The organism is Rickettsia tillamookensis (assembly GCF_016743795.2).
In the GTDB taxonomy this organism is placed as follows: Bacteria; Pseudomonadota; Alphaproteobacteria; order Rickettsiales; family Rickettsiaceae; genus Rickettsia; species Rickettsia tillamookensis.
Map to the genome: position 1 here is coordinate 922,745 of NZ_CP060138.2, position 57,671 is coordinate 980,415.

The following is a 57,671-nucleotide window of genomic DNA, read 5'->3' on the forward strand; positions in this document are numbered from 1 at the left end:
AATCAAAAGTTATAGATAAAACTGAATTAGTAGGTGGATGTTCGGTAACTTTAAAATATAAAATGGAAATAGAAAAGGCAGCTAGCTCTAGCAGTCGTATAATGATTCACGGTAAAGTCGGTAGTGGTAAAGAACTTGCAGCAAGGTTAATTCATAAACAATCTAAAAGAGTTAATAATCCATTCATTATTTTTAGCCCTACCTGTATGACTACGGAAAAAATCAATCAAGAATTATTCGGCGAATCGGAAAAGCAGGAAAATAATACCAAACGCCCTACTATCTTAGAATTTGCCAATAACGGTACTTTATATATAGATGAGGTCAGCAATATTCCTATTCCTATCCAGGTGAAATTATTAAAATTCCTTAAAGACCAAACTATTACAAAACCTTGTGGAAAAAATATTAAAGTTGATATAAAAATTATCACCGGTACTTCTAAAAATATTCAAGATGAAGTTAATAACGGCAAATTCCTAGAAGATCTATATTATCGCCTTAATGTATCCTCTCTAAAAGTACCTTCATTATATGAGAGAAAAGAAGATATACCGCTACTCGTTAAATATTTTGTTAAGCAACTTTCAAAATTTTCAGGTTTAAAAGAACGTAACTTTGCTGATGAAACTATCGCTGCTCTTCAATCCTATGAATGGCCTGGTAATATTAGACAATTACGTAATGTAGTTGAATGGACTTTAATTATGAATCCATTAACTACAGGTAATAATGAAATTATCAAACCTTATATGATACCTTCCGAAATATTAGCAAATAGTGCTAATCTCACAAAACTTGAAGATAGTTTTGATATGTTATCTATGCCTCTTAGAGAAGCTAGAGAAGTTTTTGAACGTCAATATCTATCGGCACAAATGAGTCGTTTTAATAATAATATTTCAAAAACATCCTCATTTGTCGGTATGGAAAGATCGGCTTTGCATCGTAAATTAAAATTATTAAGCTTACATATACCTCCTACAAATAGAATAAATGAAGAAGAATATGAGGAAGCAAATGCTTAAAGTCATATCAATAATTACTATTTATTTGTTATTAAGCAGCTGCTCCGAATCTACTCGTGATGCGAATGGATTACTTACGGATAACCAAAGCACGGTAATTCGGAATTATATAATATCGCAAAATTCTAAAAACCTTAAAGTGAACCTTAAAGAGAAGTTCGGTTCAAATTTAAAAGGAGTCAAATTAATAGGAGTAAAGCTAATAAATGAAGATTTATCAGGAATAGATTTAACTTCCTGCGAAATATTACGTGCTGATTTTGCAGGTAGTAATTTAGAAAAAGCTATACTTACAAATGCTATAATTCAAGAAAGTAATTTTGCAGATTCAGTAATAAAAAATATTTCCGGGTATAATTCTGACTTTCAAGGTTCAATTTTTAACAATATAACATTACAAAATACAAATTTTGTTCAATCAAATTTTAGCGATACTGCTTTTAATAAAACTACTATAATAAATGTTAACTTTGAAAATTCTAAATTTAGTCATGTATTATGGAGCAATAGCACTATCGACGGTGTTAATTTTCAAAAAACTAACCTAAAGAATAATAGCTTTAAAAATACTAATATAACAAATTCAATATTTTACGGTACGGATTTAGAAAAAAGTGTAATAAATAATACCAATTTTACTAATAATTATTTTGAATCTAGCGACCTAAGTCAAACTAAATTAACAGCAGTAATAATTAAGGATTCTAACTTCACACAAAGTATTTTTAATGAAGTAAACTTTAATAACGTACAAAGTAATAACTCTTTCTTTTCATACGCTTCCTTTCAAGATTCAACATTACAGAATATTAGCCTTACTAAATGCGATTTACAAAATAGTACAATTAGTAGTTCAGTTTTAAATCATTTTAAAATCGATAATGCTATATTAAATAATATGAGTCTAAACGATAACAAATTTAATAATTTATCAATAAAAAATAGTAATGCTAATTTTGTAAGGATTAATAAAACTAAAGGCTCAAATATTACTTTAGATAATATAAGCTATACTAATAATATTTTTAGCAATAATGATTTTAAACAATTTATAGTGATTAATACTGACTTAAACAGCAGTGAAATAATAAACTCAAATATAACTAACGGACAATTTAATAATGTAAATTTTTCTAAATCTTTAATACAAAACGTAAATTTTTCAGATGTTAAAATTACTTTAGGTAATTTAAACCAAGTAGCTCTAATAAATTCTAATCTAACAAATACTACGGTTATTAACTCCGTCCTTTCTAATTCACAAATAAATAATATTAACTACCAAGCATATTCCGGTTTTATTAATACTAATGTTTCTAATAATATTATTTTAAATAACGATAATTCGAGCAAAATTCCACCAAATAATATAGTAATAAATTCGGTAAAAGATTTGCAAAAAATAACTAACTTAACAAATATAAATTTAACAAATCTTGACTTAAGTAGTTTAGTATTTAATGGAACAGATTTTTCAAATAGTATCTTTAAAAATGCTAATTTAACAAATACGGTAATAAAAAATTCTATTTTAAAAGAGGCTAATTTTTCTGCAGCAATACTTACTAAAACAGATTTTTCAAACTCAATATTAACAGATAGCATATTTAAATCAGCTAAAATTGATCAGGCGGGCTTTAGTAACTCTGACCTAACAAATGCCGATTTTACCGAAGCAACAATTAAAGATACTTCATTTGATAAGGCTAAGACAAACGGAATGAAAGGAGTGGATAATCCTAATTAAAGTTAGAATTATTAATTATGAGAATAATTAATAAAAACTTTAGGATATTTGGAGGCTATTTTTAATAAAGATATAGCGGAGCCGGTAGGTTTGCGTCTTCCTTGTTCCCATTCTTGTAATGTTCTTACATTAACTCCCATAAGTACGGCAAAAGCTGATTGAGAGAGATGTAAGTGTTTTCTGATATCCACTATATCTTCTTTTGTCTCTATTTTCTTTATTTGTCCTTTTCCTAATTTTATATCTTGAATCGATTGCAAAATTTCAGCTCCAATATCTCTTTTTACGTTCATAAACCCAATTCCTCTTTTATTTTTTTTAAAACAGAAGCTGGAATATTTTCAGCTTCATTTTTTGTATATATGGTTAATAACCATATCTGTTCTTCTTTACTTTTATAATAATAAATTATACGAACCCCACTACGTTTTCCCCGCCCTTTAGCCATCCAGCGTATTTTTCTAAGTCCACCACTACCTATTATAACATCTCCTGATTTAGGATGTAGTGACAAGTGCCATTGAAAATTTGCATACTCATCATCTGTAAAATATGAATTCAATAATTTATTAAATAAAGGGGATTCTATATATTCCATATAAACATTATACGTCAGTGACGTATAATGTCAATAATATCTCTACAGAAAAATATTGGTATATTTACCTTTGGTGGCTCTTTAAAGATTTTCCTTTATTAGTAGGAGTATTAGACGGTGTAAATGAATTATTATTTATAAAAGCAGTAGGACTGTGCTTCTTCATTCTATTAATAATTCGTTGTTGTTTAAGATTATTTATCTTTTGTCTTCCGGCTATCCTTATAGATTTAGTAATTTTAGCAGTTTCTACAAATATCTCCTTAGGAGTTTGTAGCTGATCAATTTGCTCATAATGTTTTTTAAGAAACTCTTCTTTTATTTTTGGCTTTACTCCTTTCAAATCAACATATGTTTTATATAACTTCTTTAATTTTATTTTAGATTCTTTTATTTGTTGCTTGGAAGATTTTTGAGGAAGTGATTTAATCGAATTAACAAGACTACTACCTATTTCTTTTATAATATTAACTGCAGGCGAAGCTATTTTCTTTATTCCTTCATAAATTTTACCAAGCCCATTAGCAATAACATCTAATATTTTAGGCTCATATTCTTTAGATACAGGAGGTGTATCTCTAATAATATCTCTAGCTTCAATTAGATTATTAGCTAAATTAAATAATGCTTTTTTTTCCTTTAAATCAGTAGATCGCTTAGCATATGAACTAGTTATATCTGCCTGAGCATCTATAGTATCGGTAATTATTGATTTAGTATCATTAAAAGAAAGATTTATAGATGTTTTGTTTCGTGTTATAGGACTATCTTCTCTTAATTTATCTAGCCTATCACGTATTTCTTGGTCTTTTTGAGCATTGAGAGCTTTACTTTTTTGCTCTAGTTTAACCTCGGATTGTATCTTCTCAACTAGCTTATCTACCTCATCATCGGATTTTTTTGTGGGGATATAAGGTCTATCTTGGAGCTTTGCAAACCTTTCTTCTAATTCTTCGAGCGATGGAGGAGTACCTTTAAGTTTTGCTAGTCTTTCCTCTAAGTCTTTTATTATTTGATCGTCCTGCTTTTTCTTAGACATGTTATTACCATAAATATTATTCGCAACTATTAATAACACAAAATACTAACAAAAATAAAGTATTTTTTAATATGAGAGAAATACAAAAATATAAACTATCATCAAGAATGATCACCGGCAATATTATTATTATCTAAACTTGCACCTGCTATTGTAGTACCACTATTTTCGTGAGTTAAATAAGATACTCTAGCATCCCAAATTGCTTGAACTTCAGGAGTTGAGGAGTTATAAGTATTAATAAAATCGTTACCTTGAGCGGTGATGTATAAATTCTCAAGCTTTTTTATGGGTAACAGAAAATCTTTAAGTTCCGGCACATTATACGAATACGATAATTCAGGTATACATACATTGTGCTTAAGAAGAAATTTAGCCATTTCTATAAAGTTCAACTGAACAACAAACAACCAAGCAGTTTTTACCTGTCCTACACAGTTAAATTCAGCATTAATATCTGCCCCTTTTTGCAGTAAAAACTCTACAGCTTTAATGCTATCGCTTTCAACGGCTGAATGAAAAGGCGTTTTAGCATTTTCAGAAGCTCTTTGATCTACGGTAAAAACATTATTATCAAATAAGTAATTTATAATATCTAAAGATCCTTTTCTTGCAGCAATATTAAGTATAGTAACTTCTTCACCAAATTCTTCTATTACAAAATATGGATTACCTCCATTTTCAATAAAATACTTTATTACAGGTAACAAATCATAATAAGCAGCCCTTTCTACTAGTGATTCTACTTCTTTGGTATTATAAATGTGTTTAAATTCTAATAATTCTTCTTCGGATAAATTGTGTTGTTCTTTATATAATTCTAAAAATAATTCTTTTAATTCTTCTTCAGATAAATTATGCTTTTTTTTATATAATTCTAAAAATGACTCTTTTAATTCTTCTTCAAATAAATTATGCTTTTTTTTATATAATTCTAAAAATGACTCTTTTAATTCTTCTTCAAATAAATTGCGGTTTTCTTCGTATAATTTAAAATATAACTTCTTTAACTCTTCTGCAGATAAATTGTGTTCTTTATAAACTTCTAAAAATAACTCTTCTAATTGTCTATTGGATAAATTATATTTTTCTTTATAAAGCTCTGAAAAGAACCATTCTAATTCTTTTTCAGATACATTATATTTTTCTCTACACGATTTAAAAAGTAACTCCGTTAATTCTTTTGCAAATAAATTGTATCTTTCTTTATAACATTTCAAAAACAACTTTGTTTCTTCTTCTTGCGTTAATTCTTCTAGCATATTTTACCCTAATTTAATTTTAAATATTTTTAAATAAATTATGGTAAAAATCAATTTAAATTTTTAATGTATTATAAATAAAGAGTAGGTATACGAAGCTCAATTTGGAAAAGAGCAAGGCTATTTTTTCTTTTTTAACCACTCCCTAACTTCATCAGTAGTATAAGTTTTAAAATCAAGGGCGTTAATTCTTTGTAAAGCAATTTCAGCGTCTTCCAAATCTTTTTGTATTTTTAAGTGATCTTTTCTTAATTTTATATCTTGAATTGATTGCAAAATTTCAGCCCCAATATCTCTTTTTGCGTCCATAAACCTACCTATTCATTTTTAGCTTATTTATTGAATTATATCATATAGTTTACAAATACTTATCCAGCACGTCTGACATGATTTTACGAGCTATGGGGGCGGCGGCTTTACTACCTCCTCCTCCGTGGTCAACAAAGACGGTAACGGAATAACGAGGATCGTGATAAGGTGCGAAGCCTAAGAACAAGGCATGATTACGCCTCTCCCAGGCAATAGAGTCACGGCTTAAATCGTCTTTAGCATTTAGTTTGCCTTGTACTTGAGAAGTACCGGTTTTACCGGCAAGCTGCCTATTTTCACCTAAAATTCTATTATAATACGCCGTACCTCCCGCAACATTAACGGTATTATACAAACTTTCTTGTATAATTTTGATATTTTCAGGCTTAATATTGACATTATAAAATTCCGGATCATTTTTTAATATTCTAGGCGTATATAGCTTACCGTTGCTTGCAATAGCCGTAATAAATCTTGCAAGCTGCATCGGCGTTACTCCTAAAAATCCTTGCCCGATTGCTAAATTAAAACTATCCCCTATTGACCAAGGAAGTTTTAATTTTTTCTTTTTCCACTCTTTGGACGGTACAAATCCGCTACTTTCAGGAGCTAAATCAATACCGGTTTTTGAACCAAGACCAAATTCTCTTGCAACTTCAAGAATTTTATCCGGACCTACTATTCTGGCTAACTCATACATATAAATATTACAGGAATGCTTTAAAGCAGACATCATATCTACCGTCCCGTGTCCGCTATGATTCCAACATCTAAAGCTATTAGTACCAAGAGCAGAACTACCGTCGCAAAAAACGGTTTTATTAGGATTAATACCTACTTCAAGGGCTGCAAGTACGGTAATTATTTTAAAAACCGAACCTGGGGGATACGAGCTTTGTATTACCTTATTAATTAAAGGCTTATAAGGATCGCTCATTAAACTTTGCCAATAATTTTCTGATAATTTACTGAAATTATTTGATTCAAAACCTGGTGTGGAAGCACAAATTAGTATGCTCCCGGTTCTAGTATCCATAACTATTGCCGAAGAACCTTTAGGATTTAAATATTGCTGGATATTTTCCTGAAGAGAGGCATCGATATTTAAATACATGTCTTCACCCGATTTAGTAGGAGTTCCTGCTATCTCTCTTACCTGTTTACCATAAGCATTTACTTCTACTTTTTTATAACCGAATTCACCTCGTAATTTATTATCGTAATATTTTTCGATACCGGATTTACCAATATTAAAGTCACTTAAGCTATGTATATTTAACTCTTGCTTCTCTTGTTCATTTATTTGACCTAGATAACCGATTAAATGAGAAGTAGTGCTTGAAAAAGGATAAAACCTTAAATATCCTATATCGATAAATATTGAAGCCAGCTTATGCTTTTGTTCTTCAATCATCGATACTTGCTGCCAATCAAGCTGATCAAGTATTATTAAAGGAGTATGAAGACTAGATTTTTTAATTTTTTGCTTAATATAATTATATTTTTCCGGAGATAAATTTAGAATATTACTAATTATTTCTAATTCATCACGATAATTATTATTAATGCTCCTATCTATTACTAGCTGATAACATGGTTTATTAGTAGCTAAAATATTGCCGTCTAAATCGTAAATCCTTCCTCTAGTCGGCGGGAGTACCACGAAATTAATACGATTCTTATCCGATAAAGTCTTATATTCTTCACTTTTAATAAGCTGTAAATAAAACATTCTTATTCCAAGCAACGATAAAAATCCGAGTTTACCGAGTCCAATTATAAAGGCCCTTCGTGAAATTAACTCACCATGTAGTATTTTTTTATTTAGCATACTTTTTAAAGTAATTCATAGGGGAGTCAATTATAAGACGAACTATATTATAAGAAAATATAGTTGTTAAAAATTGAAAGAAAATTATTAAATATCCCTCTGCTTCTAGCTTCTTGATTGTTATTAGTAAATATTTTAAATTCAATATAAATAAACAATAAACACAAAAAACAACAAAATTTATCAAATAGTTTTTAGCTATAAAAAATTTTGAAGAGAGTTTATATATTATATATGCCGACAAAAAAACTAACGAATTTGTACCGATAGGCATACCGCTTACTTGATCTATAAATAAACCGAGAAAAAATATGCTAAAAATATTTAAGGAATATAACGACATAAAATAATAAATAAATATAATTTCCATCGCTGGAAAAATTCTGCTTTGAATATTTATTTTATAACTCACTAACGGAAATAATATTATAAAAAAACATAGCAAAGCAAACAGCAATTTTAATATTATTTGTAAGCTATTTTTATATATTTCCTGTTTTATCTTTAACATATATTATCTTATTTTTTGTCATTGCGAGCAGCATTGTTACGTGGTTCGGTAAACCTCATTTGTCACCCCGTGGCTTGACCACGGGGTCTATAAAAACAATAAAAAATACTAATAATTTTAGTATTTTTAACTGGATCCCGTGGTCAAGCAACGGGATGACAGAGGTAAAATTGATCCACCCAACAACCATACTCGCCCTGTACAAAATATAAATTAATTTTCTATTTTGTACAGTTTTAAAAGTTGGTATACTTCGACACAACTTCAAAAAGAGCAAGGAGTCCATAAGACGAGGAGCGGAGCGTATACTTAATACGTGAGCACCGTAGTACTTGTAGGACGACGTAGCCAATTTTTGAAGTTCTATCTAAGTAGACTCTACAATAACTCACAGCAACTAGGGTTAGGTCTTTTATCATCGCCGCTAAGTTCCAACTCGTCTTGTTCATCAGAACTTGTGACGAAAAAAAGCAGTTGTTTTGATATAATTTTATTTCTTGTTAACTTAGGATTAAAAGCATGAAGACGCTTGATAATGGTAGTGCTATTAGGCTTATTCGCTGTATTTTTATTTTTTGACATAAAAACCTCTTTTTTAGCTTATACACTCCAAGCGGATAGACGAGTATACTTCAAGTAAATGAAGAGTATAGACGAAGATCAACTTCAAAAAGAGCAAGGAATCCACAAGACGAGGAGCGGAGCGTATACTTAATACGTGAGCACCGCAGTACTTGTAGGATGACGTAGCCAATTTTTGAAGTTCATCGAGTATATATTTTAGCTCTCTTCTTCATTTTGCTCTATCGGCTCTAAACCATATAAAGATATCATACGCTCAAAAACTCTACCGGCAGTAGGGGCAGCCGTCCAGCTTGCCGTTGCAAAGCCAAAGCTTTCTTTAGTTGGTTTTGGCTCATCAAATCTAATAAAAATAACATATTGCGGGTTAGATGCAGGTAGCACTCCTAAAAACGATGAAGCTCTACTATTTTTTAGATATTTCTTTTTCCCCCCTGCACCTTGCGAAAGCTTTTCTGCCGTACCGGTCTTACCGCCGATAAGATAGCCTTTGACCTCTGCTCTTTTACCGTTACCTTCTTTTACTACCGATCTAAATAATTTCTTCATTTGGGTAGAGGTATTTTCACTAAAAACTTTTGTACCTATTACTTTTTCATCCTTTCTTTTTAATAAAGTAAGATCATATAAAGTACCACCGTTAACGACCGGTAACATTGCTCTAACAAAATGCAAAGGACTAATCGAAATGCCGTAGCCGTACGACATAGTAACACTAGTTAACTCATTCCATCTTTTCTCGGAAGGAAATAACGGAGTACCTCGTTCAGGTAATTCTATTTGTAACTGATCTAATAGACCTAATTTCTTTAGGTATTTTTTAAAATTGCTTTTACCGATTTCAAGCATAATTTGACTTGTGCCGATATTTGAAGAATATAGAAAAATCTCAGGCACACTATGCCACCCTTGCCTTGGTGTATAATCCTTAAGCTGGAATCCTCCTACTTTCATATAGCTTATATCATAAGCATCATTCATATTTATTGCACCGGTATCAAAACCAACTGCCATAGTTAATGCCTTAAACACCGAACCCATTTCGTAAATGCCGAGACTTGCTATATTAAACAGCTCTTCCGGTTTGGCTAAACTCGGATGATGAGGATCGAAATCAGGCTTATTTACTAATGCTAAAATCTCACCATTATTTGGATCGGCAATAATGCCTACTGCTCCTATGGCCTTAAATTGCTTTAAAGTTTTATCAATCTCTTCACTTAAAATACTTTGTAATCTGATATCAATAGATAATTGAAGCGGTTCTTTCCGATTCTTTGGTTCGTTTAATTCATAATCGGAATTAGTTAAATATTTATCGTAAGCTAGTTCTAAACCACTAAGCCCTACCGAGTCTCTACCTACATAACCGACAACATGCGACAATAAATTAGAAAAGGTATAAATTCGTTTCTGCTCTTCTTCAAATTCAAAACCAAGTAACCCAAGGCTAGTTATTTTTTCCTGCTGGCTAGGTAATAAATCCCTTTTTACCCATATAAAGCTTTTATTTGACTTAAGTTCCGCAAGTAATTTAGCTTTATTAATATCAGGTAGAATTTCTGCTAGCTTTTTTACGGAAGCTTCAGGATCGAGAACTATTTGTGGATTAGCGAATAATGAGGCAGAAGGTAGGTTAACTGCTAATAAATTACCGTTTCGATCAACTATTTCTTTTCTAAATTGATGATTTTTTTTAAAGGAATTAATATTTTTATCGTAAACATTCGTAGCAACGATTATCAATCGGTAAGATAAAGTACAAAAAAGAAAAGAAAAGCCACAAATAACCATTAATAATCGGATTTTTGTATTTTTACTACAAACATTCCAAATTATCAGACTTTTAATTGCAGGTTTCCATTTTTCTAAAATATGTTTCATATATTATTTATAATGACATTTATAAAAGCCATACAACAATCCTACTACGATACGAAGATCAACTTCAAAAAGAGCAAGGAGTTCACAAGTCGAGGAGCGGCAGCAGTTACTTAATACGTGAGCACCACAGAACTTGTAGAACGACGTAGCCAATTTTTGAAGTTCATCGAGTATCCTTCGTTCTACTCGAAACAGTCTGTATATACTTATTATTTGTAATTCTTTTGTAACGCCATTTACTACTCTTTGAAATACTAATATTATGATTAAATTTAATATTTTGATCGATATTTGGTCCTAATGGATCTTTTATCATTTGATAAGATTTAATTGTTTCTAATTTTAAATAAGCTGCCGCAAGTTTTTCCAATCTAGCCGGCAAAAGTAGATAAGCTTGCTCTGCTTTTAAAATATGAATATTATTATTCTCACTATTTATCTGTTTTACAACGCTACTTAATTGATAATCAAGGGTTGAGACTCGCTCCTTTATGCTAAACAAACTACATATTGCTATAATTGTTATCAATAATGTTAAATAGTGAAACTTTCTTATAGTCATAATCAATTTTTAATTTGCTCGTAATAAATAAACAATCAGTAGACGAGTATACTTTTTGCAGCTCGAAGTTTTGCCGACCTTGCTCTAATATTTATCCCTACTTCTTTATCTGACGGTGCTAGAGCTTTATTAGTAATAATCTTAAGCCATTTATCCGGATCAATTGCTATATCGTCTTTAGCATATTTCGACCTTGCTACCGGCTTTTCCGAATTTTCTTTAAAGAAATTCTTAACTATCCTGTCTTCTAAAGAGTGAAAAGACACCACAACTAAACGTCCGTCTTTCTTTAATATATTTTTTACATTCGCTAAAAACCGCTCTAACTCTCCAAGCTCATCGTTTATATAAATCCTAATGGCTTGAAAGGTTTTAGTTGCAGGATCAATTTTGCCTTTTCTAAATCCTATACTACTTCTAACAATCTCAGCTAACTTACCTGTACTATCAATTCTTGTCGTTTTTCTATATTCCACAATTCTCTTAGCAATTCTTCGTGAAAAGCTCTCATCACCGTATTTGTAAATTACGTCGGCTAGCTCTTTTTCCTCTGCAATATTTACAAACTCCTCGGCACTAAACCCTTGCCTGCTCATTCGCATATCGAGTGGTCCGTCATGTAAAAACGAAAATCCTCTATCTGCTATATCTAACTGCATTGATGAAACGCCTAAATCCAGCACTATTCCATCAAATTTTTTTTCCTTAAGCTTTGTAAAACTATCCGCAAAATTCGTTTCTATAAAATCGAATCTCTCAACGTAATTTTGCTTAATTTCTTCAGCTCTTTTAATTACATTCGGATCACGATCCAAAGCTGTGACATAACAGTTACAGCTTTCCAATATTGCTTTGCTATATCCTCCTGCTCCAAACGTACAATCTAGATAAGACTCACCGTCTTTTGGAGCTAAATTTGCTAGCATTTCATTTAGCATTACCGGTATATGTGGCTGCTGCATCAATTTGCATTCCTTAGAGTTAACCGCTTTTCATGAGCAATTTTTTGAGCAGAATTTAAATATTTCTCAAAATTCTGAGGCTGCCAAATCTCAAAAATCACTCCTTTACCTACAAAACATGCTTGCTCTTCGATACCAGCATGCTTCATTAAAGATTGCGGTAATATTACTCTTCCCTCCCCATCAAACGAAAGCTGCACGGCTTCCCCGAATATCATAGTCTCAAAGGCATCACGCTCCTCAGAATAAGGATCAAGAGTTTCGATCATCTGTCTTAATTTCTCAATATGCGAAATACCGCACGCCTCTATACAATTATTCCTAATAGACGGATAAGCAATCACACCGTTAAATAATTCTTTCCCTAATACCGCACGGTAATTCGCCGGCACTGACACCCTACTCTTTTTATCAACGCCATTTACATACTTAGATAAAAATACATTCATTGGTATAATTTGGGTTAATTTGGGATTTTATGGTAATTTATAGGATATTATAGGAATATAACGTAGTCAAGCGTTTTTAACAGATAGGAGTTAAATTATTAACTTGTGTCTTTATTTTCATTGCGAACTAGCATTGGTCTTGTTACATGGCTCAGTTTTTTGTTGTCATCCCGTGATTTATTACGGGATCCAGTTAAAAATACTAATAATATTAGTATTTTTAGCTGTTTTACTGGATACCGTGGACAAGCCACGGTATGACACCCAGCAAGTTTTTCGAGTCATGCAACAATGCTTTCAGTCGCTCGCAATGACGTCTTTCAATATCCACACAACAAAGCTTAGATTTACCTTGTAAATTTATATTGCTTAATATATTAATTTAGTTTTAATAATAAGAGCGAGGGTTTTATGTTTAGTGGTTTCAGAACATTTACAAAAGGAGGAGCAAGCGGTTATCTCACTGAGGACTTTAAAAGCGAGTACTATAAAAGCTATGTTAGAAAGATTATTAATATTGAAGATATTTTAGCCTTATCTTCTCCTATTATAGTGGATGTTTTATTTGATGCAGTTAACCAACACAAACCCAGTAGCAATCCTTATAATCTCAAACTTCTTCTTGAAAAAGCTTTTGCTCAAAAAAATATCAATCCTAATACTCAATATGACGGTACCCCTCTTCTAAATTTTGCGATACATTCTTATGATATAACTAAATTCTTACTAGAGAAAGGAGCTAATCCTAATATTCCTGACACATTTGGGTATACTGCTCTACATAAGGTAATTACTGCATATAGTATAACAGAGCAAAATCGTATAATAGTAACAGAGCTTCTGCTGCAAAAAGGCGCTTTAACAGAGTTAAAAAATTCGTATAATTGGACGGTTATTCAATTAGCCGTTAGTGAAAAACATATAGAAATAGTTAAATTACTTGCACGATATGGTTCTGATCTTGGTGTAATAACCCCATATTTTAATAGTATTAATTCAAATAAAAATTTAATAGAGCTAGTATCAAAAAAACAACCTAAATTAAAAGCTTTCTTAAAACTTGCTATAGCATGCAAAGATAATAATTTTAGCATAATAGACGATTCAGTTACTACTAAGGACATACAAGAATTTACAAATTGGAAAATGTCAATATTACCTAAAAACAAAAAATCCAAGCTTTTTCCTCAGCACTCAAATGAATTATATAACCTTAAAAATTTTCTAGAAACTAAAGCAGAATTTATAGAAAACAAAACTATAGAAAAAATAGAAAATACTACGGATTACTGCTTTAAGTTACAATATTTATTAACATCTAAAATTGCTGAAAATCCTGAAAAATTTAAAACAAAATTTGATCAGTTATCTCCAGATTTAGTTCAAAAAATCGAAGATTATAAAATTGAATTAACTGGGGCGATAGATAAAACAAACGCTATGTAGCTTTTTCTTACATATCTTAATTACAATAATTTAAAATAAATAAAGGTTAATCATGCCACAATTTGAATGTATAGCAACGCTACTTAGATCACTTGGAAGTTATCAACCTAACTTTCCTTTACCTTATTTGTTTAATATTGGTAACAAGCTATTTACTTCCGTACCCTATCATGTATTTATGAAAGATAATACTACTAATACCCTTATAGATTTTGAAGAATGTGAAGACAACACAAATTATAGAATTTATAACTGGGCAAGAATTTTAATGAGAAAATGTCCGGAAGAAGCTAAACATACCATTAACTCTATAATAAAAGACGGACACAAAATAAGCTTTATATTTAATGATAGTTTTGAAATATTCTCAAATAATACGATTTCTATTTTCGGCGAGCTATACGATGTTATCGGAAATATAATAAAAGATTCAAATATACCGGCTTTTATAGGTTTTAATACTACTGAAGATTGTATTATTAATGCTAACTTTGAAACTAATTTAAGAAACTTTACTTCATATGCTTTAGGACCAACAATACATACTGCCGGATTTATGATGTTCGATAAAGAAGAGTCAAACATGCCATCCGACAATTCTTCAATTACTTCAACATTTTTATCGTTTACTAAAGACGGAGTATTAACAATTTGTTGTGTAATTTTTGCTATATTAGCTATTTTAAAAATACAAGAATATTGTAAAAATAGTAAAAAAACCTTAGACCAAGCTAATGATAACACTTATATACCAATGGAGCTATTAAGTAAAAAAGAAAATAAGTTTGTGGAGCATCAAGATAATATATATCAATATAATCCTGATAAAGATATTTATGAAAAATATAGTACTACCATTTTAGGTTCTGCATCAGAAGTTTAAATTAATTATAGTATATTAAAAAATAATAACCTATAGTGAATGTCATTTAAAAACTTAACCTAATTTATGCTTAAAATACCTATAGATAATGTTATTGTATTCATATATCTAATATCTATTCTACTAATTGGTATATATTACCGAGCTAAACATAGTAGTTTTAAGAACTATGCAAATGTCGAAAGTAAAGCGAAAAATAGTAAGCTATTATTAGTAGCTACCATATTTGCAAGCTCTGTCGGAGGTGCTACCACTTTTGGCATTATGGAAAAGGTTTTTTTAGGACATGAATATTATGCCTATGCTTTGATGCTTGAAATACCTATAGATATATTAATTGCGATCTATATAGTGCCTTTAATTGCCAAACATTACGGAGCTGAAAGCATCGGCGATATCCTGAGTACATATTACGGTAACATCGGTCGTTTTATAGGCGGTGTTAGCTCAGTCATTGTTTCAGTGGGGTTTTTGGCTGCTCAAATAAGCGTAAGCGGCTATATTTTTCAATATATCTTAGAAATAAATTATTTAAATGGAGTAATTTTAAGTTATAGTATAGTACTTATATATACTACAATAGGCGGCTTACAATCTATTGTTTTTACTAATTTACTACAATTTTTGGCGATGATAATCGCTATACCGACCATAACTTTTATAAGTTTAAATAAAGTCGGTTTTATAGATTTTATCGGTAATTTATCAAGCACGAATTTTGATCAAACTAACCTACTTTCTTATACGATCGCAGCAGCTTTAAGCTTTAGCGTCATGAATCTATATCCTACATTTATCCAAAGAGCTTTAATTAATAAAAATCCTACACAAACAACTAAAGCAATATATGCAAAATCCGCTATATATTTTTTCTTCTTGATTTGCATTACTTTAAACGGTTTAATTGCTTATAAGCTTTATCCAAACCAACCGTCAAATTTAGTATTACCTTATTTAATTAATCAAATCATTCCGCCTTTAATTCAAGGGGTAGTAATGAGCGGACTCTTAGCTGCCGTTATGTCTACTGCTGATTCTGATTTAAACGTTACTTCTATAGCTATTGTTAAAGATATAATCAATCCTATTTTTAAGGTTAAAAATCAGCAAAAATTATTATTAATTGCCCGGATTATTAATATTATAATAGGAAGTTTTGCAATAATTGTAGCCTTAAAATTTAGTAACGTAATTGACTTAGTAGTGTTCTTCACTGGTTTCTGGGGACCGGTAATATTAGTACCATTAATAACAACGCTTTTTGGTATCAGAACATCTAAAACCATAATGGTCTTATCATCGCTTGGCGGAGCAGCTACTTTCTTAATATGGGAATATTATTCTTTATCATTACAATATTTCAACCTTAGAGGAGTATTTATAGGAACAATGGTGAGCCTTGTGGTATTTATTCTAGGACGATATTATTCTAGGTTCTTGCAAAGAAAAGTTACATAAAAACAAATTATCTATTTACTTGAAACCTTACTACTTATATATTAACTTAAGGTTAAGTAATTAAATTATGAGGATTTTATGTCTAAGCACGATATTGATATTACCACCCCAGAGGATAATAATATAGAAGATGATGATTTAAAGGCTATTATTGATAAAATGGCAACTAATACGGTAATGCCTATTAATGTAGAAGAAGTGCATTTAGAAAGAATTAAATGTTCTCAATTTATTAAAAATCTCTGTTATATACCTGATATTCTTGCTTTAGAAATAGACGATAGATTAAAACTGCGGCATCTTGAGTTAGATATTTCAGCTCAACAAAATAAAAATTATGAACCTACATTAGGAGGTGATGTAAGCGAAGAGCTTCTTAATTTAAATGAATTATGATAATTTTATTCTGACAACTCTAATTTAATATAATATCTCGTACCCTTAAGGTCTCCGGTTTTAATAAATGCTTGCATTTCTATTAATTCTTGAAGATCTCTTGTGGCGGTAGCTTTGGAAGTTTTAGTAATATTTATATAATTCTTAGCACTTAAACCACCTTTAAAACCTTCTACTCCTTCTTCAAAGATTCTTTTAACTACTTTTTCTTGTCTTATATTTAATACATTCTTAAATTTATCGTAAAATTTTGTTTTGTTTATTAAAAACTCTATATTACGCAAGGTATAATCTTGAGCTTTAATTATTGTTTCAACAAAATATAATATCCAATCCGTAATTTCTAAGTTTTTATTATTACGTTCTAAAGCATTATAATATAATTTCTTTTCCTCATTTATTACATGCGATAAAGCTATTAATATAGGTTGTCCTATATTTTGACATAACATTTTTATAGTAATAATTCTTCCTATTCTTCCGTTACCGTCTTCAAACGGATGTATAGACTCAAAATAAAGATGGGCTATAGAAGCCTTAGTAAGTGGAGGAATATTATCTTTAGTATTATTATACCATTTTATAAACCTATCCATTTCTTTTGGAACGATATCGAACGGCGGTGCTTCAAAATGAACTGTAGGGTCATAAGGTTTACCTGATACTATCTGCATAGGCTCTGCGTGAGTACGATATTTTCCTATAGCACCTAAATCTCTTCTTCCATTAGTTAGCATTTCGTGCCATTGACACAAACAATCATGACTTAAGGGCTGCTTATACGAATAATACATATCAGCAAGCAATTCAGAAATACCGTTTTCTGCAGGCGATGCTTTCCTATTATCCGTTGCTATATTAAAATAACGTTTTATAGAAGATTGTACACTAGCTCTGTTTAAATATTCGCCCTCAATTTCAGAAGTATTTAATGCTTCATCACTTGCAAGCATAACAATTAAGTTATTTTGATCTGCTTCTGAAAGATATTTAGCTGCCCCTAAAAGAATACCACTATTTTTAACAAAATTTTTCTCTAAATCTAATATATGTTTCTGATTATATTTAAAGTTAGGCCAATCCTTATGATGCCAATTCCATATCATGAGCTATAAATATTTATTTTATAACTCATATTATACCATAATTATGAGTTATAAAGTTAGTTTTTTCTATGTGAAACTGATATTTAAAACAATTATTGCTATTACGTACATAATATGGTACAGTTGAGTATACAACTTTTTTAGAGATAATATTGTGGCTATTTACACAAGTTCGCAAGCACGGGCTAAATTATTTACTCTTATTGATGAGACAAATAAAACTCATGAACCTATTTATATAAAGGGAAAACGTAATAATGCGGTAATTATATCAGAACAAGACTACGAAGGATTGCAAGAGACTTTGGCTATTTATTCTGTACCTGGATTAGTAAAAAGAATTCTTGAAGCTAGTAAAGAACCGTTAGAAGAATGTATTAGCCATGAAGAATTTTGGAAAAAATGAAATATACTCTGATATATAATAAAAAAGCATTAGCTGACAAAGATAAATTAACTGCAGCTAAGTTAGCTTATAAAGCAGAAAATTTATGTAAATCCTTAACAATAAATTCAACGCCATTAAATAGTAAAAAACTTTATCGTGATTTAGTTGGTAAACGTTCTATAAGAATTAACTTACAACATAGATTGGTTTATGAAATATTAGAGGATAAAAAAATTATAAAAATACTTAGCATGTGGGGACATTATGAGTAATTATTCATCAGCTCTTATGCAATGTTCTAAAAATCATCTCGGCAAGTGACTTGTTAATACCGTTTACTTTAGTAAGCTCATCTATTGTTGCATCACATACTGCTTTATAAGAACCGAAATAGTGCAGCAATGCCTTTTTACGAGTTTCACCTATTCCCTCTATATCGTCAAGGCTTGATATCTTTATAGCACGTGACTTACCTAGTCTATGATTCTTTATGGCGAAATTATGAGCTTCATCTCGTAAGATTTGTAAATATTTCATAATCGGCAAATTTTTATCCAAAGTAAATACTTCTTTACCTATCATATGGAACTGCTCAAGACCGGCATTTCTATCTACTCCTTTTGACATACAAGCAAAAGGGATATTCATCTCAAATTTATCCATTACCTCTTTAACGACGCTTAAATGTCCTTTGCCACCATCTATAATCATCAAGCTTGGCAATTTATGCGGCTCATTCTTAAGTCTAGTTAATCTTCGTGTTAAAACTTGCCGAAGCATTTCATAATCGTCACCTTTTATGTCATCCCCTGTACTGGATCCCGTGGAGGGGCCACGGGATGACAATGTAGCAGCAGTAGATGACAATGAGAAAACCCGATATTCCTTTTTATCAAAACCGGCTTTACCGGCAACTACCATAACGCCGACTGCAAACTTACCTTGAATATGGCTATTATCATAAATCTCAATTCTTTCAGGAATTTCAGAAAGACCGAATAGCTCTTTGATTTCAAGCATAATCTCTTGATTTTTTGCAAATTTCTTCAAATATTGCTCTAGAGAGAATAAAGCATTTATTGCGGCATTTTGAACTATCTTGGCTTTACCGCCGCTAATAGGTATCATAATATTGAGTTTAGTAATATTATTGATTTTCTTAATCGCCTCTATTACATTCTCTTTATCATTAATTTCATGATTAATTATAATTTCTGCAGGCACTTGTTGTTTTTGGTAAAATTGTAATAAAAAATATTCTAATACTTCTTCTTTAGTACTATTTTCGGTAGAAGTAGGAAAATAAGGAATATTACCACATGCTTGCCCTGCCCTATATAAAAACACTTCTACACAATAATGTCCGTTCTTTTCTACAATAGCGATTATATCTGCGTCTTTAACAATATCTGAAACACCTGCCTTAAGCTGCACATAACTAAGTGCCTTAATACGGTCTCTAATTTCTGCCGCCTCTTCAAAACGCATCTGACTACTTAGCTCTTCCATCTTTTTAGATAGGTTCTCTTGGAGTTCTTTAGTACGGCCTTGTAAGAAAGCTTTAACCTGAGCTACTAAGTCCCTATAGTCCTCCTTATTTATTTTACCGACGCAAGGAGCATAACAACGTTTTATTTCATATTGTAAACAAGGACGAGTACGTGAATTAAAGTAATTATCCGTGCAGGAACGTAATTTAAAGATTTTTTGCAATTCCGTTAAAGTAGTATTAACTTCCGTGGGCGAGGCAAAAGGACCGAAAAACTTTCCGTCATTTAGAGTTTTACCTCGATATTTTAGCAATTGCGGAAAATCATGATCTAAACGTAACTTAATGAAAGGAAAAGACTTGTCGTCCTTAAGAAGAATATTAAATTTCGGCTGAAATTTCTTGATTAGCTGTGCTTCTAAAAGTAGTGCTTCAACTTCGGAATTAGTGATGCTGTACTCTAAAAAACAAGTATTTGCAATCATTCGAAGCGTCTTGTTATCTAAATCGCTTTTAATGTAATTAGTAAGGCGTTTCTTTAAATTTTTAGCTTTACCGACATAGATAACCTGCTTGTTAACGTCAAACATTCGATAAACCCCGCAGCGTTCAGGAGCATCTATAAGTTTAGATTTAATTAACTCACTTCCGGTAATTTCTTGGGTCATATTGTTTAGCCTATCGTCATTGCGAGAAGGCGTTGTTGCGTGGACCAGTTTTTTCCGTCATTGCGAGGAAATTGCATAGCAATTGACGAAGCAATCTCAGGATATTTGACGAGATTGCCACGCTCCTTTCAGTCGCTCGCAATGACGATTTGGTGTCCATGCAACAATACCGGCTCACAATAACGTTTTTCCTAATTCTCACCCTTATTATACGGATTGTCATTTGCTACTTTAACATCCACTATTTTTCGTGTATTGTCATCAAAGAAAAAGGTTATTTTAAACTCATCTCCTGCGTTTAAATCTACTTTCGGGTCATAAAGCATAACATGCATGCCACCGGGCTTAAAATCAACATTAATATTACCGGCAATTGAAAATGGATAATCGACTTTTACCATTTTACTAACTCCTTGATCATTAATTGTTTGATGAATTTCTATTCCGCTTATCTTATCTGAAGATATATTCACTAAATTATAACTCTTACTTCTACTATTTATTAATGTAAAATACATAGCAGAATTGCTAACTTTACCTTGCACATTTGTTGTAGGTCTTGCCCAAGGCTGTGCAAAGTTAACGGCTGCCTCTGCAGGTAATATATCATTGGGCTGATCAGAAGAAGAATTTGTAGAATTAGGATTTTGAGCTGTTTGGTTATCAGCATAGCTTACTGCACAAATTAAAGTTATAAAACCGACTAATAAAGTTTTTAACATAATAATACCTTTGCTAAATTAAAATTGAATATACATCTAATAAATGAAGAGTTGGTAGACGAAGTTTAATTTGGAAAAGAGCAAGGCATCTTGAAGCTGATAACCGCAGCGTACATACTAGTACGTGAGGATTATCAGCAAAAGATAACGTAGCCAATTTTTCAAATTAAACGAGCATACTAGCATAAGTTATTTTTTTTGCAAAATATTCTTACGCACCTCTTCAGGAAATTTTTCTATTGCATAACGAACTGCGGTTCTTGGCATTTGTGATATATAACGATCCAAAAAATCTATTAACTGTTTTTCATCTTTTTTTCCTGCTTCACGTAGCATCCAACCTATTGCTTTATGCATTAAATCATGTTTATCGTTTAAGAGTAATTTTGCTATTTCAAAAGTTGTATCTAATTGATTATTTTTGATAAAATACCAAGTAGCAACCATAGCTATTCGTCTTTCCCAAAGAATTTCCGATTTTGTTAATGTAAAAAGATAATCCTTTTCTTTATCCAATAAATAAGCTCCTACAACGTGATGAGCTGATGCGTCCACTAAATTCCAATTATTTACGTATTTTATATTGTTTAAATAAAAATTATAAAAAAACTCTTTATCTTGTGCTTTCTGATATTGCATAATCAAAATAGCTAACGCTAAAAATCTTTCTTCATTAAATTCTGAAGTAATAAGTCTGCTTAAATCCCCCACATCTAAATTATAATAACTTTTAGCTATTTTACGTAAAGTCGGCACAGTAACACCAATAAATTTATCATGCTCGCCATACTCTCCTTCATTAGTTTTAAAGAACATCGTCCTACGTTCTAAAGAAATAGTAGAATTCTCAAGTAAAATATTTCTAATTTGTTGTAAATTTTCTTTCATGTTCAATAAGCCATTTTTTACGATGTAATCCTCCGCCATATCCTCCAAGTTCGCCATTGCTATTAATAACACGATGGCAAGGAACAATTATTGCTAACTGATTCATACCGTTAGCATTTGCAACAGCTCTATAAGAAGTAGGTTTGCCCAAAGCTTTAGCCTGATTTAAATAACTTCGTGTTTTGCCGTAAGGTATATTAATTAATTCTTGCCATACTAATTTTTGAAATTCGCTTCCTAAAAGATATATAGGAGTATTAAATTTTTGCAAAGTACCGTTAAAGTACAATTTAAGCTCCTCTTCAATCATTAAAATCGGTTTAGTACTTCCAGGAATAATAGCAGATTTCGTCTTAATTCTTAGCCTTTCAATTTCCAACTCTAAACCTCTTCTATCAACAAATTCTAATAAGTAAAGTAGCTTTTCATCACTAATTGCAATCATAGCCCCAAGTGTAGTATCTAACCAAGCCGCTTTTAAAATATTTAAATGCCGGTTAAATTTTGTCGGCGGTCCGCCCATTATTTTAGAGAAAGCATCTCGAAAACCGCTACTTGACTCATAACCCATATCAATTTGTGTATTAATTACCGATTCACCCATGCGAATTTGCTTCATCGCAATACCCATACGCCTTGCTCTTGCATATTCTACAAACGTTATCCCAAAACGTTTTTTGAATTGGCAACGTGCTGTAGAAGCATCTACTGATAGCTCATCAAAATCACTATCTTTCCACCTCTTAGCAGGCTCAAGCTCAACAGCGTCAACAAGAGTACGAACTAAATCTGAAGCTTCATAAGGATGAGAAAGAGGCTTACAACGCTGACAAGGTCTATATGAAGCATGTAAAGCTTCTTTAGCAGTTTTATAAAATTCACAATTTTCAAATTTAGGCTTTCGTGCAGGGCAAGTCGGTCTACAAAATACTCCTGTGGTTTTAACCGCTACAAAAAAGATATTTTCATATCTGTCATCTTTATTAATTAATGCCTGATAATATTCTTGCCTTTGAATCTCATTAATTTGAAGCTCATTAAACATATTTAATTTATCCTATAATATAAATTTATAATTATATTATACGAACTTCTTAAAACCTCTGTAACCGAAATTCAGGCATTGATTTTTTAATCTTGTCTCTCATGTTCAATAAGCCATTTTTTACGATCTAGCCCTGAGCCGTAGCCGCCAAGCTCGCCATTATTATTGATGATGCGATGACATGGAATAATTATAGCAAATTTATTTGCTCCGTTAGCATTTGCAACGGCTCTATATGCTCTCTCTCTACCTATTAATTTAGCTTGAGTAAAGTAACTTCTTGTTTCACCGTAAGGTACATTCATTAGCTCTTGCCATACTAATTTTTGAAATTCGCTTCCTAAAAGATATATAGGAGTATTAAATTTTTGCAAAGTACCATTAAAGTACAATTTTAACTCCTCTTCAATTGATAGCATCGGTTTAGTGCGAGCTTCAGTAATAGCTGATTTTGTTTTAGCTTTAAGTCTTTTAATTTTATGCTCTAACCCTTTACTTTCAGCAAAATCGAGCAAATAAAGCCTTTCTTCATCACTAACTGCCAGCATTGAACCAAGAGGCGTATCGAGAGCCAGGCAGATTTTAAACTCATTTGTTAACCTAAATATGATTTCTTAGTATTATATAGTAAAAGAAGTTGAATTATATACAATTTATACATTATCTTTTGATTTTTTTATTTAACAATTTTAATATTTAAGTACAACAATTTATAGGTAATTATTATGAAAAAAGCTCATGTTTTTAAATATTCTCAAGTAATTAAAACGGATAGAATAGCAACTATAACTCAATTTAGCCAACACTCTTCTATAGAACCACAAAATGCTGGAACTATAGCTATAAATGAAGAAAAAGACGGCGGGGTAATAGACCAGTATAAAACCGGTAAAATCACTACCGAAGAATTTCGTATAGAAATGAATGAATTAATTGAAGAAACAGGCGGTAAACCTATTACAAATCTTGAAACATTTGATAAATGCTGGAATGCTATGTGCATAGTAGAACCTGAAAAACTAGCAGAGTTATATAATTTACAACAGACGCATAAATTTCATATCCATATTGTAGGCGGTACAAACGAATTACAGCATAATTATATTCAGCAAGAAATACAAAAAGCCTCGATTAAACCTGATATTTCTTATACACTTTCATATGAACTCGGTACATTAGATAAGAAAAAATTAGAACATTATTGAAGAATATATTCAAAAGGAAGAAAAGAAAGAAAATAAGGAAAGAAAAAAACAAGAAAATGAGGTAAAAGCAAAAAAAAGTGCAGAAGAGCAAGTGCAACGTACGAGAGAACTCAGAGAATTAATAGTAAAACTCGGAGCACCGCCACCACCACCGATAAATGCAGAAATACCACTGAAAATAAAAAAAATAAAAGATCTCGAATTAAAAATAATAGAAAACAAAACAAATAATGGCACGAAAGAAGAAAGAAAAAGGCTGAAAGAAGAACTAGAAAAATCAAGGGCAGAGCTAGAAGCACTGAAAAAAGAACAAGAAGAAGAAAGAATTCGTGTACTTAAAGAAAAATTAAAGGAAAAAGAAGAAGCAGAAGCGGAAAGAGTAGGACTTGCAGATGAAGCAGCAGCGGCAGAAGCAGAAAGACTAGCAGATGAAGAAGCAGCAAGATTAGAAGCAGAAAGACTAGCAGCTGAAGAAGCAGATAGAGCAAGACTGGCACGTGAAGCTGAAGAAGCAGAAAGACAAAGGCTAGCTGATGAAGCTGCAGAGAGACAAAGACTAGAAGCTGAAAGACAAAGACTTGCAAATGAAGCAGCAGCGGAAAGACAAAGACTTGCTGATGTAAGACTTGCAAATGAAGCTGCTGAAGCTGAAATTGCTGAAACTATAACCATGCAAACGGCAATAAAAGAAGATAAAGAGATGTTAAGTGCGGTGCATGATTTAAGTATTGTTCATAACATTCAACATATTAATAGTGATGTGATGTTTACTAGAATGAAGAATATTGCTGTGGTTGCTGCCGGTGATGAAGACGAAAAAGTTTTAGATAAAGGTGCTTGGGTATCAGCTATTTACGGTGTTAACAAGCAAGGTTCGCAAAAAGGATTGACCGGTTATAGAGGTCATGCTTCCGGCGGTACTATCGGTTTTGATATCGGGTTTGATAATTTTAAAGATTTAGTCGGTATTGCTTATACTAAATTAGATTCAAAGTTTAAATCTAGCGGTAGTAAATTACATACTAATATTGATAGCCATATCGTAGCTTTATACGGTCAGAAAGAGTTGCCGAAAAACTTTACGATTCAAGGTATGTTTTCTTACAACCATAATATCATAAAGAGTAAAGTTAACCGTTTGGGTACTATTGCAAGCGGTAAGTATAAGAATGATAGCTATAATTTTGAAAGTTTATTAATTACAAAGCAAGCAATAATATAACGTTAACGCCAAATCTAGGTATAAGATACGGTCATATTAAAGACGGTACTTATCAAGAGAATGGAGTAGGTATCCAGCATTTAAGTGTTGCTTCTAAAAAGCAGCATGTGTGGGCTGGTATTGTGGGCGGTAGTATCGCTTTAGCTCCGCAGAGAGTAATTAGCGATATAAGCGTTACGCCTAGCTTACAAGGTTCTGTAGAGAATTACTTTAATAGTAAGAGTAAAAAACTTAATACTAAAGTAAAATGGAAAGACAAAGAAGTTAACGAAACCGTTATGTTACCAAAACAACCTAAGATCGGTTACAATATCGGTGCTAGCGTTTTAACGGAGAAAAATAATGTAAGCGTAACACTTGAGTATAACTGCCACTTACAGAAGAAATACCAAAGCCATCAAGGTTTTGTTAAGTTGAAAGTTAAGTTGTAATTTGAATGTACTGTTGCAAATAATTAAAATAAGTAGATTATGTGGAATTGTGGGTAACTTAAAAAGTTATCCATCAAATCCACATGTAAAAACTTCCGCAAATGCAGAGAAAGACTACCATAAGAAGAGGCTAAGAGAGCTTCACGCTGAAAGCACTAAAATTGAAACTCGTATCGGTGGCTAATGGACTTATTTCTTGATGGTGAATTAAGCAAAGAAGACCACGAAGCAAAACGATTAGAATTAATACAAAAATGAGAAAATACCTTTAAGGAAATCGAAGCCCATAATAAAGCTGACGATAGTTTCGCAAATATGCTAATTTCCTTAGTGGAACTGGCTTCTAACGCTTATTAAGCGTTTACTGGTTCGACAATTGCCGAAAAAAGGCGATTAGTGAATTTAGTATTGGCAAGCCGTATATTAAAACCTGAAAAGCTTGACTTTAAGCTGCGTCCACCGTTTGACACCTTTATAGAAATACCGAAAAATGATGAATGGTGGAGATGAAGGGAATCGAACCCTTGACCCTCTGCGTGCAAAGCAGATGCTCTACCCCTGAGCTACATCCCCGATTTTATAGAAGATATATTATTTATAAGTAATTAAGATAAGCTTTTAACTAATCCCCAAGGCAGTGGCTGACCGTTACTTCCTACGACTAAATCTCCAGAAGATTCATATTCAGCAGCTAGAAAAGAATTTTGAGCAGCAATAAGCTTTACCGGTTTGATTTTCTGACCGTTATGAAAATATTCTTTAGCCTGTTCCCTAGAAGTTGGGTTATTTTTGGAAGCGGTTTTTGCTTTAGCTTTAGACATACACTATTAACTTTTTCTTAAACTTGTGAAGAATATAAAACTTTTTCCTAAACTTGTCAATAACTACCGTCTAGTAATATCTCAGAAAATGATTATTCTTCCGTTATTATTCACTTTCACCGGCTAATGCTACTTTAAATTCTGCTATTTCTGATACCGTTTTTCCGTCATATATACTAAACCCTACTCCTCTAAATTCTACTTTTGCATTAATATCAGCACCATATGATAATAACAGTTTATATATTTCATCATCCGTAATATTTTTAGAAGTATATCGAACGTTTTTAGCAACCGCATGTAAAGGTGTTTCTCCGGATTTTCTTTGATCAACCGCAGCTCCTTTCTCAAGTAATAGTTTTGCTACATTCAAGTACTTACTGCTTACAGCTTCATATAAAGGCGGTCCTAGCAAAGCTTCCTCGTAACCGTTTACTGCAGCTCCTTTTGCTATTAGATATTCTGCCACTTCATAATGTCCATAACGTGCAGCTATATTTAAAGGAGTGTCCTTAAAAACATCACAACACATATTAACATCTGCTTTTTTTGCTTTAACTAGCCAGTTAGCAACTTTTATTGCATTATTTGAAGATGCTGAAAATAATTCAGTAGTAGATATTGTTCGTAATTTATTTAAACCTTTTATTACATCTGCTCTATCAAGAGAGATAGCTTCTTTTAAAACATTTTCAAAACCATATCGATTTACATAAGACTTGATATCTTTTGATAACAGAGTTAAATTACACTTTAATAGTTCCTTTATCATATTCTACATAAATAAATTACCGATTAACCAAACTTATCTAATTTTAAATATCCGGAAGCATATTTGTGTAAAACACTAGCAATAAGAGTTTGATAAGGTATTCCTTCTTGTGCTGCCACTCTTTTTATATGATTCAAATCATGTAACGGCAATCTAATGTTAATTCTTTCCGATTTTTTAAAAAAATTAGCAGCTGCGATTTTAGCTATCTCCTTTTGCTTTTTTAGCTCTTCTTTGGATAACTCTAAAAGTTCACCTTTTTCAAAATAATCTAATATTTCTTGTTCTTCCTCTGTCAATTTATATTTTTTCATAATCTAAACCTTAGTTATTATCAACCAATTCGCTTCAAGCAAATTCTTTCGGTGATTTCTTTTAATTTTTCTACTCTCTCAATAAGATAAAGCAGCTGTTCTTTAGTAATTTTATAGTTTTTATCATATCTCGCATCGACATAAGCTTTGCGAAGTAATTTAAAACATTCTTTTTGTTCTGGCGTTACTATAGGAAATACTTGCAATAACTCGCTATTATAATTTGCCGCTCTGCTCCCTAATTTCTTTATATCGTGTAGTTTTGGTTTATAATTAGAAAAAACTAATAAAATAGTGCTATAAAGACTTTCCGTAGCTTGATGTAACTCAAAAGCACATTTATTTAAATTATCTCTTAGTAAAATATTATGAACATCAACAAGACATTCGTTAGCATGTTTAAACCATTCTTCGTAATAATCTTTAGCAATTTCTTTCATCTCGCTCCAAGGTAAATCTTTAGCTTCGCTTAAGGTAAATTCCTTGCTATCATATAAAAGAATGCCTTCTTTTTTTATATCCGTGTAAAAGTAACGCCCTTTCTCTAGCTGACTATTTATCTCATCTATTGATTCAAGAATTATGGATATCTCTGAATCATATGGGATAATCTGAGGCTTTATTACTCCCGTTTTCTCTAACCTTTTATATATATTATCTTCTAACCTTAAAGCAGTATATCCTTTATATTTACCTTTCTTCAGAATTATCAAAATATCGGTATCACTATGGTAACCGTTAGGGAGATCACGCACCCAATCGCCTCTAGCAAACGAACCATACAAGATAATCATAGCGATTTTATCCTGAGCAATATCTAAAATTTGCTGCACTATAAAATTAAGCCTAGCTTGGATTTTTAGAGAACGTTCAGGTAAAGTGGTTTTCATTATAATACCCTGCAATTTTTAAAAAGATTGTGTTTTCTTAAGAATTAATGGCACGTTTTATGTCATTCCTGCGTGGATGCCACCCCGTCATTGCGAGCAGTCGTAGTACTTGCGTGGCAATCCAGAAAAATAATAAAAAAAATTCTGATTTACAGAATTTTTTTTCTTCCTTGCTTCGTCAAAACTTGCAGTTTTTCCAGCGTTGTTGCATGGCTCGGCTTTGCCTTTGTCATCCCGTGATTTATTCACGGGATCTAGTTAAAAATACTAATATTATTAGTATTTTTAGTTGTTTTACTGGATACCGTGGACAAGCCACGGTATGACACCGAGCGGGTTTTTTGAGCCATGCAACAAAGCCAGTTTTTCCTCGCAATGACGACTCAGATATCCACGCAACAATGCCTCGCTGGAATGACATAGAGTAAAAATCGTAGGGTATTATAGGTTTTCATCTACTCATTTGCACCATGACAATATTTATATTTCTTACCTGAACCGCACGGGCATAGCTCATTACGAGATACTCTACCCCAGCCTGTAGGATCATCAGGATTTCTATCTTTAGGGTCAATACGTGATACGACAGGCTTAAGATCAGTCTCAATGCTACTTCCTGCATTATATTTACTAAATGCCGGATCTTCTCGACTTTCCTGCATATTTTTCTGAAGTTTTTTATGCTCAAGCGAAACATCTTCTTTTTGAATATGTTTTAAGTCAATATGGAAGTGATATACTGTTTGAATAAATAATTCTTTTAAATTATTAAGCATCTGCTCGAATAAATTAAACGCTTCTCTTTTATACTCGCTAAGAGGGTCTTTTTGTGCATAAGCTCTAAGCGATATCCCTTGTCTTAAATGATCTAAACTATATAAATGATCTTTCCAAACTTGATCAAGAGTAGTTAGTAAAATATATTTCACGGCATTATGCATTAACTCGCTACTATAGGCTTCTTCTTTTGACTTATATATATCATGAGCCATTTGTATAACGACCTTCGTGATTTCTTCTTCCGTTACATCACTTTTACTTACTAAATTATGATCAAATTTTATAGAAAAGACACGATGTAATTCTACGCTTAAATTTTCTATATCCCAATCTTCTCTATAAGAGCCTACCGGCATAAAAGTTAATACTATCTTTTTAGCGAGTTCCTCAGTAGTACTATTTAAGAAACCATAACTATCTTTAGATTTAATAATTTCAGTACGTTGCTCGTATATTATCTTACGTTGGTCATTCATTACATCATCAAAACGTAATAAATTTTTACGCATCTCGTAGTTATGTCCTTCAACTTTTTGCTGAGCTTTCTCAAGTGAACGACTAATCATCGGATGGTGTATGGCCTCTCCGTCTTTCAATCCAAGTGTTCTAAGAACTCCTGATATACGATCTGATGCAAAAATACGCATTAAATCATCATCAAGCGATAAGAAAAACTTAGTTTTTCCTGGATCACCTTGTCTACCCGATCTTCCTCTTAGCTGATTATCTATCCTACGGCTTTCATGCCTTTCCGTACCTATCACAAATAAGCCACCCGCTTCAATAACCTGCTTCTTTTCTTCGGCAATTTGAGCTTTTATTTCAGCTATTTTAGCTTCATAATTATGTTCTTTATCCAGCTGTTCTATTAACATTTCAGGATTACCGCCAAGCATAATATCGGTACCGCGTCCTGCCATATTGGTTGCAATCGTTACTGCCTTAAACCTACCTGCTTGAGCAATAATAAAAGCTTCCTGTTCATGGAACTTAGCATTTAATACTTTGTGAGGGATTTTTTCTTTATTTAAAACGCTTGAAAGCTCTTCTGACTTTTCTATGCTTATCGTACCGACAAGTATAGGCTGACCACGATCGTAACAATCCCTAATTAGCTTTAAGATAGCATCATATTTTTCTTTTTTACTACCGTAAATCTCATCATCAAGGTCAAGCCTTGTAACTTTATTATGGGTTGGAACTGCAACCACATCGAGATTATATATGTCTTTTAGCTCCGGTGCTTCGGTCATAGCAGTACCGGTCATACCCGACAGTTTAGGATAATTACGGAAATAGTTTTGGAAAGTAATTGATGCAAGAGTTTGGTTCTCATTTTGAATTTTTACATTTTCTTTTGCTTCTAATGCTTGATGTAACCCTTCCGAATATCTACGCCCTTCCATTACACGACCGGTAAATTCATCGATAATCATTACTTTACCCGCGCGGACCAAATAATCTACATCAACAGTAAACATATTATGAGCTCTTAAGGCTTGATTAACATAATGCACTAAAGTTAAATTTTCAAAATCATATAAACCGGTATCAGGTTTTATAATATTTTCTTTACTTAAAAGTGATTCTATATGTGTAATGCCGGTTTCCGTTAAATTGATAGTCTTTAATTTTTCGTCTTTTTCAAAATCACTTGTATTAAGCAGGCGTACAATTTTATCGATTTTACCGTATAATTCTGAATTATCATTAACCGGACCTGAGATAACTAGCGGAGTTCTTGCTTCATCTATCAAAATTGAATCAACCTCATCGATGATAGCAAAATTAAAAGGACGAAGTACTCGCTCCTGCAAGCTATACTTCATATTATCTCTTAAATAATCGAAACCGAGTTCATTATTTGTTGCATGAGTAATATCGGCATTATAGGCGGCTCGTTTTGCTTCATCAGGCATACCGGCAACAATACATCCAACCGATAAACCTAAAAAATTGTAAATTTTACCCATGGAAGCAGAATCACGGCTTGCCAAATAATCATTCACGGTTACAACATGTACACCTTTTCCGGTTAAAGCATTTAAATAAGCAGGAAGCGTTGCAACTAAGGTCTTACCCTCACCGGTACGCATTTCGGTAATCATGCCTCGGTGTAATATAAGCCCGCCTATAAGCTGAACATCAAAATGACGCATACCGCAAACTCTTTTAGCTGCTTCCCTAACTACCGCAAACGCCTCATATACTATATCGTCTAAAATAGCTCCGTTTTTAAGCTTTTCTTTAAACTCTACAGTTTTATTCTTTAACTCCTCGTCTGATAATTTTTGTATAGCAGGCTCAAGCGAGTTAATTTTTGTAATTTCAGAAAATAGTTTTTTTACAGTACGATCATTTGCAGTACCGAAAAGTTTTTTTAAAATAGAAAGCATTAAAGTCCTTATGATATTTTTAGTATTTTAGTACTTAAATATAGGTATATTTTATAAAATTATCAAATGTTATAATTTTATTTAAATGAATAATTTTTTATTGAAAGGCATTTTTTTACTACAAATATTTGTAAATTATTATTAATAAATAAAATATTCTCAAATAGCTGTTGACGGTTATATATTATTTTTATAAAATTTAAGCTTATGTTTAACACAATTATGAGTCATAAATGAAAAAATTATCTGTTATATTTTTATCAGTTAGCATGCTTTCCGGTATTGCTTTTGCCGATAAAGACAAAGTAGTTGCTACCTATAAAGGCGGTGAAGTAAAAGAATCGCAAATTATGAAAGAATTCAAGCCTCAGCTTAATCTTCAATCAGGTGAAACAATCAAAAATTTTGATGATTTTCCACCGCAAGATCAGGAAAAATTAATAAAAATTTATGTTAATAATCTTTTGTTAAAAGAAGAAGTTGCTAAGTCAAATATTACTTCTTCTAAAGAATTTCAAGAAAAACTTGAAAATGCAAAAAATCAATTAGCTCAACAAGAATTACTGGCAAATTATATAAAATCTAATATTACAGATAAGATGTTTGATGACGAATATAATAAATATGTCGGTAATCTTAAAGGTAAAGAGCAAATAAAAGTTGCTCATATTTTAGTTAAATCCCAAAAAGAAGCTAACGATATAAAGACCAAATTAAGCAAAGGCGGAAATTTCACTAAGCTTGCAGAAGAATCATCTCTTGATAAAGCTTCAGCTTCAAACGGCGGAGTTATAGGTTACATTCTATTAAATCAACCTGGACAGTTAGTACCGGAATTTGAAAAGAAAGCTTTTGCTTTAAAAGTAAATGAAGTTTCAACTCCTGTAAAAACCGATTTCGGTTGGCATATTATCAAAGTGCTTGAGAAAAAACCTGTACCTATTCCAACAAAAGAAGAAGCAAAAGTAACTATAGATAATATATTAGCTTCAGAAGTACTAAAGAAATATATTTCTGATTTAGAAGCTAAAGCTGATTTAAAAATTATGTTACCTAAAGCAGACAGCAAAGCCGGAGCATAATTTATTTAATATCTTTAATCACATTATATCTTCCCCGCAAAAAGCGGGGCTTTGTTGCAAGGATCGTTTTATGTCATTCCTGCGAAAGCAGGAATCTAAAAAAATAGTCTTAATATTTACTAAATAAACCTAAAAAAACAAGTTTTTTGTAGATTTTATTGGATTCCCGCTTTTAGCTAGGAATGACATAAAGAACATTTACAGATCCACGCAACAACGTCTCGCAGGAATGAGACATAGGGTTCACGCATAGAGCAAATATCGTCTCACCAAGAATGACATTATAAACCGCCCTCAATCACGGCAAATGCTACGCATACAGGATAATCATCGGAAAGTGAAAGATGGATATTGAACGGAGGGAGTTTGTTTGTATAGTTTGAACTAACTTCTACTATAGGTTTGCCCAAGTTATCATTTAGTATAGTAATATCTTTTAAATTTATACCTTGACCTATACCGACTCCAAAGGCTTTACTTACAGCTTCTTTAGCAGCAAAACGCTTTGCTAAAAATACAGCATGACCTGTTTTGTCCAATAAACTAAACTGTGCTAACTCCTTTGAAGTTAGAATTTTTTTAGCAAAAAGTTCCGGATATAAATGTAATATTTTTTCGATTCTAGAAATTTGTACTATATCAGTACCAACACCGATAAGCATTTACTTATCTTCAAAATCCTCACCAGTCTCATCAATAAAGATCTGATCATCTAAATCAGAGTAATCATCACTTATACAAACTTCAGCTAAATACTCGAATTTTTCTTCTGTATCTTCCGATGATTCATCTTGATTAACAAGAGGCTCTACCATAGTTTTCGTACGTAGACTATTTATTAGATCATGCTCTAACTGTTCTACCGATACTTTTCCGGCAGCAATTCTACGTAATGAGATAACAGGAGGTTTATCACGCTTTTCTTTTTTGATTTGATTAGTTTCTACTTTATAATTTAATAATTTAGCATATCTTGTTGCTAGTACAACAAGCCGAAACCTATCCGGTATAATTTTATTACAATCTTCTGCTGTAATTCTTGCCATAATTTTCTCCGTTAAAAATAGTATACTACAAATAAATAGGAACTGAGTATACGAAGATCAACTTCAAAAAGAGTAATCGGTTCACAAGGCGAGGAACGGAGCGTATACTTAAGTGAGTACCGAAGCTCTTGTAGAACGACATAGCCAATTTTTGAAGTTCTATCTTAGTATATTATACCCTTTTTATATCCGCACCGCAATTACTTAATTTTTTTTCTAAATCTTGAAAGCCACGATCCAAGTGATATATTCGGTGTAATACGGTTTTGCTATTAGTACTAAGACCGGCGAGTATTAGCGATACTGAAGCTCTAAGATCACTTGCCATAACTTCTGCTCCTTTTAACATTTTTACACCTCGAACGACCGCCTTATTACCTCGTACTACTATATCTGCTCCCATTCTACATAATTCAGGGACATGCATGAAACGATTTTCAAAAATATTCTCGGTGATCATTGAAACACCGCTACTAAGCGTCATAAGGCTCATAAATTGTGCTTGTAAATCAGTAGCAAAGCCGGGATAGGGATTAGTTTCTAAATCAACTGAATTTAACTTCCCTTCATAAGTTACTTGGACTCCGTTATTGATCGGCACAACTTTTATACCCGTTTCAATAAGTTTTAAAGCTATATTTTCTATAATATGGTAATCAATCCCACAAATTTTTACATCACCTTTAGTAATAGCTGCCGCAAACATGTAAGTACCGGCTTCAATACGATCAGAAAGTACTTTATAGCTCGCTTTATTTAAAGAATCCTTACCTTTAATCGTTATTTCGCTAGTGCCGACACCTGCAATATCGGCTCCCATTTTGATAAGGCAATTACATAAATCAACTATTTCCGGCTCTCGACCGCAATTAAAAAGCACGGTTTCCCCCTCTGCTAAAACAGCTGCAAGTATTGCATTAATCGTAGCACCTACGGAAACTTTATCAAAAACAAAATGAGTACCTTTTAAGCGTCCTTTACTTGAAGCATTAATATAACCGTCTTCTATTTCAATCGTAGCTCCCATAGCTTTTAATACGGCAATATGCAAATCTACTTGCCTTGCTCCAATAGCACAACCACCCGGAAGCGATACTTTTGCTTTACCGTATTTGGTAAGCAAAGGACCAAGCACCCAAATCGATGCTCTCATTTTACGAACTATTTCATAATTTGCAGTAAAGTTATTTATATTTCCGGTATTAATTACAAGCTCAAATTCATCTTGATGTTCTAATATTTCAATATCTGCTCCGTGACTTCTTAGCAAATCTTTCATAGTACTAACATCCGTTAATTTTGGAACGTTAGTAATATGTAGTTTATCGGTAAGAATAGACGCCGCCATAATAGGTAGCACGGCATTTTTAGCCCCACTAATATTAATACTATCTTTAAGAGGTTTACCGCCGTGAATAATTAATTTTTGCATAAATTTTTATTATGTCATTTCTACGTAGATGAACTCTAATCTCATGTCATCCCGTGGCTTGTCCACGGGATCCAGTATAAAGTGAGATAAATCGAGCTTTTAATTATTAAAAATTTACCATATTTAGACTTTTTAAGTACTAGATCCCGTGGACAAGCCACGGGATGACACCGATTATACTACACATCCAAATTCACGACGTTTAAAGCATTAGCTTGGATAAATAATCTACGAGGTTCAACAACATCACCCATTAAAGTAGAGAAAATGCCCTCCGCTTCATCGACTTCCGCAACTCTTACCTGAAGCAAAGTTCTTTTCGCAGGGTCAAGAGTAGTTTCCCATAATTGGTCGGAATTCATCTCACCAAGACCCTTAAAACGCTGGATGTTTATTCCTTTTTTTCCACATTCTATAATGGTATTTAATAACTGGCTTGCTGTTAAAATAACGAATTCCTGACTTTTCACTATAAGCTTTAATTGTTTACCGAATATATCAAAAATTGTTAAAGCAAGCTTTGATATTTGTACAAACTCAAATGATTCCAACTGCTCTTTCAACAATATTTTACTTTCTTTTAAACCCCTACTAAAACGGAAGAACTCTATTTTATTTTCATGTTTTAAAATTTCCCAATTAGTTTTATCAGGCGATTCTTCTAAGCTATTTAAAACATCTAAAGCTTTTTCAAGTCTTAAATCACTTTCAGCTTCAAATATTTTGTTATTAAGTAAGTCATTAATTGCAAGAATTTCAGTAATTGAGCGATTAAATTTTTTGCTAGCATGATCAAGCAAGCCGTTAAACTTAACTACTTTATTAATTAGCTCTTCTAAATTATCACCTACTAACTGCTCTTTACCGTCTAGAGTTAAGGTTGCATCATTGATAGTTGATTTTATCAAATAATCTTGCAAAGCTTGCTCATTCTTTAAATAAAGCTCGGCTGCTCCTTTCTTTACCTTATAAAGCGGTGGCTGGGCTATATATAGATAACCTTTATTTATTAGCTCAGGCATATGACGATAGAAAAATGTAAGCAATAATGTTCTAATATGCGATCCGTCAACATCAGCATCAGTCATAATAATAACTTTATGGTATCTAAGCTTTTCTAAAGAAAATTCTCGCTCAACACTAATTCCAAGAGCTGTAATTAACGTACCGATTTGATCCGAACCGAGCATTTTGTCAAACCTTGCTCGCTCAACGTTCAAAATTTTACCACGCAAAGGCAATATAGCCTGAATTTTACTATCCCTACCCTGCTTTGCAGTACCGCCCGCAGAGTCTCCCTCAACAATAAACAATTCTGAAATTGCCGGATCTTTTGCATGGCAATCGGCAAGCTTACCGGGTAAGTTCGAGACTTCTAAGGCTGATTTTCTTCGAGTTAGCTCCCTCGCTTTTCTAGCAGCTTCACGAGCATTAGCTGCTTCCATAATCTTAGCTATAATTGCCTTTGATTCCGCCGGATGCTCTTCAAACCACTCAAGAACCTTTGTATAAACGGCATTTTCAACAACCGGTCGCACTTCGGAGCTTACTAGCTTATCTTTTGTTTGAGAGGAAAATTTAGGATCAGGAACTTTAACGGAAAGTACGCAACATAAGCCTTCTCTAGTATCCTCACCGCTAAAGTCATTTTTAGACTTTTTATTAAGACCCGTAGTATCAAGGTAAGAGGTAATAACACGTGTTATTGCTGATTTGAAAGCACTAAGATGAGTTCCGCCGTCACGCTGCCTAATATTATTAGTAAAGCATAAAATATTCTCATGATAAGAATCGTTCCAGTGCATCGCAAGCTCAAGACTTATACCCGAGTCAGCATTCTCCGTATTAACTACTATACATGGATGGATAGCGTGCTTCGCTCTGTCTATATATTTTACATAAGCTTCTATACCGCCTGTATAATAAAACTCTACTTCTTTAACTTCTTCAAAGCGATTATCGACGAGTAAAATTTTTACACCTGAATTTAAAAAAGCAAGTTCACGAAGACGATGCTCTATAGTGCCGAAATCAAATTCTATATTAGTAAATGTTTCTACAGACGGAAAAAAAGTAACTTCCGTACCTTTTTTATCAATATTTTCTTTGACAACCGCAAGCGGAGCTTCTGTTATACCGTTATTAAATCTAATTAAATATTCCTTATTATTACGCCAAATACGTAATTCAAGCCACTCTGAAAGAGCATTCACAACCGATACGCCAACACCGTGCAGACCGCCTGAAACCTTGTAAGAGTTCTGATCAAACTTACCGCCGGCGTGAAGTTGCGTCATAATAACTTCAGCTGCTGATATTCCTTCTTCTTCATGAATTTCAACGGGTATACCTCGCCCGTTATCGGATACGGTAACCGAACCGTTTTTATTTAATATTACTTGGACTAAATCACAATAACCGGCAAGCGACTCGTCGATAGCGTTGTCGACTACTTCATAAATCATATGATGTAGACCCGATCCGTCTCCAACATCCCCGATATACATTCCTGGTCTTTTCCTTACGGCTTCAAGACCTTTTAAAACCTTTATAGAATCAGCACCATATGATGATTCATTAAATTTTTCTTCAATTTCCGACATAATCCGACACAATATTTATTTGTTGCTAGAAACAATAAAAATAACTATAACGTAACTTATTAGAATAGTAAAGTTTATATACTCGTTTAATTTGAAAAATTGGCGACAATGTCCTATAAGTACTGCGGTGTTCACGTATTAAGTATACGCTGTGCTCCTCGTCTTGTGGACTTCTTGCTCTTTTCCAAATTAAACTTCGTCTATATATTTTGTAATATATGTAATGAGATAACAAATGAATACATTAAAGTTAAAAAATATTTTCGACGTAATTGATGATTATGACGTGTTTTTATTTGATCTTTGGGGTGTAATAATCGAAGGAGGACATACTTACCCGGGCGTTGTAGAAAATATTAATAAAATTATTAAACGGAAAAAAGTATATTTTGTTACTAATGCTCCACGAAATATTTTTTCGCTGCATCAAACAATTAAATCTTGGGGAGTAAACGTGTTACCTGAAATGATTATTAGCTCAGGTGAAATAGCAGTACAAATGATCCTAGGAAGTAAAGAACGATTTGGTATTGAAAAGCCGATAATATATCACTTAGGACATTTAGAAAATGATATAATAAATGGAATTCAATGTCCTATCACTGATGATATTAATAAAGCTAATATTTTCTTAATGACTATTTACAGAGACGAAAACGAAAATTTAGATTTAAACGAATTCGATGAGTTATTTAAAATTGTTGTACAACGTAAAATGGTCAATATTTGTGCTAATCCTGACCTTGGAATAAATCAACACGGTGTTTATAGATATTGTAGCGGCTATTATGCCGAGAAAATAAAGCAGCTTGGCGGAAAAGTAATTTATAGCGGTAAGCCATATGAAGACATATATAGCAAGATTTTAAAAGAATGTCATAATACCCCTAAGAATCGTATGTTAATGATTGGCGACACTTTTTACACCGATATACTTGCAGCAAATCGCCTTAGTATAGATTCCGGTCTAGTGTTAACCGGAAATTCTAGAGAATATCATAGTAATTTTGATAGTATTGATGAAAAACTAGATAGTTTAACGAAAGCTGCTATTAAACAATCGATTATGCCTAGTTTTGTAGTGAGTTTGTCTTAAATAGCTTTATCGTCATTGCGAGGAAACATTGCACACGTGGATCGAGAAATGTGCTCGTTGTCATCCCGTGGCTTGTCCACGGGATCCATAAAAATAATTTAAAATATTAATAATATTAGTATTTTAAGCTGGATACCGCGATCAAGTCGCGGTATGACAATGAATAAAGTCAAGCCTATAACAACTCTATTGATATTTTACTCATAATCTGCTATAGAGTAAAACTTAAGCGGTCGTGGCGAAATTGGTAGACGCACAGCATTGAGGGTGCTGTTCTGTAAAAAGATTGGAAGTTCAAGTCTTCTCGACCGCACCACTCGCCGGTTTTTCACAAAGTCAAATTAGCGACCTCTTTCTGTAGGTGTTTCTTTTCTCTGTTCTGAGATCATTGCTCTAAAGCTTTTTTGTTTCGGTACTTTAGATTCTATATTTACTCCTAGCTTTTTCTTATTAGCGAATGTTTGTGCTGATTGTACAAATGATGCGAAGATTTTTTTATCACGCACCACTTCTTTGATTGAATATTTAGGCTCTGAATCAAACTTTTCAGGATGAAATTGAAAGGTACGAATTGGGGCACCAAACTGTGATTCCGTTCCTTCTATTTCTCCGTGCTCGGTTTTAGCTGATACTTTTAGTAACTCTTTTTTATCTATCAACCTATCTTTCCCCCTATTTCTTGTACTATATTATTATGACTAGCCCAAAAATTTTGTTTGGATATTTCTTTTTGAGTAGAATTTCTTTTTATTATTGATGCTAATTCTGAAGTAGGTTCAATAATTATAGAATCATGTTCATGATTAGGTGCATCAGCTATTTTTCCTTTAAGATAGGTATTAATAATTTGATGCCCCCCGCAAATTCCCATTATTGGCATCCCTTTTTCTATAGCAACTTCTGCCATAACCATTTCGGCAAGAGAGCGTGCAAAATCAGATTCATCTTTTTTTAGTTCTAGGTTTACTTTGCCTCCGAACTGCGTTGCTACTTTAGGATTAACTGCTTTATCATTACCAGGAATAACTAACGCATCCTTATCAGATAACAATTCTTTTGCCTTTTGTTTTGCTTCATTTATTATCTCTTCATTAATCTTCTCCTCTTCATTAGCTGATTTAGGTACTATTTCTCTGAAATCGATATATTCTAGATCTCCACCTTGATAAATAAGCTTTTTTTTCGCTTCATTTGCATTTGGTCCTCCAATTTCGGAGTTATAGCTTAATGCAATTTTAGGCCTTGGCGGCAAATCTTCAAAACGTTCTGTTTTTGTAATTTTTGTATATGCCGGCTCATTTAACTCTTCTGCCCGCTTAGTTAACATATCGGAGATTTCGGTATGCCCAAATAATTTGCTCCAATATAGCGGAGTATTTCCGGCCTTATCGGTAATATTCACTGTTTGATAGTAATCAAGATATTTATCAAATATCTTGATTTTTCCTTGTTGAGCTGCTAAATGTAAGAAAGTCTCACCATTACTATTTCTTAAATTAAGAGCTTTTTCTTTATCTTTTTCTATTAACAGTGAAGTTGTATCTATTTTTATGTCTCCTGTACGTTCTAATATAATACTTAGAGCAGTATTACCATTTTTATCCACTTGATTAGGATCAGCTCCATTATTTAGTAACGCATTAACAATAGCTACATTTTTTGTTAATGCTAATAAAAGAGCGGGATTTTCATTCCGATCCAATACATTTGGATTAGCTCCTTTTTCTAATAAGCTATTAATGATATCTAACTCTCTGCTTCTTATAGCCTCTAAAATTATAGGGTCTCTATTTTTGTCAATTGCATTCGGATTAGCCCCTTTCTCTAATAAAGCTGTAACTATATCTAAATTTTTATTGTTTATAGCAAAACGAATACAAGGATTATTATATTTGTCTAACGTATTAGGATTAGCTCCTGCTTGCAATAACTTATGCACCTCTTCTAGATCATCATTCTTAATTTCGCCAATCAATAATTCTTCCTGATAATTCATAATTCCCTTTCCAATATCTTAATAAAAATATACTAATTTAAGGATATAATTAACATGTTAGACTTGTCAATATTATACAATATGGATCTTCCGACAAATAAAAAACTATTGCTTATTTGTACTCTGTGATTTATATTGATTATCAAATTGTACACCATCTTGCATCAAGTCTAGTAATTAATAATTAACTAAGTCTATAATAAACTATTAGGTAAATAGGCTATGCCTAATTTCAATATATTTAAAAGCATCTTACCTGATCATCATGATCAATTTGCCGAGATTTTTGATCAAATCAATGATTTGATTGAAGATCACAATTATGATGCTGCTGCAAGCAGGCTGGCTAAACTTCATTATGCCGATTTAGCGGATTTCTTAGATAATCTTAACAATAAAACATATAAAATAATTATTCCTTTATTACAGGATGAAATTAAGCCTGAAACGTTAGTATCGTTAAATGCTTATAGTAAGCCTTTAATAATAGAAACTTTAGGCATAAAAAAATCTGCAGAATTAATCAATAAGCTAGTTATAGAAGATGCTATTGAAGTAGTAATCGATCTAGACGATGATATAAAAGACCTTATCCTAAGTAATCTTACTAAAGAAAAAAAACACCAAATTACCGTAGGTTGTACATATCCCGAAAATACGGTAGGTAGGGTAATTGAGCGAGATTTTATTAATCTTCAAGAAGGATGGACGGTCGAGGAATCATTAAATTTTATCAAGAACGTAAAAAATGATTTTTATGCTGCTATCGTCACGGATAATAAATTACGCCCTATCGGTATTATTTCTCTTAGCACGCTAATTAAAGGCAAAAAAAATGAATTAATAAAAGATTTGATGAGCAAAGATTTTAAGCTTGCAGATGCTTTTACCGACTTAAATGAACTAAGCTTCATTTTTAGACAATATGCTTTAACTATTGTACCGGTGGTGAATAAAAGCGGTAAGTTAGTAGGTAGCGTATCAATCGATAATATAATTTACATTATCGAAGAACAAGCCGAAAAGGATATATTATCATTAAGCGGGGTGCATACTCAAGATACTTTCTTCAATGTATTTTATACCGTTAAACATCGTTTTCCTTGGCTCTTTGTTAATCTAATCACTGCCTGCATGACCTCACTTATCATTAACCATTTTAACGACACTATTGCAAAACTTGTAACGCTTGCAGCCACTATGCCTATTGTAGCTTCAATGGGCGGAAATGCCGGAACGCAGGCCATGACCGTTACAGTTAGAGCCCTTGCTAATAAAGATATTCATTATAATAATGTCAATAAAGTTATATTAAAAGAAATAGCAGTATCGGCTTTTAACGGTTTTGTACTTGCAATTATCGGAGCAGGACTTAGCTTTGTGATGTTGCTTGACTTAAATCTTAGCGTTATTTTTGCTATTGCAGTTATTTTAAATTTTTTAGTAGCCGGATTATTCGGCTCTGCTATTCCTATAATACTGCATTATTTTGATATAGATCCCGCTGCAGGCTCCGGTGTATTTCTAACAACCATAACCGATGCTCTAGGTTTCCTAACTTTCTTAAGCCTTGCTCATATTTTTTTAGTGTAATTGTTTATTAGATATCTATTCAAATAAAAATACATACACATTACAGCAAACATTAGCTATAGCTCCAAGACATTTACATATACCGCAACTTGTATCCTGATTTTCAAAGTCAGTAATATTATTCTCATTATGTATGTTATTATCACTTAATATGTTCTGATTATTCTCATTAATATTAGACTCTTTGAACAATAAATTTGCAACAGTTAATATTAACTCACCCTGTGATGCAGTTAGATTAGTATTATTTAAGGAACTAGATTGTGCATACTCTTGTACTTCTAAACTATTACGGTTTGACATAGTTACATTTTGACTTTAGGATTAATATTTAAAATTATATAATAATCTTTAATCTACAGCTATTTATTATTGTAATTTTTTTAGCCAACAAATTATAAAGAAATAACTTATTATGGAAGATATAAGCTCTTGGAAAGAAAAGTTTGAAATTTGTGTTTATAGTAAAAAATTACTCGATAAACTCGAATATTTAAATACTAAAGTAGAAAATCCTATAGATATCCTCGAAATCAAAAAAGGTATCTACTATGCACGTAAATATCACGGTTCTCAAATGCGTCAATCAGGCGATCCTTATTATTCGCACCCGATTGAGGTAGCAATTATGCTTGCTGAATTTGTAGCTGAAGAAGCACCTAAGCTTTATAACATTATTATGCTGCAAGCTGCTTTACTGCATGATACTATTGAAGACACCGAATTAACTGAAGAAGCAATTACCAAAATTTTTGGATCGGAAGTAGCAAAACACGTAGAAGGTCTAACTAGAATTAAATCCTACGGGAAGATAAGTAGCGGAGAAAGCCTAAACTTACTAATTAAAGAGAAAAGATACAATACGGCATTAATAAAATTATTTGACCGAATTCATAATGTGCAAACTTTAGGAGTTAAATCACCTGAGAAAGCTAGAAAAATTATTGAAGAGACTTTAATAAATTTTCTTTTGGTCGCTGCTAATATAAATTATAAACTAGAACGAGAATTTGCTGAGTTATGCCTAAAAGTTTTTAATATCGAACTTGAAAGACAACAAGCTTTTTCTAATAATAACTCTCTGCTTCCTCCTCTAACTTTATAAAATGATTTACTCCAAATGTATAACCAATTAGAATTGGAATAATAAAGAATAATAATCCCCAGTGATTAAAATAATCTATCAAGTAAATTGTTCCAAAAGAAGAAACTGCAAACATTAAGGCTCTTGATAAAGCAAATATAAAACTGCCGCATGTAAAACGTTTTAATACCGGAAATCTTGCATAAAACACTGCACCTGCCGGAAAAGTAGTAGGGGCAAATACTACAATAAATAATTGGAATAAAAGTAATTCTATAGTATTTGAAATATTGTTTAGTAAGATAGGAGACATAATAGCTACAATAGAAAATATTATTAATCTTACCTTAAGAACTTTTAAAGGATGTATTTTACAAACCAAATAAGTAACAATTATTGTACTTATTAATTCTGTACCACAAACAATAAAATTTTGATGAATTACTTGAGCAGCACTGTAATTAAATGAGTTTTTCAGCATATTACCGCAATAAATATAAACAATATAAAACCATAACGGGGCTCCACAATGTATAAAAAAGAAAGCTATTGCTGTTGGTTTATTAATTTTTTCACTCCAAATAGGGCTTGATTTTAGCCTATTACTATCTATTCCCGCTTGTGCTACAGTTTTCTTTATTCGTCTTTTTGCATCAATGAAATCCGGAGTCTCTCTAAGATTTGTCCTTGCAACAGCACCAACTATAGCAATAGCTGCTCCAAACCAAAATGCAATACGCCAATCAAGTCCAAAAGAAGTAACAAGTGTTCCTACCGCCAATGCTACAGTTGCACCTAAAGTTACAAAAACAACAAGCGAAGCCACCACCCAATAACGTTGAGGAATTTTTGTCACTTCGGTTAGATAAAGCTCAGCACCTACTACCTCCCCCATAGAGGACATCCCTTGAGCGATACGACACGCAGTTACTACAAAAGTTGCTGTAATACCAATTTCGGCATAAGTTTTTAAATTAGCCATTATAAGACAACAAAGCGACATTAAAAAAGTTGTAATAATGACCGTTGCCTTACGCCCTATAGTATCTCCTATCCAACCGAATATTAAAGCACCGATAGGTCTAAATATATATGTTGAACAATATGCAATGGCAGAATATAGAGAAGCAGCTCGTGCATCGGCTTCAGGAAAAAATAGCTCGTTAAGTAATACCGCCATGTGTACATAAAGCATGAGGTCAAAATATTCAAGAAACGTACCTATCGATAATAACCCTATTGCTTCTTTTTGATTACGGGCTAAACTCTTTTGCTCTTTTGCGTAACTTAACATGCTTTTTTACAGATTAGTTAAAATTTATAAAGAACTATAGTGTTTTATATAAAAATAAAAGTCAATTTAAAAAAATTAGATTTTATAGAATTGCTAACTAAAGATAAATGTCGTAATGAACTGAGCGACTGAAAGGAACGTATCAATCTAAGAAAATAATAAAAAAAAATGCTAGTTTACAGAGTTTTTAACTAGATTACTTAGTCAATTACTTTGTAATTTCCTTGCAATGGTATTGATTTATTAAATAATCTATCTTTATTTAGCAATGCAAATAAATTTCTAATTTAATACTTGCAATTTATCTTATAATTACTTATATTCAGATTCGCTTAGATTAAAAAGCACCAAGGCGTTTTACATGTAATTAATTTTGATCCCCTTAAACTTTTTACATTAAAACGCCGTTATTTTATTTAAGCGGGTGTAGCTCAGGGGTAGAGTGCTACCTTGCCAAGGTCGAAGTCGAGGGTTCGAATCCCTTCACCCGCTCCAAATACTCATTCTTTGTTAGTCAAGATTTTTATATACTGCATCTCTTTTCCCTATTTTTATAACTAACACGGTAACCTCGTGGTCTTTAATTTGACATATTAATCTATAGTCTCTAACTCTATAACGCCATAATTTAATTATACCGACACTTTTGAGCTGTAGACCATGATTTCTAGGTGAAATAGATACATTTTTAATAAGATACTGATAAATAGCTTTCTTAGAGCTCATCTGTAAATAAATCTTAACCGGTAATTTAATTCTTTTTTGCTGCAAATTATAAGATTTTTTTGAAATATGAATAATATTCCTTCAAAAATTTTATCAATTTTCGCTAAAAAAGCTCTTTAATTACTAGTTAAAATTTATTTACAGATGGGCTCTTAACATCTTTTGTAAGTTTGCTAAATTCCTTATCAGCACTTTTGGTAAATTCAATCTTCCAAACCATATTTTTTCTTAATATCTTCTAATGAAATTACTTCTTCCCCTTTTTCTATACGAGACAAAGCAATTAACAAATCTGCTTTTTCTTCTATATAACTTTCTATTGCTTTACGTATAATATATCCTTTTGGTCTATCGATTTCCTTAGCAACATTAGAAAGTATAATATCTAGTTCATTAGAAATTCTAGTAGTTATAACTGTCATAAAAATAGCCATTTATCGGTTTTGTGATAACTTATAATAATATAAAATACATTTAAATACAATGCATTACCTTTGATTAACTTTATATTTTTATTTTACCCTTGCATAAAAGCGTTTAGCTAGCTATTTTTATTTTATTAGACTTCTTGCATAATGTAGCTAATAAGGATAAATTTGTAGGAAACACGGCACGCAGTACCACAACGTACAAAAAAGTACGCGAGGATACGAGTACCGGATTGACGTATACCTTTAGAAAGAGGTTATACAGGAAGAATATTGCAACAATTAGGAAATTACATATGTCAGCAAATACGCAAGATAATCAAGCAAATAATAACGACACTATAGAGATACAGGAAACTGAGGTAGTGCCTGTAGAAACAAATTTTTTACAATCGGGATTAACGAGCTTAATACCGATGGTTTTAATTTTTGCCGTATTTTACTTCTTATTATTACGTCCACAAGAAAAGCGTCGTAAAGAAAGAGAAAAGTTAGTAAGTGAAGTTAAAAAAGGCGAAGAAGTTCTAACCAATAGCGGCATTTACGGTATTGTAACTAAAGTAAGTGAAAATGACAATAATATTGAAATCGAAATAGCTAAAGACGTACGTATTAAAGCTTTAAAAAGTGCTATTGTTGATATAACAAGTCGTTCAAAAGAAGTGGCAGTAAAAAAAGAAAATAACAAAAAAGATAAGAAGGTAAGCGGTGCAAAATCTTCCTAAGTGGAAAATTTTTCTTTCAATTATATGTACAGTTTTTGCGGTTATTTGTGCCTTACCTAATTTTATGCAGGTAAATTCTAAGTTTCTGCCTCATGATTCAGTAAATCTAGGCCTTGACCTTAGAGGAGGAGCCCATTTATTACTCGATGTTGATTTTGACACCTACTTAAATGATTCAATGGAAAACCTTGCCGACACTTTACGCAAAAATTTTCGTGAGGATAAAATCGGCTATAAAAATCTGTTAGTTAGACAAAATAGCATTCAATTAGAAGTAAGATCGCCTGAGGAATTAAAGCCGTTAAAGAAAATAATTAACAAAATTGATCCGGAAATTATCGCTGAAGTAAACGAAAATAAAATAAAGCTTAGCTACAGTGAATCTAGATTAAATGACTTACTTAATAAGGTAGTAGACCAATCTATTGAGATCGTTCGCATGAGAGTTGATAGTACCGGCACTAAAGAGCCGACACTACAGAAGCAAGGCGACAAGCATATATTACTGCAAGTTCCCGGCGAAGAAAATCCCTCTTACCTGAAGAATATATTAGGGAAAACTGCAAAGCTAACTTTTCATTTAGTTGATGAAAATGCCAATATCGAAGAAGCGGTAAAAGGACATGTTCCGGTAGGTTCAATGCTAGTTAAGGGGGATAGCGAAAGTCATGGGGAGTATTATGTAGTTATAAAGAAAAAAGTTGTTTTGGGTGGGGATCAGCTTACAACCGCATCAGCTTCTTTTGACCAAAATTCGCAAGCGGTAGTTGCTTTTTCTTTCAACAATTTAGGTAGTAAAATATTTGGTGAAATAACCAAAAATAATACCGGTAAACGCCTTGCTATAGTTTTAGATAATAAATTACTAAGTGCTCCAACGATAAACGGAGCGATTATGGGCGGAAGCGGTATAATAACAGGAAATTTTACCGTTGAGTCGGCAAATGAGCTTGCACTATTATTGCGAGCCGGTTCGCTCCCTGCCCCACTTAAAATTATTGAAGAGAGAAGTATAGGTCCAAATTTAGGTGCTGATTCTATAGAGTCGGGCAAAAAGGCAGGACTTATAGGGTTTATAGCAGTTTGTATATTTATGGTTTGGTCTTACGGTGTACTTGGTTTATTTGCCAATATAGCTCTAAGCCTTGCATTGTTATATATTCTAGCTTTACTTTCACTTTTCCAAGCTACTTTAACTCTACCGGGAATTGCAGGAATAATACTAACTATGGGTATGGCTGTTGATGCTAATGTATTGATTTACGAAAGGATTAAAGAGGAACTACATAAAGGAGTTTCTAATCTTTATGCTATTAGAACCGGTTTTGAATCTGCGTTTGCTACTATCCTTGATTCTAACCTAACTACTTTAATCGTTGCTTTTTTACTTTATATATTCGGAGTCGGGGCAATAAAAGGTTTTGCCGTTGCATTAACGATCGGGATTATATCTTCAATGTTTTCGGCGATTATCATTACTAAATTGTTAATAGATATTTGGGTAAAATATTTTAAACCTAAAAAATTAGGTCTGGTGTAAGAGAAGCCAAGGTGTCATACCGTGGCTTGTCCACGGTATCCAGTAAAACAACTAAAAATATCAATATTATTGATATTTTTAACTAGACCCCGTGGACAAGCCACGGGGTGACAATGGTGGACAACGAAGAAATAGGTAATATATTATGAAAATGCAATCAAATGTTATAAAAATAATTATCGTAATTAGCTTATTAATAGGAGTAGGAGCATTATATTTGTTATTATCTTTAAGAACGCCTGAAAAACCGCTTGCCGGTCAAGTTAATATCTATGAAGATAGCGTAAAAATCGGCGGTGATTTTGAACTAATAGACCAAAATGGAGAGATATTTAATAGTGATGAGTTGAAAGGCAATTTAAGCCTCATTTATTTTGGATTTACTAGTTGTCCTGATATATGCCCAACCTCTCTAAATAAAATGACGGAGATTGTAGAAATTTTAAATAAACATAAAATAGATATTCTACCTGTTTTTATCACTATTGACCCAAAACGTGATACTCCTATAGCACTTAAAGAATATCTAAAACATTTTCATCCGAAATTTATAGGTCTTACCGGTAACGAGCAACAGATAAAAGATGTAACCGATAAATTTAAAGTTTTCTATGCTCGTGTAAATGGTGATGATGACGACCCAAACTATATGCTTGATCATTCATCTTTTACCTATTTAATCGATGCAAACGGAAAATATCTGAAACATTTCTATTTAGATTCTTCACCTAAGGAAATTATGGAATTTTTAAAAGGCAATTAATGAGTAATTATATATTAGCTGCATATTTATTTACTTTTCTAGTTTTAATTATATTGCTAGTTAGTAGTTTTTTAAATTACAAATCATTGAAAAATAAACAGAATTTTAATGCAAAAGAGAGTAAGGAATAGGTTAATAACAATAATTATTTGTTTTTGCTCTGCAGCTCTTGGAATTAGTATAATACTTTACAATTTAGAGAAAAATATAGTATTTTTTTTGCCACCATCAAAAATTAATGAAATAGAACAAGGCAAAGAGTTAAGAGTCGGCGGGCTTGTTAAAATAGACTCAATAAATAAAATTGCTGCTGATAAGATAAGTTTTGTTATTACCGATAATATTAAGGATTTAGAGATATTATACCAAGGTGTACTCCCTGCTCTATTTCGTGAAGGACAAGGAATTATTGCCCTAGGGCAATTATCGGACAGAAAATTTATAGCAAGACAATTACTTGCAAAGCATGATGAGAATTACAGACCTCCGAAATAACAACGTCATTGCGAGGAAGGCTTGCTTGCGTGGATATCACTCCGTCATTGCGAGAAGAATTACGTAGTAATTCGGCGAAGCAAGGAAGAAAAAAAATTCTGATTTACAGAATTTTTTTATTATTTTTTCTGGATTGCCACGTCGCTTCGCTCCTCGCAATGACGATTTTGTATCCACCAATGCCTTCTCGCAATGACAAAAAATAACCAATAAATCAAATAAATAAAAACATGTTTATAGATAAAATCAAAGCAAAAGCAAATAATGACGAAATAAATGTAATTATAGAAATTCCGATGAATAGCGGTCCAATCAAATACGAATTTGACAAAGAATCAGGAGCGGTTTTTGTTGATCGCTTCATGCAAACTACAATGAGCTATCCGTGTAATTACGGCTTTATTCCTCATACTCTTTCAAATGACGGTGATCCGGTAGACGTACTTGTTGTAGCTCATCATCCGGTAGTGCCTGGGTCGGTTATAAAATGCCGAGCAGTCGGCGTATTGATGATGGAAGACGAATCGGGGCTTGATGAAAAAATAATCGCAGTACCGACTTCTAAACTTGATATTACTTTCGATCATATTAAAGAATTAGATGATTTATGTGAAATGCTAAAGAAACGTATCGTGCATTTCTTTGAGCATTATAAAGATTTAGAAAAAGGTAAATGGGTTAAAGTTACCGGATGGGAAAATAAAGCAAAAGCAGACAGTTTGATTAATGAAGGAATAGATAGGGCGGCACAGGCGTAATACAACTCTGTCATACCGTGTAACTTTACCGGCGTTGTTGCATAGCCCATTTTATGTCATTCCCGCGAAAGCGGGAATCCAGTAAAATAAACTATAAATATAGCAAATTTTTGAAATTAAAAGCTCGATTTATCTCGCTTTATGCTGGATTCCTGCTTTCGCAGGAATGACATCGAGCAGGGTTCTCGAACCATACAACAACGCCAATGCTGAGCTAGTAATGACATCAATCGCATTAAGATAGGACAAAACATACATAGTGACATTATTTCGTTCAGGAATCGTAGTAGCTTTTTTCACATTAATTTCTCGCATATTTGGGCTTGTGCGTGAACAATTTATCGCATCATTATTTGGCTCTACCACTATGGGTGATAGCATTAATGTTGCTTTTAAACTACCGAATCTATTTAGAAGAATTTTTGCAGAAGGGGCATTATCAAGCGTATTCATTCCTATTTATAATGAAAAAATGCTTATTTCTAAGAAAGCCGCTAATAATTTTTCAGGAGAGGTTTTTACCCTTCTACTTCTGACATTAATAGTAATAATAGCATTAATGCAACTCTTCATGCCACAATTAATGTTGTTTATTGCTCCTGGATTTCACGGTAAAAAAGAAAAGTTTGAGCTTACGGTATTTTTATGCCGAATTACAATACCTTATTTAATATTTGTTTCATTAACGGCTCTACTTGGTGGAATATTAAACTCTGTAAAAAAATTCGCTGCATTTGCTTTTTCACCGGTTATTTTAAGTGTATGCGTAATAATTTTTACTTTAACATTTGATAATTATATAGAGTCTACTATCTCAATTAGCTTATCTTTAATAATTGCCGGAATATTACAAGTTTCTTTTATGTTTGTCTGTGTGAAAAGAGCGGATTTAAACTTTCCGATAATTTTTAACCCAAGCGATCCCGATGTAAAAAAGCTTTTGATTAATATGGGACCGGCAACCATTAGCTCCGGCGTACAGCAATTAAATCTTTTCATATCCCAATCTATTGCTAGCTTTATTGAAGGTGCTATTTCTATATTATCTTATGCCGACCGGATATATCAATTTCCTTTATCGATAATAGGTACTAGCTTCTCTACTATATTGCTACCTGAGCTGTCAAAAATCTATAAATCAAATGATATAGTAGCGGCAAAAAAAATACAGAATAACGCTATTAGAATGGGGCTATTGTTATCATTGCCTGCAACATTTGGTATTATAATTCTATCTCATCCGATTATTAATATAATTTATGAAAGGGGAGTATTCACGCCTCAAGATACTACAAATACAGCCGAGGCTATTTCTGCATTTGCACTCGGACTTCCTGCTTTTATTTTGGCAAAAATTTTAACTCCTATTTTTTATGCTAACGGAGATACTAAAACACCGCTCAAAATAACCTTATTTTCAATAATAATTAATACCGGTATGAATCTATTATTAATGGATTCGTTGAAACATATTGGTATTGCAGTTGGTACATCTATTGCAGCTTGGTATAATCTAGGTTTATTATATAGCTATACTACAAAACAAAATAAGCTACATATAGAAGCAGGTATAAAGCTTTTCTGTGGTAAAATTTTGTTATGCTGCATAATAATGTCTATCATCATTGCTTTAATAAAATATTATTATTTAGAATATTTTTATTCGGAATATTTATTGATTAAAGTTTGCATGCTAGGCGGTACAATTGCAGTCGGAATGGGAGCATTTTTCGGCACGGCATATTTATTAAAAGTGGTTAATTATGGTAATAACAAGAAATAAGAATCAGTCAAATTATCAGGATTTGTTAAAGACTTTAGCTATCATAGCTATGATCATTGATCATGTTGGTTTATATCTATATCCTGAATTAACTATTATGCGGATCATAGGTCGTACAGCTATGCCGGTATTTTGCTTTTTTGCCGGTTATAATTTTCATGATAAGCCAAAAACCCATATAATAATATTCGGTGTTTTATTACAAATATATACCACTGTACTATTTAAACAATTTCTTACTACAAATATTCTAATCTCTATCTATCTAGGGCAATGGTATATTTATTATTTTCGTAATTCTTTAACTCGCTTCTTCTACAGCGGTTATTGTCATGTAATTATAATGGTAATATTATGGTATATTAGCTGGGCTTTGATTGATTACGGGACTCTTGTAATTGCTATAATGATACTTGGATTTATTTCAAAACATGAGCAGACAAATCTAAAACTTTGCTGCTTTATAGCAATTTTTGCTTCTTTCGTGCATTCAACTCTTTTTACTCTTGCAATTTCCTTTAATGAGTTTAATTTTTCAAATACTGAATTAATTTTAAACCTCACTTTCTTAACAATTACTTATATATTAATGATCTTAAGCGATTATTCACAAAAAATACCAATAAATCTAAAATGGATAAGTCGTAATGTTTTATCTATTTACTGCATACAAATTATAATCTTACAATTCATATTCATCTATAAATACACATATGGTTTTAAAAATTGGTAAGTAAATATTAATAATTAGTGACAGTGGTCTTAGATTAATATTAATATGATTTAGATAATATTGATATTACTTATATGGATTTAATAGATCGTCTAATTTCGTATAATGAACAATATAAAGAGCAATTTAGAAAAAACAAACTATTTGAAATTAACTTAGATAGTACCCTACGAAAAAATAAATTTCTTAAACATTTTCGGATTTGGTCAGACGAATTTCAAAAAATGGTATTAGCAAGAGTAGTGTTTTCTGAAACAAAAGAATTTAAACAACTTGCATGGGAGCATCTTACCGATGAATTTGGACATAATATAAAGTTATCCCAAAATCTAGAAAATGGTGAAGAAACTACAGATTCTATTTTTGAGGCCTTAGGTTCTTGGTTTACACTATAAAAATGATGACTCTTGGAGATAGTGAAAGAGCCGTCCTTGTCCATTTAGTAATAGAGTCTTGTGCTACTATATTCTATGAAAAACTAGGATCAATATTTTTAAATCATAAGTCAGCAAAACATTTCAAAACACATATGCATCTTGATCCCGAACATGAACAAATGGGAATAGATTTATTAAAACAAATAAATATTAATGATTCTTCTTTACTCACTATTCAGAAAAAAGGCTGGGATATGATTGATGCTCTGTTTACTAGACTTGCTGAAATTACTCAATACTGATTTTATCCTCGCAAAACTCGTTTTACAATATTCGGTTCTTTCTCAATGATTTTAAGAAGTAATTTTGCAGCTCCTGTAGGTAATCTTCTTCCTTGTTCCCAGTTTCTTACGGTTGCTACGCTAATACCGAAAGTTATGGCAAATTGCTGTTGGGTTAACTGCAATTTTTCTCTTGCCTCATGAACATCAACATCAGGTAATGAAATGCTATGCTTTTTTACTTTTAGTTTACCTTTAGCATATGATAATGCTTCTTGCATTCCTATTAATATACTTTCCTCTGTTTGATTAAGTTTTTTATTATTCATTTTTACCTCTACTCATATATAATTTTGTCAGCTCTTCACTGAGTATTTTTAATTTATTACAACTATCCTGACTAATGTTTTCTACTTTACTTTTTATAAAACCGGTTATTAAAAATACCGGCATATTTTCATTATGGAAAAAATAAATTATCCTTATACCGCCACTTTTTCCTTTATTATTACTACCTAGAGCAAACCTCAATTTTCTTATTCCGCCCCCACCCTTTATAATATCCCCCTGCTCAGGATTAGCAGCAATATAATTTACTATTTCCGTGCATTCTTTTTCATTCAAAAAAACCTTAGCAAATTTTTGAAATTAAGGCAGCTCAATAACTGTAATAAGTTTTTTGTTCATAAAAGTAATGGTACGCCATTAGCGTACAAAAATCAATAGATATTTTTTATAAATAGCAAAGATAAAAACTAATTAATTGACATTTAAATCCATTATATGTATATCATTAAGGCTTATTTACATATTAAAAATTTTTAATATGTAAGATATATGAATATTAAACAATATTAATGGATTAAGTTATGCCAATACTCCGCGTACTAACAGCAACACCAAAAAGCATTTTTAGTAAACTTACTTATAAATACGATTTAGCTACTACTATACGTGCTTATAATGCTGTAAATATACCTCTAGATGAAGCTTTCAAAACTTCATTACAAAATAATTCTTACAAAACTGCAAAACTACTACTTTCATCAGGTCAACTTAATCTTAATTATAAGGACGCCGAAGGAAATTCAGTTTTAATGAATATACTTCAATCACAAAATACTCCTATACTAAAAAATTATTTTAGCAAAGCAAAAGCAGAAACTGATTTTAAATTATTTCCTTTAATACCTAATAATAGCGGTCATACAATTTATGAGATTGCTGCAGTAGCAGACAATAAAAAAATTTCAAAAATTCTTTATCATAAAATAGCAGAGCTTCATGATCTTAATAAAATAGTAATTCAAGCCTCTGCTAATAAAATAGATTCAAATATTTTAGATTTAGATTCTCCTCCACCTTATAATCTTTCATATTATGATGATGCTACTCATATGACAGGAGAAATACTAGAAAGTAATTAAATCCTAAGAAAGCATTATTGAGTGAATAAAAATCGTCATTGCAAGCGACTAAAAGGAGTGTAGCAATCTCAGGAAATTAAAACTAGATTGCCACGTCGCTTTGTTCCTCGCAAAGCATTATTGCGTGGATACTACCCTGTCATTGCGAGGAGGGACATAGTCCCGACGTGGCAATCTTGTCAAACCTCCTAAGATTGCTTCGCCTTGATTACTACGTAATTCTTCTCGCAATGACGAAAATCACTAAACCTAAACCAGCTCGCTTACTTGCGATTTGGCGAAGAGCTTTATCTGAAAGTTAACAAAATTTAAATTACCTTTTGAACCTATTTCTGCAAATTTATGAGCTTTAAGAAGTAGGTCATAATCGTCCGCTAAATCGGCAAAGAAAAATTCGATTTCGCCGCTTTGTTTTACTCCCAAAATCTCACCACTACCTCGAAGTTTTAAATCCTGCTCAGCTATATAAAATCCATCATTAGTTTGTTTCATTATCTCAAACCTACCTCGTGCAACTTTCCCAAGCCTTTTAGGATTATACAACAATATACAATATGATAGCAAAGACCCACGCCCTACTCTACCTCTAAGCTGATGAAGTTGAGCGAGACCAAACTGCTCAGCGTTTTCGATAACAATTAAAGTTGCTTTAGGCACGTCTATTCCAACTTCAATAACAGTTGTCGCAACTAATATCTTAATTTCACCTTCCTTAAACTGCTTCATTATTTGGTCTTTCTGTTCATTCTTCATCTTACCGTGAATAATACCCGTATAACCTTGATAGATATTTTCGATAGAGTTAAAACGATTCATCACATCCATTAGTAAACTATCCTCTTCTGCTACTTCCTTCTCTCCCTGCTCTATCAATGGACAAATCCAATATACCCGCTCACCTGCCATAAGCTTCTTATTTATTGCTTCGATAATATGTTCTATCTTATTAACTGACATGGTATTTGTAGCGATAGGTAAACGATTTTTCGGCTTACCCATTAGCTTTGAGATACTCATATCACCAAACATAGTAAGTGCTAAACTTCTTGGAATCGGTGTTGCAGTCATAACTAAAACATCAGGATTTACCCCTTTATTTATTAGATTCAAACGCTGCTGCACTCCAAATCTATGCTGCTCATCGATAACTATATAGCCTAGTTTCTTAAAACTTACTTTTTCTTGAAATAACGCATGAGTACCGACTAATATATCAATCTCACCGTTTTCAAGTTGTATAATAATATTTTTACGAGCTGCCCCCAGTATTTTACCTGTAAGTAATCCGACTCTTATATTAGTATTTTTTAAAGCTTTAATAAAGAACTCATAATGCTGATTGGCAAGCAAATCGGTTGGAGCCATAAGGGTTGCTTGAAACCCTGCTCCCACCGTATTTACCATAGTAAGCAAAGCTACCAAAGTCTTACCTGAGCCGACATCGCCTTGCAATAATCTCATCATTTCCACTTTATCGCTTTGCTCAAACTCTATTTCTTCTATGACTTGCTTTTGATAGGAAGTTAGCTCAAACCCTAGCTCATTTAATATATTTGCTTGAATGCCGGCAGCTTTAGGATAAATATTACCTTGTCTTCTACTTATTTGCGTACGTACATTTAAAAGAGATATTTGATTAGCGATAAGCTCCTTGGCTGCTAGTTGTTTTTTGGCAGCCCCAGTGTCATCCCGTGGCTTGTCCACGGGATCCATTTTTTCCGGATTCCCGCTTTCGCGGGAATGACATAAGGGGCGGAAATGACATAAAGAGTGCAGCATTTTCAAATTCTGCAATATAACATCTAAATAATCCCTTACCTCTTTATCTTCTATACTCTTACACTTCTCTTCAAATATCTCTATTGCTTTTATGATATATGAATATAGCTGCTTGTTACTCAGTAAATATGTCAGGGAATAAATCGGCTCTATTTCCTTTGCAAGCTTAGGATTAGTAATAAATTCAGGATGTGAAATCTGCAAATAATGATCAAAAAATTGTACTTTCCCGCTAACAATATGAGAAGTACCTACTTTTAATTTGTTGAAGATGAACGGAGGGGGCTTATGAAAAAACACTAATAACAACGAACCGGTATCATTGCTAGCCGTAATCTTTAACGGCTGATTGCTTTTTTTCGGTAAATTAATGCTCTCAATTATAATTTCCGTTTGGATTATTTCGCCGTCTCTAACTTCGGTTAAATTAGGCGATAATATTTTATTTTGATATGAAACTGGTAAATAAAATAATAAATCACGAATATTGTTAATACCGAGCCTCTTAAGAGCCGATACGGTATCTTCACGAATACTAATGAACGT

General features: G+C 32.3%; 55 protein-coding genes, 3 tRNA genes and 6 pseudogenes (2 of these 64 running past the window's edge). 27 read left to right on the forward strand and 37 right to left on the reverse strand.

Annotated features, from left to right (window positions below; translation table 11 throughout):
- On the forward strand, window positions 1–1,028 hold the 3' portion of the coding sequence (locus tag H6P87_RS04495; RefSeq protein ID WP_011271221.1) for a sigma-54-dependent transcriptional regulator. The gene continues 400 nt to the left of window position 1, outside the view; 1,028 of the gene's 1,428 nt are visible here — the last part of the coding sequence; the start codon falls outside the window, past its left edge; the stop codon is at window positions 1,026–1,028.
- Entirely contained in the window at window positions 1,021–2,775 is a 1,755-nt protein-coding gene (locus H6P87_RS04500) for a pentapeptide repeat-containing protein (RefSeq protein WP_202068586.1), read from the forward strand. The genes H6P87_RS04495 and H6P87_RS04500 overlap by 8 nt, the downstream gene beginning before the upstream one ends.
- An 11-nt stretch (window positions 2,776–2,786) precedes the next feature.
- Here H6P87_RS04500 and H6P87_RS04505 read toward each other — a convergent pair whose 3' ends face one another.
- The 12 genes from H6P87_RS04505 to mraZ all read right to left on the reverse strand — a co-directional run bounded on the left by H6P87_RS04505 (window position 2,787) and on the right by mraZ (window position 12,764).
- Entirely contained in the window at window positions 2,787–3,068 is a 282-nt protein-coding gene (locus tag H6P87_RS04505; RefSeq protein WP_202068593.1) for a helix-turn-helix domain-containing protein, read from the reverse strand.
- Window positions 3,065–3,373 carry a transcriptional regulator gene (locus H6P87_RS04510; protein ID WP_202068595.1) on the reverse strand — a complete coding sequence of 103 codons (309 nt, stop codon included), beginning with the start codon at window positions 3,371–3,373 and terminating at the stop codon, window positions 3,065–3,067. The genes H6P87_RS04505 and H6P87_RS04510 overlap by 4 nt, the downstream gene beginning before the upstream one ends.
- 64 nt (window positions 3,374–3,437) lie before the next feature.
- Window positions 3,438–4,412, reverse strand: a complete 975-nt coding sequence (locus H6P87_RS04515) for a hypothetical protein (protein WP_202070131.1) — start codon at window positions 4,410–4,412, stop codon at window positions 3,438–3,440.
- Window positions 4,413–4,513: 101 nt separating this feature from the next.
- Window positions 4,514–5,674, reverse strand: a complete 1,161-nt coding sequence (locus H6P87_RS04520; RefSeq protein ID WP_202068597.1) for an ankyrin repeat domain-containing protein — start codon at window positions 5,672–5,674, stop codon at window positions 4,514–4,516.
- 120 nt (window positions 5,675–5,794) lie between these two features.
- A complete protein-coding gene (locus H6P87_RS04525) occupies window positions 5,795–5,983 on the reverse strand; it encodes a hypothetical protein (RefSeq protein WP_202068598.1) in 189 nt (62 codons plus the stop codon).
- Between the two features lie 49 nt (window positions 5,984–6,032).
- Entirely contained in the window at window positions 6,033–7,814 is a 1,782-nt protein-coding gene (gene mrdA, locus H6P87_RS04530) for a penicillin-binding protein 2 (RefSeq protein WP_202068606.1), read from the reverse strand.
- Window positions 7,804–8,325 carry a hypothetical protein gene (locus H6P87_RS04535; protein ID WP_202068612.1) on the reverse strand — a complete coding sequence of 174 codons (522 nt, stop codon included), beginning with the start codon at window positions 8,323–8,325 and terminating at the stop codon, window positions 7,804–7,806. Before H6P87_RS04535 ends, mrdA begins: the two co-directional genes overlap by 11 nt.
- Window positions 8,326–8,703: 378 nt before the next feature.
- On the reverse strand, window positions 8,704–8,907 hold the full coding sequence (locus H6P87_RS04540; RefSeq protein WP_202068614.1) for a hypothetical protein: 204 nt from the start codon (window positions 8,905–8,907) through the stop codon (window positions 8,704–8,706).
- Window positions 8,908–9,105: 198 nt separating this feature from the next.
- Window positions 9,106–10,791, reverse strand: coding sequence for a peptidoglycan D,D-transpeptidase FtsI family protein (locus H6P87_RS04545; protein ID WP_202068616.1), 1,686 nt, complete (start codon window positions 10,789–10,791; stop codon window positions 9,106–9,108).
- Between the two features lie 163 nt (window positions 10,792–10,954).
- Window positions 10,955–11,353 (reverse strand): cell division protein FtsL, encoded by a 399-nt coding sequence (gene ftsL, locus H6P87_RS04550; RefSeq protein WP_202068618.1) that lies wholly within the window; start codon window positions 11,351–11,353, stop codon window positions 10,955–10,957.
- 35 nt (window positions 11,354–11,388) lie between these two features.
- Window positions 11,389–12,315, reverse strand: coding sequence for a 16S rRNA (cytosine(1402)-N(4))-methyltransferase RsmH (rsmH, locus tag H6P87_RS04555; protein ID WP_202068623.1), 927 nt, complete (start codon window positions 12,313–12,315; stop codon window positions 11,389–11,391).
- Complete coding sequence (gene mraZ, locus H6P87_RS04560; protein WP_040255907.1) at window positions 12,315–12,764, reverse strand: division/cell wall cluster transcriptional repressor MraZ; 450 nt, start codon at window positions 12,762–12,764, stop codon at window positions 12,315–12,317. Before mraZ ends, rsmH begins: the two co-directional genes overlap by 1 nt.
- A 411-nt stretch (window positions 12,765–13,175) precedes the next feature.
- Between mraZ and H6P87_RS04565 the strand changes: the two genes are divergently transcribed.
- From H6P87_RS04565 to H6P87_RS04580, 4 genes are all read left to right on the forward strand, one after another.
- Entirely contained in the window at window positions 13,176–14,210 is a 1,035-nt protein-coding gene (locus H6P87_RS04565) for an ankyrin repeat domain-containing protein (protein WP_202068625.1), read from the forward strand.
- 52 nt (window positions 14,211–14,262) lie between these two features.
- Window positions 14,263–15,093 carry a hypothetical protein gene (locus H6P87_RS04570; protein WP_202068627.1) on the forward strand — a complete coding sequence of 277 codons (831 nt, stop codon included), beginning with the start codon at window positions 14,263–14,265 and terminating at the stop codon, window positions 15,091–15,093.
- A 66-nt stretch (window positions 15,094–15,159) separates the two neighbouring features.
- Complete coding sequence (locus tag H6P87_RS04575; RefSeq protein WP_202068629.1) at window positions 15,160–16,551, forward strand: sodium:solute symporter family protein; 1,392 nt, start codon at window positions 15,160–15,162, stop codon at window positions 16,549–16,551.
- A 78-nt stretch (window positions 16,552–16,629) separates the two neighbouring features.
- Window positions 16,630–16,947, forward strand: coding sequence for a hypothetical protein (locus H6P87_RS04580; RefSeq protein ID WP_202068631.1), 318 nt, complete (start codon window positions 16,630–16,632; stop codon window positions 16,945–16,947).
- A 5-nt stretch (window positions 16,948–16,952) separates the two neighbouring features.
- Here the strand turns inward: H6P87_RS04580 and H6P87_RS04585 are convergent, their stop codons facing one another.
- A complete protein-coding gene (locus tag H6P87_RS04585; protein WP_202068632.1) occupies window positions 16,953–18,053 on the reverse strand; it encodes a Fic family protein in 1,101 nt (366 codons plus the stop codon).
- A 154-nt stretch (window positions 18,054–18,207) separates the two neighbouring features.
- Between H6P87_RS04585 and H6P87_RS04590 the strand changes: the two genes are divergently transcribed.
- A complete protein-coding gene (locus H6P87_RS04590) occupies window positions 18,208–18,459 on the forward strand; it encodes a type II toxin-antitoxin system Phd/YefM family antitoxin (protein WP_202068634.1) in 252 nt (83 codons plus the stop codon).
- Window positions 18,456–18,713 (forward strand): type II toxin-antitoxin system RelE/ParE family toxin, encoded by a 258-nt coding sequence (locus tag H6P87_RS04595; RefSeq protein WP_202068642.1) that lies wholly within the window; start codon window positions 18,456–18,458, stop codon window positions 18,711–18,713. Before H6P87_RS04590 ends, H6P87_RS04595 begins: the two co-directional genes overlap by 4 nt.
- Before the next feature lie 7 nt (window positions 18,714–18,720).
- On the opposite strand, the gene uvrC is transcribed toward H6P87_RS04595, so the two are convergent.
- The 6 genes and pseudogenes from uvrC to H6P87_RS04625 all read right to left on the reverse strand — a co-directional run bounded on the left by uvrC (window position 18,721) and on the right by H6P87_RS04625 (window position 23,845).
- A complete protein-coding gene (uvrC, locus tag H6P87_RS04600) occupies window positions 18,721–20,598 on the reverse strand; it encodes an excinuclease ABC subunit UvrC (protein WP_202068644.1) in 1,878 nt (625 codons plus the stop codon).
- A gap of 191 nt (window positions 20,599–20,789) precedes the next feature.
- Window positions 20,790–21,320: a copper chaperone PCu(A)C gene (locus tag H6P87_RS04605; protein WP_202068646.1), complete on the reverse strand. Its 531-nt coding sequence runs from the start codon at window positions 21,318–21,320 to the stop codon at window positions 20,790–20,792.
- Window positions 21,321–21,509: 189 nt separating this feature from the next.
- Window positions 21,510–22,208 (reverse strand): DNA alkylation repair protein, encoded by a 699-nt coding sequence (locus H6P87_RS04610; protein ID WP_246437760.1) that lies wholly within the window; start codon window positions 22,206–22,208, stop codon window positions 21,510–21,512.
- Window positions 22,183–22,731, reverse strand: a complete 549-nt coding sequence (locus H6P87_RS04615; RefSeq protein ID WP_246438118.1) for a methylated-DNA--[protein]-cysteine S-methyltransferase — start codon at window positions 22,729–22,731, stop codon at window positions 22,183–22,185. Before H6P87_RS04615 ends, H6P87_RS04610 begins: the two co-directional genes overlap by 26 nt.
- 30 nt (window positions 22,732–22,761) lie before the next feature.
- A pseudogene (locus H6P87_RS04620) lies at window positions 22,762–23,253 on the reverse strand (bifunctional transcriptional activator/DNA repair enzyme AdaA); the annotation flags it as partial.
- An 86-nt stretch (window positions 23,254–23,339) separates the two neighbouring features.
- Window positions 23,340–23,845 (reverse strand): annotated as a pseudogene (locus H6P87_RS04625) (methylated-DNA--[protein]-cysteine S-methyltransferase).
- A 133-nt stretch (window positions 23,846–23,978) separates the two neighbouring features.
- Between H6P87_RS04625 and H6P87_RS04630 the strand changes: the two are divergent.
- From H6P87_RS04630 to H6P87_RS04640, 3 genes and pseudogenes are all read left to right on the forward strand, one after another.
- Window positions 23,979–24,458, forward strand: a complete 480-nt coding sequence (locus tag H6P87_RS04630) for a hypothetical protein (protein ID WP_246437762.1) — start codon at window positions 23,979–23,981, stop codon at window positions 24,456–24,458.
- Window positions 24,459–24,549: 91 nt separating this feature from the next.
- Window positions 24,550–25,680 carry an autotransporter outer membrane beta-barrel domain-containing protein gene (locus H6P87_RS04635; RefSeq protein WP_265738127.1) on the forward strand — a complete coding sequence of 377 codons (1,131 nt, stop codon included), beginning with the start codon at window positions 24,550–24,552 and terminating at the stop codon, window positions 25,678–25,680.
- Between the two features lie 38 nt (window positions 25,681–25,718).
- Window positions 25,719–26,111, forward strand: a pseudogene (locus H6P87_RS04640) (autotransporter outer membrane beta-barrel domain-containing protein); the annotation flags it as partial.
- A gap of 498 nt (window positions 26,112–26,609) precedes the next feature.
- Here H6P87_RS04640 and H6P87_RS04645 read toward each other — a convergent pair.
- The 6 genes from H6P87_RS04645 to secA all read right to left on the reverse strand — a co-directional run bounded on the left by H6P87_RS04645 (window position 26,610) and on the right by secA (window position 32,084).
- Window positions 26,610–26,684: transfer RNA gene (locus tag H6P87_RS04645), tRNA-Ala, on the reverse strand.
- 32 nt (window positions 26,685–26,716) lie between these two features.
- Window positions 26,717–26,932 carry a hypothetical protein gene (locus tag H6P87_RS04650; RefSeq protein WP_014412567.1) on the reverse strand — a complete coding sequence of 72 codons (216 nt, stop codon included), beginning with the start codon at window positions 26,930–26,932 and terminating at the stop codon, window positions 26,717–26,719.
- Window positions 26,933–27,038: 106 nt separating this feature from the next.
- Window positions 27,039–27,704, reverse strand: a complete 666-nt coding sequence (locus tag H6P87_RS04655) for an ankyrin repeat domain-containing protein (protein WP_246437764.1) — start codon at window positions 27,702–27,704, stop codon at window positions 27,039–27,041.
- A gap of 23 nt (window positions 27,705–27,727) precedes the next feature.
- Window positions 27,728–28,018 (reverse strand): CopG family antitoxin, encoded by a 291-nt coding sequence (locus H6P87_RS04660; RefSeq protein WP_202068652.1) that lies wholly within the window; start codon window positions 28,016–28,018, stop codon window positions 27,728–27,730.
- Window positions 28,019–28,038: 20 nt separating this feature from the next.
- The gene (locus H6P87_RS04665; protein ID WP_202068658.1) at window positions 28,039–28,908 is read right to left on the reverse strand and encodes a HEPN domain-containing protein; all 870 of its coding nucleotides are present in this window, start codon (window positions 28,906–28,908) and stop codon (window positions 28,039–28,041) included.
- A 455-nt stretch (window positions 28,909–29,363) separates the two neighbouring features.
- Window positions 29,364–32,084 (reverse strand): preprotein translocase subunit SecA, encoded by a 2,721-nt coding sequence (gene secA, locus H6P87_RS04670; protein WP_202068670.1) that lies wholly within the window; start codon window positions 32,082–32,084, stop codon window positions 29,364–29,366.
- Window positions 32,085–32,317: 233 nt separating this feature from the next.
- Here secA and H6P87_RS04675 point away from each other — a divergent pair, with 233 nt between their 5' ends.
- Window positions 32,318–33,166: a foldase protein PrsA gene (locus H6P87_RS04675; RefSeq protein ID WP_202068672.1), complete on the forward strand. Its 849-nt coding sequence runs from the start codon at window positions 32,318–32,320 to the stop codon at window positions 33,164–33,166.
- Window positions 33,167–33,447: 281 nt separating this feature from the next.
- On the opposite strand, the gene acpS is transcribed toward H6P87_RS04675, so the two are convergent.
- From acpS to gyrB, 4 genes are all read right to left on the reverse strand, one after another.
- Window positions 33,448–33,828: a holo-ACP synthase gene (gene acpS, locus H6P87_RS04680; protein ID WP_202068680.1), complete on the reverse strand. Its 381-nt coding sequence runs from the start codon at window positions 33,826–33,828 to the stop codon at window positions 33,448–33,450.
- Window positions 33,829–34,212 carry a DNA-directed RNA polymerase subunit omega gene (gene rpoZ / locus H6P87_RS04685; protein ID WP_202068682.1) on the reverse strand — a complete coding sequence of 128 codons (384 nt, stop codon included), beginning with the start codon at window positions 34,210–34,212 and terminating at the stop codon, window positions 33,829–33,831.
- A gap of 172 nt (window positions 34,213–34,384) precedes the next feature.
- Window positions 34,385–35,644: a UDP-N-acetylglucosamine 1-carboxyvinyltransferase gene (murA, locus tag H6P87_RS04690; protein ID WP_202068689.1), complete on the reverse strand. Its 1,260-nt coding sequence runs from the start codon at window positions 35,642–35,644 to the stop codon at window positions 34,385–34,387.
- Between the two features lie 179 nt (window positions 35,645–35,823).
- A complete protein-coding gene (gyrB, locus tag H6P87_RS04695; RefSeq protein ID WP_202068691.1) occupies window positions 35,824–38,247 on the reverse strand; it encodes a DNA topoisomerase (ATP-hydrolyzing) subunit B in 2,424 nt (807 codons plus the stop codon).
- Window positions 38,248–38,482: 235 nt separating this feature from the next.
- On the opposite strand from gyrB, the gene H6P87_RS04700 reads away from it, so the two are divergent.
- Both H6P87_RS04700 and H6P87_RS04705 read left to right on the forward strand, forming a co-directional pair.
- Complete coding sequence (locus H6P87_RS04700; RefSeq protein WP_202068693.1) at window positions 38,483–39,343, forward strand: TIGR01459 family HAD-type hydrolase; 861 nt, start codon at window positions 38,483–38,485, stop codon at window positions 39,341–39,343.
- Between the two features lie 229 nt (window positions 39,344–39,572).
- Window positions 39,573–39,659: transfer RNA gene (locus H6P87_RS04705), tRNA-Leu, on the forward strand.
- Between the two features lie 25 nt (window positions 39,660–39,684).
- Here H6P87_RS04705 and H6P87_RS04710 read toward each other — a convergent pair.
- Window positions 39,685–41,339: pseudogene (locus H6P87_RS04710) on the reverse strand (ankyrin repeat domain-containing protein).
- Window positions 41,340–41,561: 222 nt separating this feature from the next.
- On the opposite strand from H6P87_RS04710, the gene mgtE reads away from it, so the two are divergent.
- A complete protein-coding gene (gene mgtE / locus H6P87_RS04715; RefSeq protein WP_202068699.1) occupies window positions 41,562–42,932 on the forward strand; it encodes a magnesium transporter in 1,371 nt (456 codons plus the stop codon).
- Between the two features lie 15 nt (window positions 42,933–42,947).
- On the opposite strand, the gene H6P87_RS04720 is transcribed toward mgtE, so the two are convergent.
- Entirely contained in the window at window positions 42,948–43,235 is a 288-nt protein-coding gene (locus H6P87_RS04720; RefSeq protein ID WP_202068700.1) for a hypothetical protein, read from the reverse strand.
- Window positions 43,236–43,347: 112 nt separating this feature from the next.
- On the opposite strand from H6P87_RS04720, the gene H6P87_RS04725 reads away from it, so the two are divergent.
- Window positions 43,348–44,037: an HD domain-containing protein gene (locus H6P87_RS04725; RefSeq protein WP_202068701.1), complete on the forward strand. Its 690-nt coding sequence runs from the start codon at window positions 43,348–43,350 to the stop codon at window positions 44,035–44,037.
- On the opposite strand, the gene H6P87_RS04730 is transcribed toward H6P87_RS04725, so the two are convergent.
- Window positions 44,000–45,310, reverse strand: a complete 1,311-nt coding sequence (locus H6P87_RS04730) for an MFS transporter (protein ID WP_202068702.1) — start codon at window positions 45,308–45,310, stop codon at window positions 44,000–44,002. The two genes, H6P87_RS04725 and H6P87_RS04730, sit on opposite strands and share 38 nt — an antisense overlap.
- 420 nt (window positions 45,311–45,730) lie before the next feature.
- Between H6P87_RS04730 and H6P87_RS04735 the strand changes: the two genes are divergently transcribed.
- Window positions 45,731–45,805, forward strand: a tRNA-Gly gene (locus H6P87_RS04735).
- Between the two features lie 15 nt (window positions 45,806–45,820).
- Here H6P87_RS04735 and H6P87_RS04740 read toward each other — a convergent pair.
- Window positions 45,821–46,081, reverse strand: a complete 261-nt coding sequence (locus H6P87_RS04740; RefSeq protein WP_202068706.1) for a type II toxin-antitoxin system RelE family toxin — start codon at window positions 46,079–46,081, stop codon at window positions 45,821–45,823.
- Window positions 46,082–46,239: 158 nt separating this feature from the next.
- Window positions 46,240–46,470, reverse strand: coding sequence for a DUF6290 family protein (locus tag H6P87_RS04745; protein WP_011271280.1), 231 nt, complete (start codon window positions 46,468–46,470; stop codon window positions 46,240–46,242).
- A gap of 290 nt (window positions 46,471–46,760) precedes the next feature.
- On the opposite strand from H6P87_RS04745, the gene yajC reads away from it, so the two are divergent.
- The 9 genes and pseudogenes from yajC (at window position 46,761) to H6P87_RS04795 (ending at window position 53,940) form a co-directional block, all read left to right on the forward strand.
- A complete protein-coding gene (gene yajC / locus H6P87_RS04755; protein ID WP_202068708.1) occupies window positions 46,761–47,189 on the forward strand; it encodes a preprotein translocase subunit YajC in 429 nt (142 codons plus the stop codon).
- A complete protein-coding gene (gene secD, locus H6P87_RS04760) occupies window positions 47,173–48,729 on the forward strand; it encodes a protein translocase subunit SecD (protein WP_202068710.1) in 1,557 nt (518 codons plus the stop codon). The genes yajC and secD overlap by 17 nt, the downstream gene beginning before the upstream one ends.
- A 145-nt stretch (window positions 48,730–48,874) precedes the next feature.
- Entirely contained in the window at window positions 48,875–49,492 is a 618-nt protein-coding gene (locus H6P87_RS04765; protein ID WP_202068712.1) for an SCO family protein, read from the forward strand.
- Window positions 49,492–49,623 (forward strand): heme exporter protein CcmD, encoded by a 132-nt coding sequence (locus tag H6P87_RS04770; RefSeq protein WP_202068714.1) that lies wholly within the window; start codon window positions 49,492–49,494, stop codon window positions 49,621–49,623. The genes H6P87_RS04765 and H6P87_RS04770 overlap by 1 nt, the downstream gene beginning before the upstream one ends.
- Window positions 49,601–49,987 (forward strand): cytochrome c maturation protein CcmE, encoded by a 387-nt coding sequence (gene ccmE / locus H6P87_RS04775; RefSeq protein WP_202068716.1) that lies wholly within the window; start codon window positions 49,601–49,603, stop codon window positions 49,985–49,987. The genes H6P87_RS04770 and ccmE overlap by 23 nt, the downstream gene beginning before the upstream one ends.
- A 230-nt stretch (window positions 49,988–50,217) precedes the next feature.
- Complete coding sequence (gene ppa, locus H6P87_RS04780) at window positions 50,218–50,745, forward strand: inorganic diphosphatase (protein WP_202068718.1); 528 nt, start codon at window positions 50,218–50,220, stop codon at window positions 50,743–50,745.
- 259 nt (window positions 50,746–51,004) lie between these two features.
- Complete coding sequence (gene murJ, locus H6P87_RS04785; protein WP_202068720.1) at window positions 51,005–52,528, forward strand: murein biosynthesis integral membrane protein MurJ; 1,524 nt, start codon at window positions 51,005–51,007, stop codon at window positions 52,526–52,528.
- Window positions 52,509–53,261 (forward strand): TraX family protein, encoded by a 753-nt coding sequence (locus H6P87_RS04790; RefSeq protein ID WP_202068723.1) that lies wholly within the window; start codon window positions 52,509–52,511, stop codon window positions 53,259–53,261. The genes murJ and H6P87_RS04790 overlap by 20 nt, the downstream gene beginning before the upstream one ends.
- Before the next feature lie 74 nt (window positions 53,262–53,335).
- A pseudogene (locus tag H6P87_RS04795) lies at window positions 53,336–53,940 on the forward strand (hypothetical protein).
- Window positions 53,941–53,942: 2 nt separating this feature from the next.
- Here H6P87_RS04795 and H6P87_RS04800 read toward each other — a convergent pair.
- Complete coding sequence (locus H6P87_RS04800; protein ID WP_202068733.1) at window positions 53,943–54,248, reverse strand: helix-turn-helix domain-containing protein; 306 nt, start codon at window positions 54,246–54,248, stop codon at window positions 53,943–53,945.
- On the reverse strand, window positions 54,241–54,543 hold the full coding sequence (locus tag H6P87_RS04805; protein WP_246437766.1) for a type II toxin-antitoxin system RelE/ParE family toxin: 303 nt from the start codon (window positions 54,541–54,543) through the stop codon (window positions 54,241–54,243). Before H6P87_RS04805 ends, H6P87_RS04800 begins: the two co-directional genes overlap by 8 nt.
- 245 nt (window positions 54,544–54,788) lie before the next feature.
- Here H6P87_RS04805 and H6P87_RS04810 point away from each other — a divergent pair, with 245 nt between their 5' ends.
- Window positions 54,789–55,346, forward strand: a complete 558-nt coding sequence (locus H6P87_RS04810) for a hypothetical protein (RefSeq protein WP_246437768.1) — start codon at window positions 54,789–54,791, stop codon at window positions 55,344–55,346.
- Between the two features lie 249 nt (window positions 55,347–55,595).
- Here the strand turns inward: H6P87_RS04810 and H6P87_RS04815 are convergent.
- Window positions 55,596–57,671: pseudogene (locus H6P87_RS04815) on the reverse strand (ATP-dependent DNA helicase RecG); it runs 42 nt beyond the window's last position.

What these genes read in the sequence shown, in the direction of transcription:
- ppa (WP_202068718.1), top strand. Translation starts at nt 50,218, where the DNA reads ATGTTTATAGATAAAATCAAAGCAAAAGCAAATAATGACGAAATAAAT.
- mrdA (WP_202068606.1), bottom strand. Translation starts at nt 7,814, where the DNA reads ATGCTAAATAAAAAAATACTACATGGTGAGTTAATTTCACGAAGGGCC.
- gyrB (WP_202068691.1), bottom strand. Translation starts at nt 38,247, where the DNA reads ATGTCGGAAATTGAAGAAAAATTTAATGAATCATCATATGGTGCTGAT.
- H6P87_RS04790 (WP_202068723.1), top strand. Translation starts at nt 52,509, where the DNA reads ATGGTAATAACAAGAAATAAGAATCAGTCAAATTATCAGGATTTGTTA.
- H6P87_RS04675 (WP_202068672.1), top strand. Translation starts at nt 32,318, where the DNA reads ATGAAAAAATTATCTGTTATATTTTTATCAGTTAGCATGCTTTCCGGT.
- acpS (WP_202068680.1), bottom strand. Translation starts at nt 33,828, where the DNA reads ATGCTTATCGGTGTTGGTACTGATATAGTACAAATTTCTAGAATCGAA.
- rsmH (WP_202068623.1), bottom strand. Translation starts at nt 12,315, where the DNA reads ATGCAGCAGCCACATATACCGGTAATGCTAAATGAAATGCTAGCAAAT.
- rpoZ (WP_202068682.1), bottom strand. Translation starts at nt 34,212, where the DNA reads ATGGCAAGAATTACAGCAGAAGATTGTAATAAAATTATACCGGATAGG.
- H6P87_RS04630 (WP_246437762.1), top strand. Translation starts at nt 23,979, where the DNA reads ATGAAAAAAGCTCATGTTTTTAAATATTCTCAAGTAATTAAAACGGAT.
- H6P87_RS04725 (WP_202068701.1), top strand. Translation starts at nt 43,348, where the DNA reads ATGGAAGATATAAGCTCTTGGAAAGAAAAGTTTGAAATTTGTGTTTAT.
- yajC (WP_202068708.1), top strand. Translation starts at nt 46,761, where the DNA reads ATGTCAGCAAATACGCAAGATAATCAAGCAAATAATAACGACACTATA.
- H6P87_RS04500 (WP_202068586.1), top strand. Translation starts at nt 1,021, where the DNA reads ATGCTTAAAGTCATATCAATAATTACTATTTATTTGTTATTAAGCAGC.
- H6P87_RS04730 (WP_202068702.1), bottom strand. Translation starts at nt 45,310, where the DNA reads ATGTTAAGTTACGCAAAAGAGCAAAAGAGTTTAGCCCGTAATCAAAAA.
- H6P87_RS04540 (WP_202068614.1), bottom strand. Translation starts at nt 8,907, where the DNA reads ATGTCAAAAAATAAAAATACAGCGAATAAGCCTAATAGCACTACCATT.
- H6P87_RS04660 (WP_202068652.1), bottom strand. Translation starts at nt 28,018, where the DNA reads ATGAAAAAATATAAATTGACAGAGGAAGAACAAGAAATATTAGATTAT.
- H6P87_RS04745 (WP_011271280.1), bottom strand. Translation starts at nt 46,470, where the DNA reads ATGGCTATTTTTATGACAGTTATAACTACTAGAATTTCTAATGAACTA.
- H6P87_RS04535 (WP_202068612.1), bottom strand. Translation starts at nt 8,325, where the DNA reads ATGTTAAAGATAAAACAGGAAATATATAAAAATAGCTTACAAATAATA.
- uvrC (WP_202068644.1), bottom strand. Translation starts at nt 20,598, where the DNA reads ATGACCCAAGAAATTACCGGAAGTGAGTTAATTAAATCTAAACTTATA.
- H6P87_RS04580 (WP_202068631.1), top strand. Translation starts at nt 16,630, where the DNA reads ATGTCTAAGCACGATATTGATATTACCACCCCAGAGGATAATAATATA.
- H6P87_RS04575 (WP_202068629.1), top strand. Translation starts at nt 15,160, where the DNA reads ATGCTTAAAATACCTATAGATAATGTTATTGTATTCATATATCTAATA.
- H6P87_RS04505 (WP_202068593.1), bottom strand. Translation starts at nt 3,068, where the DNA reads ATGAACGTAAAAAGAGATATTGGAGCTGAAATTTTGCAATCGATTCAA.
- H6P87_RS04545 (WP_202068616.1), bottom strand. Translation starts at nt 10,791, where the DNA reads ATGAAACATATTTTAGAAAAATGGAAACCTGCAATTAAAAGTCTGATA.
- H6P87_RS04650 (WP_014412567.1), bottom strand. Translation starts at nt 26,932, where the DNA reads ATGTCTAAAGCTAAAGCAAAAACCGCTTCCAAAAATAACCCAACTTCT.
- H6P87_RS04565 (WP_202068625.1), top strand. Translation starts at nt 13,176, where the DNA reads ATGTTTAGTGGTTTCAGAACATTTACAAAAGGAGGAGCAAGCGGTTAT.
- murA (WP_202068689.1), bottom strand. Translation starts at nt 35,644, where the DNA reads ATGCAAAAATTAATTATTCACGGCGGTAAACCTCTTAAAGATAGTATT.
- H6P87_RS04605 (WP_202068646.1), bottom strand. Translation starts at nt 21,320, where the DNA reads ATGTTAAAAACTTTATTAGTCGGTTTTATAACTTTAATTTGTGCAGTA.
- ccmE (WP_202068716.1), top strand. Translation starts at nt 49,601, where the DNA reads ATGCAAAAGAGAGTAAGGAATAGGTTAATAACAATAATTATTTGTTTT.
- H6P87_RS04810 (WP_246437768.1), top strand. Translation starts at nt 54,789, where the DNA reads ATGCCAATACTCCGCGTACTAACAGCAACACCAAAAAGCATTTTTAGT.
- H6P87_RS04515 (WP_202070131.1), bottom strand. Translation starts at nt 4,412, where the DNA reads ATGTCTAAGAAAAAGCAGGACGATCAAATAATAAAAGACTTAGAGGAA.
- H6P87_RS04655 (WP_246437764.1), bottom strand. Translation starts at nt 27,704, where the DNA reads ATGATAAAGGAACTATTAAAGTGTAATTTAACTCTGTTATCAAAAGAT.
- H6P87_RS04585 (WP_202068632.1), bottom strand. Translation starts at nt 18,053, where the DNA reads ATGATATGGAATTGGCATCATAAGGATTGGCCTAACTTTAAATATAAT.
- H6P87_RS04570 (WP_202068627.1), top strand. Translation starts at nt 14,263, where the DNA reads ATGCCACAATTTGAATGTATAGCAACGCTACTTAGATCACTTGGAAGT.
- H6P87_RS04665 (WP_202068658.1), bottom strand. Translation starts at nt 28,908, where the DNA reads ATGAAAACCACTTTACCTGAACGTTCTCTAAAAATCCAAGCTAGGCTT.
- H6P87_RS04610 (WP_246437760.1), bottom strand. Translation starts at nt 22,208, where the DNA reads ATGAAAGAAAATTTACAACAAATTAGAAATATTTTACTTGAGAATTCT.
- mgtE (WP_202068699.1), top strand. Translation starts at nt 41,562, where the DNA reads ATGCCTAATTTCAATATATTTAAAAGCATCTTACCTGATCATCATGAT.
- H6P87_RS04800 (WP_202068733.1), bottom strand. Translation starts at nt 54,248, where the DNA reads ATGAATAATAAAAAACTTAATCAAACAGAGGAAAGTATATTAATAGGA.
- H6P87_RS04525 (WP_202068598.1), bottom strand. Translation starts at nt 5,983, where the DNA reads ATGGACGCAAAAAGAGATATTGGGGCTGAAATTTTGCAATCAATTCAA.
- ftsL (WP_202068618.1), bottom strand. Translation starts at nt 11,353, where the DNA reads ATGACTATAAGAAAGTTTCACTATTTAACATTATTGATAACAATTATA.
- H6P87_RS04700 (WP_202068693.1), top strand. Translation starts at nt 38,483, where the DNA reads ATGAATACATTAAAGTTAAAAAATATTTTCGACGTAATTGATGATTAT.
- H6P87_RS04595 (WP_202068642.1), top strand. Translation starts at nt 18,456, where the DNA reads ATGAAATATACTCTGATATATAATAAAAAAGCATTAGCTGACAAAGAT.
- H6P87_RS04510 (WP_202068595.1), bottom strand. Translation starts at nt 3,373, where the DNA reads ATGGAATATATAGAATCCCCTTTATTTAATAAATTATTGAATTCATAT.
- H6P87_RS04520 (WP_202068597.1), bottom strand. Translation starts at nt 5,674, where the DNA reads ATGCTAGAAGAATTAACGCAAGAAGAAGAAACAAAGTTGTTTTTGAAA.
- H6P87_RS04770 (WP_202068714.1), top strand. Translation starts at nt 49,492, where the DNA reads ATGAGTAATTATATATTAGCTGCATATTTATTTACTTTTCTAGTTTTA.
- H6P87_RS04720 (WP_202068700.1), bottom strand. Translation starts at nt 43,235, where the DNA reads ATGTCAAACCGTAATAGTTTAGAAGTACAAGAGTATGCACAATCTAGT.
- secA (WP_202068670.1), bottom strand. Translation starts at nt 32,084, where the DNA reads ATGCTTTCTATTTTAAAAAAACTTTTCGGTACTGCAAATGATCGTACT.
- H6P87_RS04615 (WP_246438118.1), bottom strand. Translation starts at nt 22,731, where the DNA reads ATGGGCGGACCGCCGACAAAATTTAACCGGCATTTAAATATTTTAAAA.
- H6P87_RS04765 (WP_202068712.1), top strand. Translation starts at nt 48,875, where the DNA reads ATGAAAATGCAATCAAATGTTATAAAAATAATTATCGTAATTAGCTTA.
- mraZ (WP_040255907.1), bottom strand. Translation starts at nt 12,764, where the DNA reads ATGAATGTATTTTTATCTAAGTATGTAAATGGCGTTGATAAAAAGAGT.